Annotated in this window: 56 protein-coding genes (2 of these 56 only partly in view); 23 read left to right on the top strand and 33 right to left on the bottom strand. The window is 68.6% G+C overall.

Annotated elements, in window-relative coordinates; translation table 11 throughout:
- A protein-coding gene (locus ACX80W_RS03225) for an ABC-F family ATP-binding cassette domain-containing protein (protein ID WP_459280392.1) crosses the window boundary here: on the bottom strand, positions 1–630 show its 5' end (the start). It extends 1,107 nt beyond the left edge of the window; only the first 630 of its 1,737 coding nucleotides appear in the window; its start codon is at positions 628–630; its stop codon lies beyond the left edge, outside the window.
- 404 nt (positions 631–1,034) lie between these two features.
- On the opposite strand from ACX80W_RS03225, the gene ACX80W_RS03220 reads away from it, so the two are divergent.
- The gene (locus ACX80W_RS03220; protein ID WP_459280391.1) at positions 1,035–1,496 is read left to right on the top strand and encodes a GIY-YIG nuclease family protein; all 462 of its coding nucleotides are present in this window, start codon (positions 1,035–1,037) and stop codon (positions 1,494–1,496) included.
- Between the two features lie 66 nt (positions 1,497–1,562).
- Here the strand turns inward: ACX80W_RS03220 and ACX80W_RS03215 are convergent, their stop codons facing one another.
- Positions 1,563–2,174, bottom strand: a complete 612-nt coding sequence (locus ACX80W_RS03215; protein ID WP_459280389.1) for a TetR/AcrR family transcriptional regulator — start codon at positions 2,172–2,174, stop codon at positions 1,563–1,565.
- Between the two features lie 96 nt (positions 2,175–2,270).
- Here ACX80W_RS03215 and ACX80W_RS03210 point away from each other — a divergent pair, with 96 nt between their 5' ends.
- Positions 2,271–3,104 carry an alpha/beta fold hydrolase gene (locus ACX80W_RS03210; protein WP_459280387.1) on the top strand — a complete coding sequence of 278 codons (834 nt, stop codon included), beginning with the start codon at positions 2,271–2,273 and terminating at the stop codon, positions 3,102–3,104.
- Positions 3,105–3,320: 216 nt separating this feature from the next.
- Here ACX80W_RS03210 and ACX80W_RS03205 read toward each other — a convergent pair whose 3' ends face one another.
- Together ACX80W_RS03205 and ACX80W_RS03200 are read right to left on the bottom strand one after the other, a co-directional pair.
- Complete coding sequence (locus ACX80W_RS03205; protein WP_459280386.1) at positions 3,321–4,163, bottom strand: aminoglycoside phosphotransferase/kinase family protein; 843 nt, start codon at positions 4,161–4,163, stop codon at positions 3,321–3,323.
- Between the two features lie 9 nt (positions 4,164–4,172).
- Positions 4,173–5,147 (bottom strand): EamA family transporter, encoded by a 975-nt coding sequence (locus tag ACX80W_RS03200; protein WP_459280384.1) that lies wholly within the window; start codon positions 5,145–5,147, stop codon positions 4,173–4,175.
- Between the two features lie 60 nt (positions 5,148–5,207).
- Here ACX80W_RS03200 and ACX80W_RS03195 point away from each other — a divergent pair, with 60 nt between their 5' ends.
- Together ACX80W_RS03195 and ACX80W_RS03190 are read left to right on the top strand one after the other, a co-directional pair.
- Positions 5,208–5,684, top strand: coding sequence for a MarR family winged helix-turn-helix transcriptional regulator (locus tag ACX80W_RS03195; RefSeq protein ID WP_459280382.1), 477 nt, complete (start codon positions 5,208–5,210; stop codon positions 5,682–5,684).
- Positions 5,685–5,785: 101 nt separating this feature from the next.
- Positions 5,786–6,295 (top strand): GNAT family N-acetyltransferase, encoded by a 510-nt coding sequence (locus ACX80W_RS03190; protein ID WP_459280380.1) that lies wholly within the window; start codon positions 5,786–5,788, stop codon positions 6,293–6,295.
- 62 nt (positions 6,296–6,357) lie between these two features.
- Here ACX80W_RS03190 and ACX80W_RS03185 read toward each other — a convergent pair whose 3' ends face one another.
- On the bottom strand, positions 6,358–6,786 hold the full coding sequence (locus ACX80W_RS03185) for a MarR family winged helix-turn-helix transcriptional regulator (protein ID WP_459280377.1): 429 nt from the start codon (positions 6,784–6,786) through the stop codon (positions 6,358–6,360).
- A gap of 172 nt (positions 6,787–6,958) precedes the next feature.
- Between ACX80W_RS03185 and ACX80W_RS03180 the strand changes: the two genes are divergently transcribed.
- The gene (locus ACX80W_RS03180) at positions 6,959–7,198 is read left to right on the top strand and encodes an NADPH-dependent FMN reductase (RefSeq protein ID WP_459280375.1); all 240 of its coding nucleotides are present in this window, start codon (positions 6,959–6,961) and stop codon (positions 7,196–7,198) included.
- Here ACX80W_RS03180 and ACX80W_RS03175 read toward each other — a convergent pair.
- Positions 7,195–8,175, bottom strand: a complete 981-nt coding sequence (locus ACX80W_RS03175) for a universal stress protein (RefSeq protein WP_459280373.1) — start codon at positions 8,173–8,175, stop codon at positions 7,195–7,197. The genes ACX80W_RS03180 and ACX80W_RS03175 overlap by 4 nt on opposite strands.
- A 220-nt stretch (positions 8,176–8,395) precedes the next feature.
- Here ACX80W_RS03175 and ACX80W_RS03170 point away from each other — a divergent pair, with 220 nt between their 5' ends.
- On the top strand, positions 8,396–8,848 hold the full coding sequence (locus ACX80W_RS03170) for a pyridoxamine 5'-phosphate oxidase family protein (RefSeq protein WP_459280371.1): 453 nt from the start codon (positions 8,396–8,398) through the stop codon (positions 8,846–8,848).
- 87 nt (positions 8,849–8,935) lie between these two features.
- Here the strand turns inward: ACX80W_RS03170 and ACX80W_RS03165 are convergent, their stop codons facing one another.
- Positions 8,936–9,826 carry a universal stress protein gene (locus ACX80W_RS03165; protein ID WP_459280369.1) on the bottom strand — a complete coding sequence of 297 codons (891 nt, stop codon included), beginning with the start codon at positions 9,824–9,826 and terminating at the stop codon, positions 8,936–8,938.
- A gap of 366 nt (positions 9,827–10,192) precedes the next feature.
- Between ACX80W_RS03165 and ACX80W_RS03160 the strand changes: the two genes are divergently transcribed.
- Complete coding sequence (locus ACX80W_RS03160) at positions 10,193–10,633, top strand: pyridoxamine 5'-phosphate oxidase family protein (protein ID WP_459280367.1); 441 nt, start codon at positions 10,193–10,195, stop codon at positions 10,631–10,633.
- 28 nt (positions 10,634–10,661) lie between these two features.
- On the opposite strand, the gene ACX80W_RS03155 is transcribed toward ACX80W_RS03160, so the two are convergent.
- Genes ACX80W_RS03155 through ACX80W_RS03145 form a run of 3 tightly spaced genes read right to left on the bottom strand, consistent with a single transcriptional unit; the run spans position 10,662 to position 14,012 of the window.
- The gene (locus ACX80W_RS03155; RefSeq protein ID WP_459280365.1) at positions 10,662–11,609 is read right to left on the bottom strand and encodes a carbohydrate ABC transporter permease; all 948 of its coding nucleotides are present in this window, start codon (positions 11,607–11,609) and stop codon (positions 10,662–10,664) included.
- Positions 11,606–12,568: a carbohydrate ABC transporter permease gene (locus tag ACX80W_RS03150; protein WP_459280364.1), complete on the bottom strand. Its 963-nt coding sequence runs from the start codon at positions 12,566–12,568 to the stop codon at positions 11,606–11,608. The genes ACX80W_RS03155 and ACX80W_RS03150 overlap by 4 nt, the downstream gene beginning before the upstream one ends.
- A gap of 55 nt (positions 12,569–12,623) precedes the next feature.
- Positions 12,624–14,012, bottom strand: coding sequence for an ABC transporter substrate-binding protein (locus tag ACX80W_RS03145; protein WP_459280362.1), 1,389 nt, complete (start codon positions 14,010–14,012; stop codon positions 12,624–12,626).
- 395 nt (positions 14,013–14,407) lie between these two features.
- On the opposite strand from ACX80W_RS03145, the gene ACX80W_RS03140 reads away from it, so the two are divergent.
- From ACX80W_RS03140 to ACX80W_RS03130, 3 genes are all read left to right on the top strand, one after another.
- Entirely contained in the window at positions 14,408–15,811 is a 1,404-nt protein-coding gene (locus ACX80W_RS03140) for a GntP family permease (protein WP_459280360.1), read from the top strand.
- Positions 15,812–15,958: 147 nt separating this feature from the next.
- On the top strand, positions 15,959–16,381 hold the full coding sequence (locus ACX80W_RS03135) for a DUF3054 domain-containing protein (protein WP_459280359.1): 423 nt from the start codon (positions 15,959–15,961) through the stop codon (positions 16,379–16,381).
- Positions 16,382–16,412: 31 nt separating this feature from the next.
- On the top strand, positions 16,413–16,694 hold the full coding sequence (locus tag ACX80W_RS03130) for an Lrp/AsnC family transcriptional regulator (protein ID WP_459280358.1): 282 nt from the start codon (positions 16,413–16,415) through the stop codon (positions 16,692–16,694).
- A 26-nt stretch (positions 16,695–16,720) separates the two neighbouring features.
- On the opposite strand, the gene trpD is transcribed toward ACX80W_RS03130, so the two are convergent.
- Positions 16,721–17,782 (bottom strand): anthranilate phosphoribosyltransferase, encoded by a 1,062-nt coding sequence (trpD, locus tag ACX80W_RS03125; RefSeq protein ID WP_459280357.1) that lies wholly within the window; start codon positions 17,780–17,782, stop codon positions 16,721–16,723.
- Positions 17,783–17,931: 149 nt separating this feature from the next.
- Here trpD and ctaE point away from each other — a divergent pair, with 149 nt between their 5' ends.
- The 4 genes from ctaE to qcrB all read left to right on the top strand — a co-directional run bounded on the left by ctaE (position 17,932) and on the right by qcrB (position 22,233).
- Positions 17,932–18,570: an aa3-type cytochrome oxidase subunit III gene (gene ctaE, locus ACX80W_RS03120; RefSeq protein WP_459280356.1), complete on the top strand. Its 639-nt coding sequence runs from the start codon at positions 17,932–17,934 to the stop codon at positions 18,568–18,570.
- Positions 18,571–18,656: 86 nt separating this feature from the next.
- Positions 18,657–19,448 (top strand): cytochrome bc1 complex diheme cytochrome c subunit, encoded by a 792-nt coding sequence (gene qcrC / locus ACX80W_RS03115; protein ID WP_459280355.1) that lies wholly within the window; start codon positions 18,657–18,659, stop codon positions 19,446–19,448.
- Positions 19,449–19,522: 74 nt separating this feature from the next.
- A complete protein-coding gene (gene qcrA / locus ACX80W_RS03110; protein WP_459280353.1) occupies positions 19,523–20,545 on the top strand; it encodes a cytochrome bc1 complex Rieske iron-sulfur subunit in 1,023 nt (340 codons plus the stop codon).
- A 2-nt stretch (positions 20,546–20,547) separates the two neighbouring features.
- The gene (gene qcrB, locus ACX80W_RS03105; protein ID WP_459280352.1) at positions 20,548–22,233 is read left to right on the top strand and encodes a cytochrome bc1 complex cytochrome b subunit; all 1,686 of its coding nucleotides are present in this window, start codon (positions 20,548–20,550) and stop codon (positions 22,231–22,233) included.
- Positions 22,234–22,832: 599 nt separating this feature from the next.
- Here the strand turns inward: qcrB and ACX80W_RS03100 are convergent.
- From ACX80W_RS03100 to ACX80W_RS03075, 6 genes are all read right to left on the bottom strand, one after another.
- Entirely contained in the window at positions 22,833–23,603 is a 771-nt protein-coding gene (locus ACX80W_RS03100; protein WP_459280857.1) for a GntR family transcriptional regulator, read from the bottom strand.
- 180 nt (positions 23,604–23,783) lie between these two features.
- Entirely contained in the window at positions 23,784–24,185 is a 402-nt protein-coding gene (ctaF, locus tag ACX80W_RS03095) for a cytochrome c oxidase subunit 4 (RefSeq protein ID WP_459280350.1), read from the bottom strand.
- Positions 24,182–25,909 (bottom strand): aa3-type cytochrome oxidase subunit I, encoded by a 1,728-nt coding sequence (ctaD, locus tag ACX80W_RS03090; RefSeq protein WP_459280349.1) that lies wholly within the window; start codon positions 25,907–25,909, stop codon positions 24,182–24,184. The genes ctaF and ctaD overlap by 4 nt, the downstream gene beginning before the upstream one ends.
- The gene (gene ctaC, locus ACX80W_RS03085) at positions 25,909–26,778 is read right to left on the bottom strand and encodes an aa3-type cytochrome oxidase subunit II (RefSeq protein ID WP_459280347.1); all 870 of its coding nucleotides are present in this window, start codon (positions 26,776–26,778) and stop codon (positions 25,909–25,911) included. Before ctaC ends, ctaD begins: the two co-directional genes overlap by 1 nt.
- Positions 26,779–26,952: 174 nt before the next feature.
- Positions 26,953–27,339, bottom strand: a complete 387-nt coding sequence (locus ACX80W_RS03080) for a HesB/IscA family protein (RefSeq protein ID WP_459280345.1) — start codon at positions 27,337–27,339, stop codon at positions 26,953–26,955.
- A 203-nt stretch (positions 27,340–27,542) separates the two neighbouring features.
- Entirely contained in the window at positions 27,543–28,964 is a 1,422-nt protein-coding gene (locus tag ACX80W_RS03075) for a dipeptidase (RefSeq protein ID WP_459280343.1), read from the bottom strand.
- A 116-nt stretch (positions 28,965–29,080) separates the two neighbouring features.
- On the opposite strand from ACX80W_RS03075, the gene ACX80W_RS03070 reads away from it, so the two are divergent.
- Positions 29,081–29,674 (top strand): DUF3043 domain-containing protein, encoded by a 594-nt coding sequence (locus ACX80W_RS03070; protein ID WP_459280341.1) that lies wholly within the window; start codon positions 29,081–29,083, stop codon positions 29,672–29,674.
- A 103-nt stretch (positions 29,675–29,777) separates the two neighbouring features.
- Here ACX80W_RS03070 and ACX80W_RS03065 read toward each other — a convergent pair whose 3' ends face one another.
- The gene (locus ACX80W_RS03065; RefSeq protein ID WP_459280340.1) at positions 29,778–30,857 is read right to left on the bottom strand and encodes a quinone-dependent dihydroorotate dehydrogenase; all 1,080 of its coding nucleotides are present in this window, start codon (positions 30,855–30,857) and stop codon (positions 29,778–29,780) included.
- Between the two features lie 69 nt (positions 30,858–30,926).
- Between ACX80W_RS03065 and ACX80W_RS03060 the strand changes: the two genes are divergently transcribed.
- Positions 30,927–31,988: an alpha/beta hydrolase gene (locus ACX80W_RS03060; RefSeq protein WP_459280338.1), complete on the top strand. Its 1,062-nt coding sequence runs from the start codon at positions 30,927–30,929 to the stop codon at positions 31,986–31,988.
- 16 nt (positions 31,989–32,004) lie between these two features.
- On the opposite strand, the gene ACX80W_RS03055 is transcribed toward ACX80W_RS03060, so the two are convergent.
- Genes ACX80W_RS03055 through leuA form a run of 3 tightly spaced genes read right to left on the bottom strand, consistent with a single transcriptional unit; the run spans position 32,005 to position 35,358 of the window.
- The gene (locus ACX80W_RS03055; protein WP_459280336.1) at positions 32,005–32,838 is read right to left on the bottom strand and encodes an isoprenyl transferase; all 834 of its coding nucleotides are present in this window, start codon (positions 32,836–32,838) and stop codon (positions 32,005–32,007) included.
- Complete coding sequence (gene recO, locus ACX80W_RS03050; RefSeq protein ID WP_459280334.1) at positions 32,835–33,584, bottom strand: DNA repair protein RecO; 750 nt, start codon at positions 33,582–33,584, stop codon at positions 32,835–32,837. Before recO ends, ACX80W_RS03055 begins: the two co-directional genes overlap by 4 nt.
- A gap of 34 nt (positions 33,585–33,618) precedes the next feature.
- Positions 33,619–35,358, bottom strand: coding sequence for a 2-isopropylmalate synthase (gene leuA / locus ACX80W_RS03045; protein ID WP_459280332.1), 1,740 nt, complete (start codon positions 35,356–35,358; stop codon positions 33,619–33,621).
- A 272-nt stretch (positions 35,359–35,630) separates the two neighbouring features.
- Between leuA and ACX80W_RS03040 the strand changes: the two genes are divergently transcribed.
- Positions 35,631–37,580, top strand: coding sequence for a M13 family metallopeptidase (locus ACX80W_RS03040; protein WP_459280330.1), 1,950 nt, complete (start codon positions 35,631–35,633; stop codon positions 37,578–37,580).
- Between the two features lie 45 nt (positions 37,581–37,625).
- On the opposite strand, the gene ACX80W_RS03035 is transcribed toward ACX80W_RS03040, so the two are convergent.
- The 5 genes from ACX80W_RS03035 to ACX80W_RS03015 all read right to left on the bottom strand — a co-directional run bounded on the left by ACX80W_RS03035 (position 37,626) and on the right by ACX80W_RS03015 (position 43,015).
- The gene (locus ACX80W_RS03035; RefSeq protein ID WP_459280328.1) at positions 37,626–39,158 is read right to left on the bottom strand and encodes an LCP family protein; all 1,533 of its coding nucleotides are present in this window, start codon (positions 39,156–39,158) and stop codon (positions 37,626–37,628) included.
- Between the two features lie 96 nt (positions 39,159–39,254).
- Positions 39,255–40,184 (bottom strand): GTPase Era, encoded by a 930-nt coding sequence (gene era, locus ACX80W_RS03030; RefSeq protein WP_459280326.1) that lies wholly within the window; start codon positions 40,182–40,184, stop codon positions 39,255–39,257.
- On the bottom strand, positions 40,171–41,463 hold the full coding sequence (locus tag ACX80W_RS03025; protein WP_459280855.1) for a hemolysin family protein: 1,293 nt from the start codon (positions 41,461–41,463) through the stop codon (positions 40,171–40,173). The genes era and ACX80W_RS03025 overlap by 14 nt, the downstream gene beginning before the upstream one ends.
- Positions 41,464–41,483: 20 nt before the next feature.
- Positions 41,484–41,957 (bottom strand): rRNA maturation RNase YbeY, encoded by a 474-nt coding sequence (ybeY, locus tag ACX80W_RS03020; protein ID WP_459280325.1) that lies wholly within the window; start codon positions 41,955–41,957, stop codon positions 41,484–41,486.
- Positions 41,954–43,015, bottom strand: coding sequence for a PhoH family protein (locus ACX80W_RS03015; protein ID WP_459280323.1), 1,062 nt, complete (start codon positions 43,013–43,015; stop codon positions 41,954–41,956). Before ACX80W_RS03015 ends, ybeY begins: the two co-directional genes overlap by 4 nt.
- Before the next feature lie 435 nt (positions 43,016–43,450).
- On the opposite strand from ACX80W_RS03015, the gene ACX80W_RS03010 reads away from it, so the two are divergent.
- On the top strand, positions 43,451–44,428 hold the full coding sequence (locus ACX80W_RS03010; protein WP_459280321.1) for a GerMN domain-containing protein: 978 nt from the start codon (positions 43,451–43,453) through the stop codon (positions 44,426–44,428).
- Between the two features lie 21 nt (positions 44,429–44,449).
- Here ACX80W_RS03010 and ACX80W_RS03005 read toward each other — a convergent pair whose 3' ends face one another.
- The 3 genes from ACX80W_RS03005 to hrcA all read right to left on the bottom strand — a co-directional run bounded on the left by ACX80W_RS03005 (position 44,450) and on the right by hrcA (position 47,566).
- Positions 44,450–45,199, bottom strand: a complete 750-nt coding sequence (locus tag ACX80W_RS03005) for a 16S rRNA (uracil(1498)-N(3))-methyltransferase (protein ID WP_459280320.1) — start codon at positions 45,197–45,199, stop codon at positions 44,450–44,452.
- A gap of 2 nt (positions 45,200–45,201) precedes the next feature.
- Complete coding sequence (dnaJ, locus tag ACX80W_RS03000; protein ID WP_459280318.1) at positions 45,202–46,329, bottom strand: molecular chaperone DnaJ; 1,128 nt, start codon at positions 46,327–46,329, stop codon at positions 45,202–45,204.
- A gap of 223 nt (positions 46,330–46,552) precedes the next feature.
- Positions 46,553–47,566, bottom strand: coding sequence for a heat-inducible transcriptional repressor HrcA (gene hrcA / locus ACX80W_RS02995; protein ID WP_459280316.1), 1,014 nt, complete (start codon positions 47,564–47,566; stop codon positions 46,553–46,555).
- Between the two features lie 161 nt (positions 47,567–47,727).
- Between hrcA and ACX80W_RS02990 the strand changes: the two genes are divergently transcribed.
- Entirely contained in the window at positions 47,728–48,582 is an 855-nt protein-coding gene (locus tag ACX80W_RS02990; RefSeq protein WP_459280314.1) for a DUF3097 family protein, read from the top strand.
- Positions 48,583–48,660: 78 nt separating this feature from the next.
- The gene (locus tag ACX80W_RS02985) at positions 48,661–49,080 is read left to right on the top strand and encodes a DUF4870 domain-containing protein (RefSeq protein ID WP_459280312.1); all 420 of its coding nucleotides are present in this window, start codon (positions 48,661–48,663) and stop codon (positions 49,078–49,080) included.
- 307 nt (positions 49,081–49,387) lie between these two features.
- Here ACX80W_RS02985 and hemW read toward each other — a convergent pair whose 3' ends face one another.
- Positions 49,388–50,617 carry a radical SAM family heme chaperone HemW gene (hemW, locus tag ACX80W_RS02980; RefSeq protein WP_459280310.1) on the bottom strand — a complete coding sequence of 410 codons (1,230 nt, stop codon included), beginning with the start codon at positions 50,615–50,617 and terminating at the stop codon, positions 49,388–49,390.
- 36 nt (positions 50,618–50,653) lie between these two features.
- Complete coding sequence (gene lepA, locus ACX80W_RS02975; protein WP_459280308.1) at positions 50,654–52,507, bottom strand: translation elongation factor 4; 1,854 nt, start codon at positions 52,505–52,507, stop codon at positions 50,654–50,656.
- 143 nt (positions 52,508–52,650) lie between these two features.
- On the opposite strand from lepA, the gene ACX80W_RS02970 reads away from it, so the two are divergent.
- A complete protein-coding gene (locus tag ACX80W_RS02970) occupies positions 52,651–53,139 on the top strand; it encodes a type II toxin-antitoxin system PemK/MazF family toxin (RefSeq protein ID WP_459280306.1) in 489 nt (162 codons plus the stop codon).
- Between the two features lie 185 nt (positions 53,140–53,324).
- Complete coding sequence (rpsT, locus tag ACX80W_RS02965) at positions 53,325–53,585, top strand: 30S ribosomal protein S20 (protein ID WP_459280304.1); 261 nt, start codon at positions 53,325–53,327, stop codon at positions 53,583–53,585.
- A gap of 188 nt (positions 53,586–53,773) precedes the next feature.
- Here rpsT and holA read toward each other — a convergent pair whose 3' ends face one another.
- Positions 53,774–54,784, bottom strand: a complete 1,011-nt coding sequence (gene holA, locus ACX80W_RS02960) for a DNA polymerase III subunit delta (RefSeq protein ID WP_459280303.1) — start codon at positions 54,782–54,784, stop codon at positions 53,774–53,776.
- Positions 54,785–55,379: 595 nt separating this feature from the next.
- On the opposite strand from holA, the gene ACX80W_RS02955 reads away from it, so the two are divergent.
- Entirely contained in the window at positions 55,380–55,598 is a 219-nt protein-coding gene (locus tag ACX80W_RS02955) for a hypothetical protein (RefSeq protein WP_459280301.1), read from the top strand.
- A gap of 105 nt (positions 55,599–55,703) precedes the next feature.
- On the opposite strand, the gene ACX80W_RS02950 is transcribed toward ACX80W_RS02955, so the two are convergent.
- Positions 55,704–55,942 carry the final stretch of an ASCH domain-containing protein gene (locus tag ACX80W_RS02950; RefSeq protein ID WP_459280299.1) on the bottom strand. Its footprint extends 262 nt past the window's final position, so the window shows 239 of its 501 coding nt (coding positions 263–501); its start codon lies off the right edge, out of view — the gene reads right to left on this strand; the stop codon is at positions 55,704–55,706.

The raw sequence follows: 55,942 nt of genomic DNA, 5'->3' as shown, positions 1-55,942 counted from the left end.
GGCGGCGTCGTCAAGATGGTTCGTCGGCTCGTCCAGCAGGAGTACGTCCGGAGCGCTCAGCAGCAACCAGGCCAGGGACAACCGCGAGCGCTGCCCACCCGAGAGGCGGCCCGTCGGCCGGTCCGGCGGCAGGTCGGCCAGGCCAAGTCCTGCCAGCATGGTTGCAATCCGGGCATCGACGCCCCAGGCACCGGCCCGCTCTGCGGCCTCCAGTGCGCTGGCATACCCCCGGGCCGCACCCCCGTCCTCGGGGGACTGTGCGAAAGCCGCGCCCGCAGCGCTCACGGCGTCGGCGGCTGCCCGGACACCGGCGACGGCGGATTCGACAGCTTCCGCAACCGACGCCGTTGCCTCGAAGGGTGGTTCCTGATGCAGGAGCCCGATGCGTGGCCGGTCCACGCCCGGGAGCGTCACCGAGACGGTTCCGCGGTCCGGTGCGAGCACGCCCGCCAGGATGCGCAGGAGCGTGGTCTTGCCTGATCCGTTCTCTCCGATGATGCCCGTCCGGCCGGCCGCCACCGTGAAGGAGACATCGGTCAGGACGCGCCGGGCACCGAACGAGATCGAGATGCCCTCCGCCCCAAGGTGCGCGGCAACGCGCGTCGGGCGGGAGAAAGAAGGAGTAGCCATGGTGTCCTCGACGTCGAGCGGTCTCCCGCCGGGCACCAGCCGCCGACGCAGGAGAAGAACGAGGATCACAGGAACATGGACTCACTATAGGCACACGGTAATCGTCGAAGGCAAGGGGTCCGCCCTGCATGGGCTCGGGCGGAATCCAGCACCGATGCCGCGGCACCACCCGGACTCCGGCTCAGGCCCTCCCCCGGCCAGGCAGGTGGCTGCCCTGTGCCCGCCCTGTGACTGCCCGACGGTCTTCGCCTTGCGAAGATGCCGGCCCGGACGGCAGGATCGAAGATATGTACGAATCGGGGCGGGAGGACCGCCGGTGCGTGTTGCCCGGCGGAGACGGGCTTCCATGCGGACGGCCCGCCGGAGACTCCCCGTTTGCACTATGTCCGGCGCACTCGGCCGCCGTGGCCGAGTGGGTGGAGCATGAGGTGGGCACCACCGACGCGATGCCCGGTGCCTGTCGGGCCTGCGGGTCGCGGATCGGAGTGCGGTACCCCTCCGGCTGGGTGTGTGCGGCCTGCGAATGGCGCGTCGGGGATATCCTTGACGACGACCTTCCGCCTCCGCGGGTCGACGTCGTCTACTACATCCGCTTTCAGGACCGGATCAAGATCGGGACGACGGCGAACCCGCGTCAACGGCTGACCCGGCTCTGGCACGACGAGGTGCTGGCGTTCGAACGAGGGGACCGGCTCACGGAGCACCGCCGGCACGAGCAGTTCGCGGCCTGGCGGCTCGGCCGCTCCGAGTGGTTCGCGCCCGCCCTGCCGCTGGTGCGGCACATCGGCGAGCTCGCGGCCGGCGTCGAGGATCCCTGGGCGCGGTATGCGCGCTGGGTGGGCGAGGCGGCTGCCCGGCGCGGATGAGGGCGCGGGCTTACCGCATGACGCCAGCGGGGCCCGCTGGACCCCACTGGGCCCTTCCGGGGGGGGTTAGGCGCCCGATGCCGAGCTGGAAGCCGGCTCCGATGATGCGGTGCCGCCCCGGACGGACAGTGCGGCGTCGATCAGGACCTCCGCCGCGCTCCGTGCGTGCAGAGCCGCATCCGGCCGGCCGGCAATGGCCGCGGTGGTCTGAGCCCCCTCCGCCAGGATGGACAGCTGGGGCGCCAGGGTGGGCGGCGCTCCGGCTTCCTGCGCAAGGCGCCCGACGTAGTCCTGGAATGACGCCTTGTGTTCCCGTGCGTATTCGGCCACCTCGGGACTCACCGCTCCAAGTTCGGCGAAGCTGTTGATGAAACCGCAGCCACGGAACGCATCCTCGGCGAACCACTGGGCCAGGTAATCGAAGATTGCGAGGAGGCGCAGGCGCGGGGTTGCCGCCTGGCGCACCGTGGCGTCGAGCCCTTCGGTCCAGGCCCGGTGCCGGAACTCGAGAACCGCCATGACGATGCTGCCCTTCGAGGGGAACTCGGAGTAGAGCTTCTTGAGCGACACGCCGGCGGCGGCGCGGAGTTCGTCCATTCCCACGGCCTGGATTCCCCGTGCGTAATAGAGCTCATGGGCCGTTGCCACAATGCGGGAGCGGACTTCGGAAGAATTCATCTTTCCATTCTACTTGAATTGAGAACGCGCGTTCTATACAGTGGAGGAACCGGGTGAGAACGTCCGTTCTCCACTTTCGAGATAAGGATCAGGAATATGGGTTTCATTAAGGTCGGCACCGAGAACAGCACGGACATCGAGCTCTACTACGAAGATCATGGAACGGGACAGCCCGTCGTGCTGATTCACGGCTACCCCCTGGATGGAGGCTCCTGGGAGAAGCAGACCGCTGCCCTCCTGAACGCCGGCTACCGGGTCATCACCTACGACCGGCGCGGCTTTGGAAAGTCCAGCAAGCCCACCACGGGCTACGACTACGACACCTTCGCAGCCGACCTGAATACGGTCCTTGAGACCCTCGACCTGCGGGACGCGGTCCTGGTCGGCTTCTCGATGGGCACCGGCGAAGTGGGCCGCTATGTCGGCACGTATGGGGAATCCCGGCTGGCGAAGGTCGCTTTCCTCGCATCCCTTGAGCCGTTCCTCCTGCATACCGATGACAATCCCACCGGTGTTCCCTCCAGCGTGTTCGACGAAATCCGCAACGCCGCCATCGAGGACCGCTACGCCTGGTTCTCGAACTTCTACAACAATTTCTTCAACATGGACAACTTCCTCGGCAACCGCCTCAGCGAGGAAGCGCTGCGCAACGCCTGGAACGTGGCCGCCGGCTCGTCCTGGTACGCTTCCTTCGCCGTCGTCGACTCCTGGCTCACCGACTTCCGGTCCGACATCGAGAAGGTCACTGTTCCGAGCCTGATCGTCCACGGGACCGACGACCGCATCCTCCCGATCGATGCGACCGCCCGGGAATTCACCAAGCGCCTTCCCGCGGCGGAATACGTGGAGATCGAGGACGCACCGCACGGCATGCTCTGGACGCACGGAGCCGAAATCAACGAGGTCCTGCTCCGCTTCCTGGCCGGCTAGCCGGCACTGCCGCCTCGGGGTGCCGGCCTTCGGGCCGGCGCCCCGCGCGCGTTGACCGTATCCCGGTCGTACAGGATCGAACCCACCGGAGGTGGGACTACCAGCAGCATCAGTCGCCAGGCGCTCAGCTCCCGTCCGGTGAGCTGCAGCAATTCCGACCCCCGGTCGATCCGTGCCTGACCCCGTCGGGCCGTTGCGGGCCACCGTACGGGGGCCTTATCCCCGTTCCCGCCCGGACTGCGCAGAAAGCGCAGCCGAGGTCCCCGGGCTCGAAGCGGCCAATTCAAGCACGCGCTCCACCGCCCTCCTGTAGACCCCGAAGGACGGTGCCGGCCGTCCACGAAGCGCATCCGTGACAATCCGGAAGAGCAAGGCACGAAGAAGGTACTGGGGGAAGTCCTCATCCGGTGACACCGACTCCAAGAGCGCTAAGGGAGCGCCCTCGAAACAGACGGCGTCCACAGCGATGATCGCGATCGCATAGGGAACCGGACGGTAGTAGACGGTCAGGTCGATGACGGCGGGCGCCTCGCCGGCGCTGAAGAGGACATTCCCGGTGAGATCGCCGTGGATGATGCATGCCGCGCCTCCGACAGGCACCCTGGCCGCGGCCAGCCGGGCCATATAGGGGACACCCCCTAGATAGGCCACGTCGGACTCGCCCCACGCGAACCGGTCGGCCTCGGCCCAGGCATGCTCCCGCTCGTCGAGGAAAGCCGGACGGGGTTCGCCGGCGAACAGACCGGAGAAGGCGCGGGCCACAGCGGCCAGGTCGAGCCACGTGCCGACCTCATGGGACCCTTCGAGGTGGCCGTATGCCACCCACCCGTCCTCGATAAGGTTTCCGCCTCTGCTCCGCACGGGCAGCGACAGCCGGAGCGGTGAAGCTTCGTTCCGCCCCTCTGCCCTTGCATCCAGCCACTCAAGCTCCTGCGGGAGCACGTCCAGGGGCTTAAGCACCAAGGAGCCCGCACGCCAGGCGGCACCCCTCCCGCCCTCAAGCCTCCTCGGAGTTCCTTCGACGCCGAAAGCGTCTAGAACAGACCGGCCAGGCATCATTACCCGATCCTACTGACTGCCCGTCCACGTGTGGAGGTGGCCCGCCCCGCGCTGGAACCCGGCTGCCTTCCGCTGGCGTCGGCTGCCGAGACCAGCCGGCGCCGGCGTCGTCCGCCCTCGCCCCACCTCGTCACGTTCCGATCCGGCCGGCCGCGCCCTGCCGATAATCAGGAGGGTGGAGAGGATGATGGCAGCGCCGAGCCCCTGCCCGGGGGTGAGGGCTTGGTCCAGCAGCACCCACCCGCAGGTCGTGGCCACGAGCGGACTGAGCAGCCCGAGGAAGGCTGTCGTTGTCACCGGGAGCAGGTGGATCCCTCGGAACCAGAGAAGGTAGGCCACGGCCGTCCCAATCGTGCCGAGGTAAAGGTAGCCGGTGACGTTGACCCCGGTGAGTGCCGCCGGGGGCGGACCCTCGAGCAGGAGGGTGACGGGAATCAGGAGGAGCCCACCGGCGATGAGCTGCCAGGACGTGGCTGCCAGCAGCGTGTCCGGCCTACCCCACTTCTTGGTGAGGACGACGCCGGTGGCCATGGCCGCGGCACCACCGAGTGCGGCGCCGACTCCGAGCACATCGAGGCGGGCCTCGGCCCGCAGTACCAGCAGGCCCACTCCGACCAAACCGGCGACCCCGGCTACGACGTTGGTCCCGGTCAGCCTCTCCCCGGTCCAGCGGGACGCCAGGACCGCGACCAGTATGGGCTGGACCGCCCCCACGGTGGCCGCGACTCCACCGGGCAGCCGGTACGCGGAGACGAACAGCAAAGCGAAAAACACGCCGATGTTCAACGCCCCCAGCACTGCGGAACGCCACCACCACCTCCCCCGCGGGAGCCGCCGGACGATGATCACCAGCAGGAGGCCGGCGGGCAGGGACCGCAGGACCGCGGCAAGCAATGGCCGCTCCGGCGGCAGGAGTTCGGAGGCCACCATGTAGGTCGTTCCCCATACACAGGGAGCGACGGCGGCGAGGAGAAGAATCGACATTCGATTGCTAAGCACTTAGCTAAGATAGCTTAGCGCTTAGTTAAAAGCTAGGGTGGGGACATGGACGATCACGTCGAAATACTTCTAAAACAGTGGCGGCGGGAGCGCCCCGACCTTGACCCGGCACCGATGGCGGTGGTCGGGCGGCTTTCGCGGGTAGCGCGCCGGGTCGACGAGCAGCTTGCGCGCAACTTCGCCCGGCACGGCGTCGACGCTGCCACGTTCGATGTCCTCGCCACCCTGCGCCGCTCAGGGACGCCCTTCTCCCTGAGCCCTAAGGAACTGACCGCCAGCGCCATGGTGACATCCAGTGCCATCGCGCAGCGCCTGAACAAGCTCGAAGCGCGGGGCCTTGTGGCGCGCTCGCCAAATGACGCCGATGGCCGCGGGAAACAGGTGCGGCTGACCAGCGAGGGCCTGCGTCTCGTCGATGCCATCCTCCCCCACCACCTCGCTGCGGAGCGCGAGATACTCGCCGGGATGAGCGCCGACAGGCAGGCGCTGCTGGCCTCGCTGCTCGCGGAGCTCGACGCGTAGCTTTCCGGTCCGCGGTCCGGCGCGCACCGCTGCATGGCGCCACCGCGGGGTGCCTCCGGCCCCGCAGGGCTTTCTCGCCACGTCCGTGCAAGGCTGGGACCGTGATTGCAGCCCTGAGCCTTCCGATTGCCCTCCGCACCCCCACGCAGCGGCCCACCCTGCGACGAGCCGACGCCGAGGACCTCACCGCGCTCACGGCGTTGCTCGCGGACGACCCGGTGAGCGCCGGCAGGGGTGACCGGACTGACGGGTCGGACGTGGAGGCCTACCGTTCAGCGCTCGACGAAGTGATCGCCGACCCGTCCAATGACGTCCTGGTGGTCGATGACGGCGGCGCCGTCCTGGCCATGATGCAGCTGACCCGAATTCCGGGCCTGTCCCGCCGCGGGGCCACCCGGCTCCTGGTCGAGGCGGTCCGCGTCCGGGGAGGCCACCGCTCCAGCGGCATCGGCTCGGCGATGATGCGCTGGGTCATTACGACGGCGGCAGCAGAGTCGGGCGCCTCGCTCGTACAGCTCACCTCCGATGCGGCGCGCGCGGAGGCCCACCGTTTTTACGAGCGGCTCGGGTTCACCGCATCGCACCGTGGCTTCAAGCTTCAGGTTCAATAGCCCTGGACGCTCCCCGGCGGGTGCTGCTCCCCTCCGGTGGGGGCGCCCGCCTCGAGGGCAGCTCACTCGCCGCCGGCGCGCTCCAGCTTCTGCAGCAGCATCTTCAGCGTTTCCTGCTCCGATTCGGTGAGTCCTGCCGCGACGGGCGAGTTGTCCATCAGGCGCTCCCAGAGACCGTGGTGGAGTTCCCGGCCGTGGTCGGTGAGGGAGAGCATCTTGACCCGTCGATCCCCGGGCGAGGGAAGCCGTTCCAGCAGGCCGCGGGACTCCAACCGGTCCGAAACGCCCGTCATGTTGGAGGCATCGCAGGAGAGCCGCACCGCGAGCTCCCCCATCGGCGCCGGCCCCGACGTCAGTTCGCGCAGCACCTGGGCCTGCGTGGGCGTCAGGTCGAACTCGTCCGCCCGCCGCGCGTAATGCTGGCGCATGCGCTCGCCGAGTCGGATGACGAGCTTGACGAGTTCGAAGGTGGACTCCTGGCGTGAAGGCATGGACGCACAATACTGGGACGATTAGAAGGTTGACAACCTCAACAATGATGCGAGCGTTGAACATCCCGGGAGAGGGAATCCCAGTGACACATGTGCAGATCATCCTCGGCTCAACCCGTCAGGGCTGAAGAACGCCCTTGACCACCTCTACCACGAGTGGAACGGCAAGCCGGTGGGCTTTGTCGGCTACGGCGGCCCGGGCGGCGGCATCCGCGCCGTCGAACAGCTGCGGCAGGTCGTCGTCGAACTCGGCATGGTTCCGCTCCGGCAACAGGTGATCCTCGCCAACGCCTACGCGGCGTTCGACGACGCCGGGGCGCTGAAGGACGGCCGGGCCCCGGACCGCCAGGCAGCCGCGGCCCTTGACGAGATCGCCCGGGCCATTACGCGGCTGCGCCTCCAGCCCGCCTAGGCACCACCGGGTGTGCCGGGATCCCGATACTGCGGTTCCTCCCCCGCATCGCCCCGCCGGTTAGGGCCCCTGCCCTCGGTCCCCCGCCAGATGATGACGTTACCCTTCGAGTGGTGAAGGACGGCGTGCACCGTCGACCCGAGGCGGACGCCAAGGCCGTCCGCGCCTTTGGCGCCAAGGACCAGGCAGAAGGCCTCTCCGTTCAGCTTGAGCAGGCTTCCGGGCACCGACCGGCTCGTGAGCGGAACCTCCTTGACCGTGAGCTCCGGCTCGGTCCTCTGCGCCAGCTCGACCGCCCGCCGCAGGATCCCCTCGTCCTGCGGCGCCTGTGCGGTCCGGCGGCGGATCAGGGAGGCCGGGAGGTCCTGCGCCACATGGACGACCTCGAGCACCACGCCCTGCTGGGAGGCGATGCGGCAGGCCAGCACCAGCGCCCCCAGGCTCTCCTCGGAACCGTCGACGGCCGCGACAACCGAGGCGCCCGCGGGCTCGGCCCGGCGGATCACCGCCACGGGACAGTGCGCGCCGGCGGCCAGGTGCAGGCTCACGGATCCGACCAGGAGCCCGAGGAAACCGCCGAGCCCGCGGCTGCCGGAGACCACCATTGAAGCGTTGCGTGACAGGGTGGTGAGGACGGCGGCGGGGTAGCCGGTCTCCAAACGGGTTTCGACCGCCAGGCCGGGCGCGGCGTCGACGGCGATGTCCCGGCCTTCGGCGAGGGTTGCCTCGGCGGCGTGGCGCAGTCCGCTGCCCTCGACTCCGCGGACCGGCCCGAGGTTGTGGGTGAACAGCGGCCAGATCCAGCAGTGGACCACGGTCAGCGGCAGGGAACTGCCCTGGGCGTACCGGGCCGCCCAGCGGACGGCCGTGCCCGCCTCCTCGGAACCGTCGTAACCGACGAGGACCTGCCGCGCGGAGCCGTTGCCTCCGGTGGAACCGTTTTCCGCGGGAGCCGGCCCGCCTTCTTGATCTTCCATGGTTCCTCCTGCACCGTGGTCACCGCATACCGCATCGATCCTCCAAGCATCGGGTGCCGGGCGGCCGGAGGTAAGGGGCTTTGGTCCCGTGCCTGAAGGGGGCCCCGCCACCCCGGCCCACCCTCCGCCCGGACCGAACGCGGAACCGCCCAGTGGCTCCTCCCCTGCCGGGAGGCGGATGGCCCTGTCCAACCGGCTGCCGGGCTCCTAGGCTGGGCCCATGGATTCCGCCACCGAGCCGACCGAAGTCCTTCCAGCCGATGAGTGCTGGCGCCTCCTGCGCAGCACTGCCGTGGCCCGCCTGGCCCTGTGCGCCGAGGGCCGCCCGGAGATTTTCCCGGTCAACATCCAGGTCGATCACGGCTCCGTGGTCTTCCGCACCGCCGAAGGAACCAAGGCGCGTGCCGCCGTGGAGGAGGCCCCTGTCGCGGTGGAGGCGGACGGGCTCGACGACGGCGGCACGAAGGCCTGGAGCGTGGTGGTCAAGGGCACCGCCCGGACCATCTCGACGACGAAGGAACTGCTCGAAACGATCGACCTCCCCGTGCACCCGTGGGAATCGGGCCGCAAGGACCGGTTCGTCCGGGTGAGCCCGGACAGCATTACCGGACGCAGGTTCAGCGTGGCGGAAGCACCCCGCTCCGTCCCGCGGACCGCGGCGCGGGACGAATAGGCCGCACGGGCGCCCGCTGGTGAGGCCGAAGGCGCGGCATCGCCTTCGAACCGCGGCCGCGCCTTCGGACGGAGGCCGCCGCACCCCTTACGGACGGCCGGCGGGCCGGGGCCGGGTCACCAGCGTCGGGGAGGTGAGGTTCAGCAGGATCCGGTGGCTTACCGATCCGAGCAGCATGCGCCGCAGCCCGCCCCGGCCGAGGCTTCCCACCACGAGCAGCCCGGCGCTGGATGCTTCGCGCAGCAGTGCTTCGGCCGCAGGTTCGACCGTCTCCAGGCGGACGCGCACGCGCACCCCCGGGTGGTCCGCCCCGACCATTGCGGCCGCGCGGTCAAGGAGCCGCTGGTGGTCCTCGACGATGGCCTGGAAGGCGTCACCCCGGGGCCGCTCCACCCATGTCTCCGAGGACGGCACGGCACAGGAGGTGAGGATCAGCAGGTCCTCGCCGGTCCGCTCGGCCTCCGCTGCAGCCCAGTCGACGGCCTGCACCGCCTCGGGGGACCCGTCGGTGCCGACGACCACCCCGGCCCGTGCCGCGTCGTCGGGGACGGGGATGACGGCCACCGGGGAGAGACTCATGACGGCCACCTGCTGGCTCACCGCCCCGATCAACTGGCCGGACGCCGGGTCGTTCTTGTCCGAGCCCAGCACCACCATCTCCGCGGCCTCCGAAAGATCGCTGAGGGCACGCACCACATCTCCGCGGTGGGTGTGGGTGCGCACGTGGACCTCCGGTGCGACCGCCGTGATCAGGTGCGCACCGGCCTCGAGGAGGTCCCGTGCCGCGGCGATGGCCGCCCCGTAGCTCTCGGACTTCGGCGTCAGCCAGTACTCATGCACGGCATGGACAAGGGTCACCGGGTGGCCCTGAGCCCCGGCCCGCCGTGCCGCCCATTCCACGGCGGCCCGGCCGGCCGGTGAACCGTCGAACCCGACAACGATCGGAAGCGCCATCCCTGCCGGCGCTGGATCATCCATCGGACGGCGTCCTGGGGAATCCACGCCGGTAGATTCGGCCGCGGCCCGGCCCCGGCGCGCACCCCACCGACTGCGGCGGCGGAGCTACTCCGCCTCGGCCCTCCAACACCTTCGTCACGGCCCCTCCTTTCTTCCCCGGCACCCGCGCGGCTGCGCTCCCCCGAGCGTCCCATCTGACCGGGAACGGGCACAGGGCCCAACGGCCCCTGGTGCCACGGCGCGGCGGGTTGCCTCAACGCCGGGCCGGCGCGGGGCGGCAACGGACGGGGATTCGGGCTCCCCAGGAACTCCCCCGCTCGGTAGCCTAGGGAGGGCCAGCCCACCGCCGTGGGCCACGCCCCAGGCTCACCACCGAGAGGACACCGGATGGAAAACGCCGCGAACGAATTCTGGGAAATGCCGGGCACCCTGCACGCGTCAGCTGAACTGTCGCCGGATGAATGCTGGTCCCTGCTCACGACGCAGCGGGCCGGCCGGATCGGGTTTTCAAAAAACGGATCGCTCTACATCTTCCCTGTGAACTACCTTGTCCACGCCGGCGGGATCTACTTCCGGACCTCCGCGGAGGGCGAGCTTGGGCGTGCGCCGCTTGGGGCATCGGCGTTCCAGGTCGACTCCGTCCAGCCCGAGGCCATGGCCGGCTGGACGGTACTGGCCCAGGGCAGCCCGGAACCGGTCGAGGACGAAGCGCTGCTGAAAACCCTGTGGGGCCGTGCGGTGGAGGAACCGTGGGCCTCGGGCCTCCGGACCCGGTTCGTGGGACTGCGCCCCACGGCCATTTCGGGGCGCAGGGTCGGCACCGCCTGACCGTCGGCCGCCCCGGCGCGGCCCCGGGTCAGCCCTTCTCGGCGCCGGCGGTGAGTCCGCCCGTCAGCAACCGCTCGGTGGAGAAGAACAGGACCAGGATCGGCAGGGTCAGGACAACCGATCCCGCCATCAGCACCGTCGTAGGAATTTCGGCGCTCCCGGACAGCTGGGAGAGGCCCAGCGAAACGGTCCAGCTGTCCCGCCGCTCGACCAGGAACAGCAGCGCGAAGAGGAACTCGTTCCAGGCGATCATGAAGATGAACAGTCCGGTGGCCATGATGGAAGGCATGACCAGGGGCAGGCTGATCCGTCGAAGCACTCCGAGGCGGGTCAGCCCGTCAACCAGTCCTGCCTCTTCCACTGCGACGGGCACGGTGTCGAGGTAGTTCCGGAGCATGTAGATCGCCACGGGCACCGTCTGCGCGATGTACACGAGGACAAGGCCCACCAGCGAGCCGCGCAGGCCGATGCGGGTGAAGAGCACAAACAGCGGGATCGCCATGACGATGGCGGGAAATAGGTACGCGGCAAGGAACAGCGCGTTCACCTGCCGGTGGCCGAAGAACGGCAGGCGGGCGATGGCGTAGGCACCCGGGACAGCGACGATCAGGGAGATGACGACGGCGCTGACGGCCACCAGGGCGCTGTTCGCAATGAACCGGCCAAAGCCCTGGCCTCCGGACGCGGTCGAGGAGAGCACCTGCTGGTAGGAGGACAGAGTGAATTCCGCCGGCGGAACGATGAGGGAGCTCGGGTTGCGCAGCAGCGCCTCGATGGGCCGGAGCGAGAGCAGCACCATGTAGTAGAAGGGGAGCAGGGTGACGATGAGCAGGCCGATGATCACCACCCACCTCAGGATGCGCAGGGCGCGCCTTTCGATCGCGTGCCGGCGGGAACTCGGTGCACGGGGAGTCTCGGGCGGGTTGGGCGCGGGCGCCGTGTCCGTCTGCGTGCCGGGTGTGGTGGGTGCGCTCACAGCCGTTCTCCCCTCCTGCGCATCAGAAATAGATAGACCGCCAGCATCAGGACGAGGACGATCGCCAGGACCAGCGACTGTGCCGCGGCGGCGCCGACGTTGCGCTGGACGGTGAGGAACTCGTAGACGCGGACGCTGGCGACGCCTGTTCCGGCCGCTCCTCCGGTCAGCAGGAAGATGTCGTCGAATTCGTTGAACGTCCAGATGGTGCGCAGCACCGCGAGCAGCGCGATGACCGGCATCAGCTGGGGCAGGATGATGTAGCGGAAGGTCTGCAGCGGGCTGCAGCCGTCGACCAGGGCCGCCTCCTCTGTTTCCGAGGACAGCGCCTCGAGCCGGGCCATGAGGAACAGGAACGCGAAGGGGAAGTACCGCCAGCCCTCGAACGCGATGGCGGTCAGCAAAGCAGTGGGGATCGGAAACTGCGCCCCCAGGACCTCGATCGAGCGCTGCGCTTCGGACAGGAACGGGATGGGTTCGGACCATCCAAACGTGGACTGGCCCACCTCGTTGACAATGCCGAACTGCGGATTGAGCATGGTGCGCCATACGAACGTCACGGCGACCACGGGGGCCACGTACGGCAGCAGGAACGCCGCCCGGACGAAATTCCGCCCCCGGAATGGACGGCGGACGGCCATCGCCGCCAGGAGCCCGATACCGATCGACAGCAGCACCGACCCGGCGGTGTACACCAGGGTGGTGCCCAGGCTCGTCCACAACCCGCCGGAGGCGAACACCCGCTCGAAATTCGCAAGGGTGAGGGCGCGGAACGGGTTGGCCGTGCCGATCTCGAGCAGGCGCAGCTGCTGGAAGGCGATCAGGATCGACCACAGCAGCGGCACCACGACCACCGCGAGCACGATGATCAACGTGGGCGACATCAGGGCGATACCGGTGCGGGCATCGCGTTGGGACAGTGTTCGCCGCCGGAGGGGCCGGAGTGGAACTGCGGACATGGCGCTCCTTAATGCGGGCGGGACGGCCGGTGGCCTCCGCGTGGATGGCGGCTGGCTACTGGCCCAGGTCGGCCTGGAGACCCTCGGCCTCCTCCTGGGCCTGCGCGGCGGCGTCCGCACCGCTGCTGCCCGCGCTGACCATCTGGGCGACCAGCTGGGGGGCGATGAACTGACCGCCCACGGCCGCGGAGAGAGCCCCCTGGCCCTGCGGGATCCCCCACCGCTTGAAGGTGTCGGTGCTTTCAGTCAAGGCCTGCAGGGTCTCGGCCGGGTAGATCGAGGAAAGCACTGCCCGGGTCTCCACCCCCGCTTCGAGTGACTGCCAGGCGTCAAGGTATTGGGTGGGAGAATCGGCGGTTCCGAGGCGCACCGGGAGCTTGCCCTCCGGGGCGACGCCAAGCCAGTCCTCGTATCCCTCGCTCATCATGAACGTCACCAGATCCGTGGCCTCAGCTGAGGCGTCATTGAGAATGTTCCAGGAGACGACCTCCCCGTATCCGGCTGGCTCATCGCCATCCGGGCCTTGGATCGCACTGATGATCCCGGTGTTTTCGGCGAGGAACTTGGGGTTGTCGCCGCATTCGGGGCAGGTCGGCAGGGCATCGTTGCGCAGGCCCGCCAGCTCATCCAGCAGGAATGAGGACCAGACCGTCATCGCGGCCTCGCCGGCGAAGTAGCTGGCGCGCGTGGTGTCGGCATCCTGGTTGCCCGGCACAGAGTAGTCGCGGATGAGATCGGCATAGAAGCTGAACGCGCCTTCGCACTGGCTGCTGTCCAGGGTCACCTTTCCTTCTTCGTCCACGAGTTCGCACCCGTTCGCAAGGGCGACCTGTTCGAAGGTCTGCTGAGTGAAGGAGTCGGCCGGAGCCGTTGCGGCGACGATACCGGCCATCCCCTCGGCGTCGAGCGCCTTGGCGGCGGCCTCGATGGCCTCGTAGCTGTCGGGGGCCTCCAGGCCCGCCTCTTCGAAGAGGTCCTTCCGGTAGTAGAGCAGCTGAGCGTAGGCGTCGCTGGGCACGGAGAGCTGCTCGCCCTCCGCGGAGGTCAGTTCGAGTGCACGGTCCGAAAAGGTATCGGCCCCCAGCTCCTCGATGACGTCGGCGGCCGCGCCGGCGTCGAGCAGGCCGTCGGTGTAGAGCTGGTTCATTCCGTTCAGGGACAGCGCGCCGATGACGTCGGGCAGTTCTCCCGCAGCGGCCGAGGATGACAGGACCGAGGCCAGCTGGTCCTCGGCGATGGCGACGAGTTCAACCTCCGTGCCGGTGCTTTCGGTGAAGCGGTCCATGATCGCCTGCTGGTCCGCCACCCGGGTGGTGATGTCCTCAGTCGTCCAGACGATCAGCGTGCCGTCGTCCTCTGAGGTTTCCCCGGAGCCGGTGCAGCCCGTCACGGCGAGCAGGGCCGTCATGAGCACCGAGCCGGCGGTGAGTCGTCGATTGAGCATCGTGCCTCCTTCGGTCGCGGACGGCGCGGGAGGCAAGGCCCGGCCGGTGCTCGCCAGGGCCGTCGTCGTTGACGGATCCACTGACCGTGGAGCACTGGGTTCATTGAACACCGGCACCTGCACTTCATCAATACATTTGCAAATACATTCACCGGCTTTATCCGCTTTTCCCGCCATGGGCCATTCGGTGCCACCCACCGGAAAATCCCCGCTCCGGCACCCATGAACCTGCCCGCTTCCGCCAACGGGCAGGTTCTTCCGACACAGGACACGCACCGCAGACGGCGGCTGCCCGACAGGTAGGATCAACCGACGCGGAGGTTGCCGGTTCCATCCGGCCGTCGGCGCCATTGTCTGTCCGGTACAACCTGCCCCAGGTGATTGGAAGGAAATTCATGGAAATCGAAGGATGGACCCAAACACTTGGCGCGGGTCCGCTGCTGCTCATCGCGGCCGCCGCCATCGCCGTCCTGCTGTTCCTCATCATCAAGTTGCGCCTCCATGCGCTGCTCGCCCTGATCCTGGTCAGCCTCGGAACCGCCTTCGCCACGGGCATCCCGGCCAACCAGGTGGTGCCCGTGCTCATCAACGGATTCGGCACCACCCTGGGCACTGTGGCACTGCTGGTGGGCCTGGGCGCGATGCTGGGGCGGATCGTCGAGACCAGCGGCGGTGCTAAAACCCTTGCCGACTCCCTCATCGGCAGGTTCGGTGAGCACCGGGCTCCCTTCGCGCTCGGCCTTGCCTCACTGATATTCGGCTTCCCGATCTTCTTCGACGCCGGGCTCGTGGTGATGCTGCCGGTCGTCTTCGCCGTCGCCCACCGCCTCGGCGGCGGCGTCCTGCGCTACGGCCTTCCCGCTGCCGGCGCCTTCTCGGTGATGCACATCTTCCTGCCGCCCCACCCGGGCCCGGTCGCCGCCTCGACCTTCTTCGAAGCGAACGTCGGGCTCGTCGTCATCGCCGGGCTCATCACCGCGATTCCCACCTGGTTCGTCGCCGCCTACCTCTACGGCCTGCGGACCGGCCGGAAGCTTGTCCTTCCCGTTCCGGAACTGCTCGGCCACGCGGACGCAGAGGCCGATGCCCACCCCCCGCGCTTCGGCACCGTTGTCGGTGTGCTCCTGCTGCCGCTGGTTCTCATCTTCCTCAACACCGGCCTCAACACCGCGGCCGCGGGCGGCCTGCTGCCCGCGACGGCGGCGGACGCGACCTGGTACCAGCTCCTCCGCGCGCTGGGCGAGACTCCCGTGGCGCTGCTGATCTCGGTCCTGGTCGCCATGTTCGTGCTGGGCCGGCGCCGCGGGACCAGCGGCAGCGCCCTCGAGAAACTCCTCGAATCGTCGCTGGGTCCTGTCTGCTCGGTCATCCTCATCACCGGTGCGGGTGGCATGTTCGGCGGAGTGCTCCGCACCTCCGGCATCGGCGCGGCCCTCGCCGACGTGCTCGGCGGGGTGGGTATTCCCCTCATTGTCGCCGGCTTCATGATCTCGTCAATCCTGCGCATCGCCCAGGGATCCGCGACGGTGGCCCTCACCACCACGGCCGGACTGATTGCACCCGCCGTGGCCGATGCGGGGTTCAACGGCCTGCAGCTGGCCGCGCTGGTGATCGCCGTCGCCGCCGGATCAGTGGTCGTCTCCCACGTCAACGACTCGGGGTTCTGGCTCGTGGGCCGCTTCTTCGGGATGGACGTCAAGACCACCCTGGCCACCTGGACCGTCATGGAAACCCTGATCGGCGTGATGGGCTTCGTCATCGCCGCAGCCATCTTCGCGCTGGCAGGACTGGCCGGATAGCGGGCCGGCCCAGCGGCCGGACGGCCCCGAAGCCCGGGCGTGAGCCGGCTGCCTCCGGGCTCGGCCCCCGATCCGCCGGACCGGCAGCGGCCGCGGTTAACCCGAGGGCGCCCGCCTCCGGGCCCGATGAGGCCATAAAGTTGTCCTATGGCATCCCCGCACCCGGCATCCCGACCCGCGCACGGCCTCTGGCCGTGGCTGGTGGTCGACATCGCCGCGATCATCCTGTTCGCCGCCTCCGGCCGCAGCACCCACGAGCACGGACTGACCGCCGCCGGAATCGCGGGCACGGCCGCGCCCTTCGTCGTCGCCTGCGCCGCCGGATGGGTGGGCCTGCGCGCCTGGCGGAACCCGCGGCGCCTTTGGCCGACCGGTGTCGGAATCTGGCTCACCACCGTGGCCGGCGGGCTGCTGCTGCGGTTCCTCTCCGGCGGCGGTGTGGCCCTGAGCTTCCAGGTCGTCACCCTCGCGGTGCTTGGACTGCTGCTGCTCCTGCCGCGGCTGCTGGTGGCCGCCGCGCGGGGCCGCGGGCGTGCCCGCTCCGGCCGCGGAAAACAGGCGGTACGGTGAGGAAGTACCCATTTCAGTGGAAAGGCCGACCATGATCACCGCTTTTGTCCTCATTCAGACGGATTCCGCGCGCATCCCCGAGTGCGCGCAGGAAATCTCCGAAATCGAAGGCATCAGCGAGGTGTATTCGGTGACCGGTGAATGGGACCTGATCGCGATGGCCAGGGTAGCCCGCCACGAGGACCTGGCCGACGTCATCGCCGACCGCCTCTCGAAGGTCGAGGGCGTAGAGTCGACGACGACGCAGATCGCCTTCCGGTCCTACTCCAAGCACGACCTCGACGCCGCCTTCTCGCTCGGATTCGACAGCTAGACCCGGCAGGACCGCCCCCGCGCCGGTCAGAAGGACGCGCTGACCGCCACCCAGCGCTCGAGGGCGGCCAGTGCGGCCCCGGAGTCGATCGACTCACGGGCCCGGACCGTGGCGGCCCGGAGCCGGTCCACCAGCGGCTCCTCATGGTCCTCATCCAGCGCCACCAGGCCGGCGGCCGCGTTGAGGACGACGGCGTCGCGGATGGGCCCCTTGTCGCCTGCCAGCAGGCGCCTCACGATCAGCGCATTGCCCGCGGCGTCCGTTCCGCGCAGCGCGTCGACGCCGGTCTCAGCGACGCCGAAGTCCCCGGGGTGCACCAGGTGCTCGGTGATCCGGTCCCCGCGCACCTCCCAGATGGTGGAGGACCCGCTGGTGGTCAGCTTGTCCCTGCCGTCGCTGCCGCGGAACACGAGGGCCCGCACACCCCGGGCCGCGAGGACCCCGGCCATCAGGGGCGCCATCCGTGCGTCGGCACAGCCCAGGGCCTGTGCCTGCACCCCGGCGGGGTTACTCAGCGGACCGAGGAAGTTGAACGCGGTCGGCACCCCAAGCTCGCGCCGCGGCACCGCGACATGGCGCATTGAGGGATGGAAGACCTGGGCGAAGCAGAACGTGATGCCCGCCTCCTCCACGCACCGCGCCACGTCGTCGGGGGTCAGGTCCAGCCGGACGCCGAGCGCCTCGATCACGTCCGCAGCTCCCGAGGACGACGAAGCGGCCCGGTTGCCGTGCTTCACCACCCGGGCCCCGGCGCCGACTGCGACAAGGGAAGCCATGGTGGAGATGTTCACGGTATTGAGTCCATCCCCACCCGTGCCCACGATGTCGAGGGCCGGGCCGGTCACCGTGATCCGCCGGGCCCGGCCGAGCATCGCCTCCACGAGCCCGGTGAGTTCCTCCACCGACTCCCCCTTGGCGCGCAGCCCCAGCAGGAAGCCGGCAATCTGGGCGTGGGTCGCCTCCCCGGACATGATGTTTTCCATCGCCCAGCCCGCCTCCGCCGAGGTCAGATCCCGGCCCGAAACCAGGGCCGAGAACAGCGGTGGCCATGAATGTTTGGCCTCGTCAGCGCGCAAAATTGTGGTCACACTCCAAGGTTATCTACGAATTGTAGAAAGTCATCACCCCCCAACTTCCGCGCCGTTACGCGGATCACAGGCCGGTGGGGCCCTCCCGGGACGCGCCGCAGGCCCTTAGACGTTGGTGAAGAGGGAACTTTTAGCGCCATAATGAGTTCGTGACATCTGCGACCCAAGCCCCCAGCGCCGCCCCACATCCCGCGCTCAACCGTCCCAACATGGTCTCCGTCGGAACCGTGGTGTGGCTCTCGAGCGAGCTGATGTTCTTCGCCGGCCTCTTTGCCATGTACTTCACGCTCCGCTCCACCTCGGGTGAGATGTGGGCCGAGGGGTCGGACAAGCTCAACGTGCCGTTCGCGTTGATCAACACCATCATCCTGGTGTCAAGCTCCGTCACCTGCCAGTTCGGGGTGTTCGCCGCCGAACGCCTGCAGCCGCGGCGCACCGGAGGGCTCCTGTCCCTGGGCCGCTGGGGAATGGTTGAGTGGTTCCTCCTCACCTTCGTCCTCGGCGGGATCTTCGTCGCCGTCCAGGCCTACGAATACGCGCAGCTCGTCTCCGAAGGCGTCGCGCTTTCCTCGGATTCCTACGGGTCGGCGTTCTACATCACGACCGGCTTCCACGGCCTCCACGTCCTCGGCGGACTCATCGCGTTCCTGCTGATTATCGGGCGTGCCTATGCGGCCCGCCGCTTCGGGCACTTCGAAGCGACATCGGCGATCGTGACCTCCTACTACTGGCACTTCGTCGACGTAGTTTGGATCGGACTCTTTATCATCATTTACTTCCTCAAATAGCCTCCTGCGGTAGACTTTTCTACTGAAGGTAGAATTCGACGAGGAAGCACAGCAGCCATGGCAGTACAGAAGACAGGAACCATCGCGTGAAGGCACTATCTCAGAGGCGGCGCCACCCCCTCGCAGCAATCGCACTGCTGCTGATGGCGTTGCTCATGACCGGCGGAATCTACGCCGCGGCCAGCTCAGCCAACCAGGCGCAGGCCCAGACCGAGTCCTTCTCCGCGAATGACGCCGAAGAAGGCGAAAAGCTGTTCGCCGCCAACTGCGCCTCCTGCCACGGGCTGGGCGCCTCGGGCTCAGACGCCGGACCCTCGCTCGTCGGAGTCGGTGCCGCCTCGGTCGACTTCCAGGTCGGCAGCGGACGCATGCCCCTGCAGATGGACGGCCCGCAGGCCCAGGTCAAGCCGGTCCAGTTCACCGAAGAGCAGACCCGCCAGCTGGCCGCCTACGTCGCCACACTCGGCGCCGGACCGGCAATCCCGGACGAGGAAATCCTTGACGCCTCCGAGGGCGACCCCGCCAACGGTGGCGAGCTCTTCCGCGTCAACTGCGCAATGTGCCACAACGCGGCGGCAGCCGGCGGCGCCCTGACCCGCGGCAAGTTCGCCCCCTCGCTCGAAGGCTCGAGCGAGAAGCACATCTACGAGGCCATGGTCACCGGCCCGCAGAACATGCCCGTCTTCAACGACGCAAACATCTCCCCCGAGGACAAGCGCGACGTCATCGCCTTCCTGAAGACCATCGAAGAGCAGGGTTCCCCCGGCGGAGCCGACCTCGGCTCGCTCGGCCCGGTCTCCGAAGGCCTGTTCATCTGGGTCGCCGGCCTCGGAGTGATCGTCGCGTTCACGGTGTGGCTGACCTCACGGTCGTCCTAATCGCCCGGACCCGTCCGGCCCAACGGTTTACACGAATTACACATTGAAGCATCTAAAGAAGGATGAGAGGGATCATGGCCGACAATAGTCACGGCAGCCCGCATACGTCGGTCACCGTAGCTACGCAGGGCCAGGGTGGGGTCGACACGTTCGCCGACCCCGGCCTCCCGCCGCACCGCCCGCGGCTCGCAGACACCGATCCGAGGGCCGAGAAGCGGGCCGAGCGCCAGGTCGCACTGCTCTTCGCCCTCTCGGTCATTGGAACCCTGATCTTCTTCGTCGGATATTTCTTCATCCCGTTGAACGACACGGTCGAGCGGCTGCGCATCCAGAACCTCATCCTCGGCCTGGGCACCGCCTTCGCCATGCTCGGCATCGGAATCGGCGCAGTGCACTGGGGTAAGACCCTGATGCCCGACCACGAGCTCACCGATGACCGGCATCCTCCCCAGGAGAAGGACCGCGCCGAGGCCGAGGCGATCGTCAACACCATCCTCGATGAGAGTGGCATCAAGCGCCGTCCCCTCATCCGCAACAGCCTCATCGGGGCGGCCATGCTGATCCCGCTTCCGGCCATCTTCATCTTCAGGGACCTCGGACCGCTGCCCGGCAACGCGCTGCGCCACACCCTGTGGGAGGCCGGAACGCGCCTCACCCGCGACCCCAGCGGCACCCCGATCAAGGCCTCCGACGTCACCATCGGATCCGCCTTCCACGTCATCCCCGAGGGGCTGAACGAGGCCGAGAACAAGCTCGAGGAAAAGGCCAAGGCCGTTGTCCTGCTGATGCGCCTCGACCCGGAATCACTCAACCCATCGGAAGGCCGCGAGGACTGGGGATACGACGGAATCGTCGCCTATTCGAAGATCTGCACCCACGTTGGCTGCCCGGTAGCGCTCTACGAACAGCAGACGCATCACCTGTTGTGCCCGTGCCACCAGTCCACCTTTGACCTCGCGCAGGAATGCAAGGTCATCTTCGGCCCGGCTGCGCGACCGCTCCCCCAGCTGCCCATCGCAGTCGACGACGAGGGCTACCTCGTCGCCCAGAGCGATTTCCAAGAACCCGTAGGACCTAGTTTCTGGGAGCGAGGCTGACCATGAGCAGCTCAACCGTGACACAACCCTACGAGGCGAAGACCCGGGTCGGCCGGGTCGCCTCGTTCGTCGACACCAGGTTCGGCGGCGCCGGCATGATCAAAGAGTTCGGGCGGAAGATCTTCCCCGACCACTGGACGTTCATGTTCGGCGAAGTCGCCCTCTACAGCTTCGTCATCCTGCTCCTCTCGGGCACGTTCCTGACGTTCTTCTTCGACCCCTCAATGGCCGAGACGCATTACGACGGCAGCTACCTGCCGCTGCGCGGTGTGGAGATGTCTGTGGCCTACGCCTCGTCGCTCGACATCACCTTCGATGTACGCGGCGGCCTCTTCATGCGCCAGGTCCACCACTGGGCCGCCCTGCTGTTCGTCGCGGGCAACGCGGTGCACATGCTCCGCGTCTTCTTCACCGGCGCGTTCCGCCGGCCCCGGGAAATGACCTGGGTCATCGGTTCGACCATCCTGATCATGGGCCTCGCTGCCGGCTTCACCGGCTACTCCCTCCCCGATGACCTGCTTTCGGGCAACGGCCTGCGCATCATCGACGGCGTCGTAAAGGCACTCCCGGTGGTCGGTACCTATATCAGCTTCTTCCTGTTCGGCGGAGAGTTCCCCGGCACCGCGATTATCGGGCGCCTCTACGTGCTGCACATCCTGCTGATCCCCGCCGTGCTCCTGCTGCTGATCGCTGCCCACCTCTTCCTGGTGGTCATCCACAAGCACACCCAGTACCCCGGCCCCGGCCGCACCAACGACAACGTCGTGGGCTACCCGGTCGGTCCGGTCTACGCCGCCAAGGCCGGTGGATTCTTCTTCGTTGTGTTCGGCGTCATCGCCGCCATCGCCGCGGCCTTCACGATCAACCCGATCTGGAACTACGGCCCCTACGACCCCTCCCCCGTGTCCGCCGGTACCCAGCCCGACTGGTACATCGGTTGGGTCGACGGCGCACTGCGCCTGATGCCGGGAACTCTTGGCCCGAACTTCGACTTCGAGTGGAACATCCCGTTCCCCTGGGGCGTGAACACCTTCTCCTTCAACGTGATCTTCCCGGCACTGGTTCCGGCCCTGATCGTCTTCACCCTGATGTTCACCTGGCCGTGGATCGAGGCGTGGGTGACGAAGGACAAGAGCGAACACCACCTGCTCAATCGTCCGCGCCACGCCCCGACGCGCACGGGCATCGGCGTCGCCGGCGTCGTGTTCTACTGCGTCTTGTGGTCCGCGGCCAGCTCGGACCTGATCGCGACGCACTTCCTGGTGTCGCTGAACGACGTGCTCTACTGGCAGCGGGCCCTGACCTTCGTCGGCCCGGTCCTCGGGTTCATCGTCGCCCGCCGCATAGCCCTGGCCCTGCAGCGCAAGGACCGCGAGATCGCCTTGCACGGCCGCGAGACCGGCCGGATCGTTCGGCTGCCCCACGGCGAGTTCATCGAGGTCCACGAGCCCGTCGATGAGTACAAGCGCTACGAGCTGGTCAGCTTCGAGTCGCCGGAGGTCTACGCCCCCGTCGCGGATGGCAACGGCCACATCAGCCGGTCGGAGAAGCTGCGCAGCCGCGCCTCACGGTTCTTCTTCGAGGACCGGGTCGCCCCGGTCACCCCGGCGGAACTGAGGGCGGCCCACGCCGGCCACCATGGTGAACTTGCCGATTCCCAGGACCGGGAGTCCATCGCAAGCCACTAGGTCGGTATCGCCACCTGGTCACGAGGGCCCGGACAGCATCCACGCTGTCCGGGCCCTTTTGCGTCCCCTGAACTCCGGCTCGCCGTCGTGGTTGCCCGCCGAGACTGCAGCTCACCACGCTTAGCGGCCCGCAGAGCGTGGTTATCTGCCGACTCGGCGGGAGGAGGCCGGGGGCCGGCCACTCGTGGGCCAAGTCAGGCCTCTTGGCGCCCGCCCCGCGTCCTGGCCGGCGCCGCCCGCCGAGACTGCAGCTCACCACCCTTAGCGGCCCGCAGAGCGTGGTGACGTGCCAACTCGGCGGAAGGAACTCGGTCACGCGGTGCCCGCCCCGCGTCCCTGGCCGGCACCGTCCGCCGAGACTGCAGCTCACCACGCTTCGCGGCCGTCAGAGCGTGGTGACGTGCGAACTCGGCGGAAGGAACTCGGTCACGCGGTGCCCGCCCCGCGTCCCTGGCTGGCACCGTCCGCCGAAACTGCAGCTCACCACGCTTCGCGGCCGTCAGAGCGTGGTGACGTGCGAACTCGGCGGGAGGCAGCACCGCGATTGGCCCGCCCTTGACCATGCGGGCACCGCTGCCGTACAGCGGCCGGCAGCAGCGCTAGTGCAACCGGTTCGAGGTGTAGGCGCGCGGGGTGCGCGCTCCAGGGCGCTGGAGGGGCACCCAGAGCTTATAGCGGTCGGCCCGGTAGTAGGACACCGAGTAGTCCACCATGGTCCGGGCCACATAGGCGTGGCGCTGGATTTTGAGCAGCGGAGAGCCCATTTCCACATTCAGGAGCCGGGCGATGGACGGCGACGCCGCCGTCGCCTCGATGGTGTCCTCCCCCCATTCCATCACCAGCCCGTACTTCTCGCTCAGCACGTTGTAGAGGGAGGCCGGCGGCGGATCGTCGAGGATCCCCCGCACCCGGTGGGCGGGGATGAAGTTCTCATCGACGCTCATGGGTTCGCCGTCCGCGAGCAGCTGCCGCCGGAACCGCACCACGGGCTGCCCCAGCTCGATCTGCAGTTCACGGGCGATCAGGGGCGTCGCGCCGATCTGTTCGAAGCTGAGCACGTGGGCGTCGGGAACCATCCCCCGGCGGAGCATCTCCTCGCTGTAGGACGTGAGCTTGACCTGCAGGTCGAGCTTGGCGTGGGCCACGAACGTCCCAAGGCCCACGATCCGCTCGAGTACCTCCTCCGCCACCAGCGCGTCGATGGCGTGACGCACCGTCATCCGGGCGACGCCGAAATGGGTGGAGAGCTGGCGCTCGGAGGGAATCGGTGAGCCGGGCGCGGCCCGCTCCAGGATGTAGGCGCGCAGGATCTCCCGCAGCTGGACGTGTTTGGCTACGGGCGAGGCCTCGTCAAGGGCCGGTACCCCCAGGAGTTTCGGTGCGGTTGCGGCCACTGTCGCCAGCTTTCCAGATCGGTGGTTCCATGGGCCCGGCGGCCGACCGCCGGGTGGCTCCGAGTCTATCGAAACCCACCGCTCTCCGAGGAACCCCTCCAACGCCGAAGGACCCGCACCAGATGCGGGTCCTTCGGGTTTTGCGGGGTTGGGAGCTTAGTGGGCGTGGGCCCCGCGGCTGTACTCGTAAACCCAGCCGACGAGGGCGATGACGGTGAAGCCGAGGCCGATGTAGAGGATCCACCAGCCGATGGCCATGCCGAGGAATCCTGCGGCGGCCGACAGGCCAAGGAACAGGGGCCACCAGCTCCAGGGGCTGAAGTGTCCCTGCTCCCCCGAGCCTTCGTGGATTTCGGCGTCGAGCCGGTCCTCCGGCCGCATGCCGACGCGCTTGCCGGTGAATCCGAGGTAGAACCCGATCATGAGGGCCAGGCCACCGGTCAGGTACAGCCCGAGGAACCCTACGGGCTCCGACCAGTCCACGAGGAAACCGTAGATGGTGCCGACCAGGAAGAAGAACGGCGCCAAGAGGGAGAAGAGGCGTGTCTCGATTTTCACTGGCTAGCGTCCTTCCGGGCAGCGGAGCCGAGCAGCTTGCCGGCGGCGGATTCGTCGGTGTGCTGCTGCTGCAGCTCGGGGTGGTGCAGGTCAAGCGCGGGGCGCTCGGAGCGGATCCGGGGCAGCGAGGTGAAGTTGTGCCGCGGCGGCGGGCACGAGGTGGCCCACTCGAGCGAGGCACCGAAGCCCCAGGGGTCGTCCACTTCAACCTTCTTGCCGGTGCGCCAGGTGATGTACACGTTCCAGAAGAACGGGATCAGCGACGCGCCGAGGACGAAGGAGGCGATGGTGGAGAACTGGTTCATCGCGGTGAAGCCGTCCTCGGGGAGGTAGTCGGCGTAGCGGCGCGGCATGCCGATGACTCCCAGCCAGTGCTGGATGAGGAAGGTGCCGTGGAAGCCGAGGAACAGGAGCCAGAAGTGGATCTTGCCGAGGCGCTCGTTGAGCATCTTCCCGGTGAACTTGGGCCACCAGAAGTAGAATCCGGCGAACATTGCGAAGACGACGGTGCCGAAGACCACGTAGTGGAAGTGGGCGACAACGAAGTAGGTGTCCGAAACGTGGAAGTCCAGCGGGGGCGAGGCCAGGATGATGCCGGTCAGGCCGCCGAAGAGGAAGGTCACCAGGAAGCCGAGGCTCCACAGCATCGGGGTTTCAAAGGTGATGGAACCCCGCCACATGGTGCCGATCCAGTTGAAGAACTTCACGCCGGTCGGCACTGCGATGAGCATCGTGGTGAACGCGAAGAACGGCAGCAGCACCGCACCGGTGACGTACATGTGGTGTGCCCACACGGTGACCGACAGGGCGGCAATGGCGATCGTCGCGTAGACGAGGCCCTTGTAGCCGAAGATCGGCTTGCGGCTGAAGACCGGGAAGATCTCCGAGACGATGCCGAAGAACGGCAGGGCGATGATGTACACCTCGGGGTGGCCGAAGAACCAGAACAGGTGCTGCCACAGGATGGCTCCGCCGTTTTCCGGATCGAAGATGTGTGCGCCGAAGCGGCGGTCGGCGCCCAGGGCGAACAGCGCCGCGGCCAGCGGCGGGAACGCCATGAGCACGAGGATGGCCGTCACCAGGGTGTTCCAGGTGAAGATCGGCATGCGCCACATCGTCATGCCCGGGGCGCGCATGCAGATGATCGTGGTGATGAAGTTGACCGAGCCGAGGATGGTGCCGAAGCCCGACAGCGCGAGGCCGAAGACCCACAGGTCACCGCCGACGCCCGGCGAGAAGGTCGTGCTCGACAGCGGCGTGTACGCGAACCAGCCAAAGGACGCGGCGCCCTGCGGGGTGATGAAGCCCGAGACCGCAATGGTGCTGCCGAAGAGGAAGAACCAGAACGCGAGGGCGTTCAGGCGGGGGAAGGCGACGTCGGGGGCGCCAATCTGCAGCGGCATGATGACGTTCGCGAAACCGGCGAACAGCGGGGTGGCGAACATCAGCAGCATGATCGTGCCGTGCATGGTGAACAGCTGGTTGTACTGCTCCTTGGTCTGCAGGATCTGCAGGCCCGGTTCGAAGAGCTCGGCGCGGATTACCAGCGCCATGACCCCACCGAAGCAGAAGAAGACGAAGGAGGCGATCAGGTACATGTACCCGATCGTCTTGTGGTCGGTCGAGGTGATCCAGTTGACGACGATGCGGCCTTTGGAGCGCGGTACGACGCGTGGAGCGGCTACGGTGCCGGCTTCCTCAAGGGTGTATTCGTAGGTGGACATCAGCTGCTCCTGGCAGGGTCGAAGTCGGGGTCGGTGTCCGGGTAGGAGTCGCGGTCGTACTCGTCACCGAGCTGGCCGTCCTCGAGGGTTTCCATCCGGGCGTCGAACTCCTCCTGAGAGACGACTGCCACGTTGAAAAGCATTTCGGAGTGGTACTGGCCGCACAGTTCGGCGCACTTGCCATCAAACGTCCCCTCCTGGGTGGGGGTGAGGTTGATGTAGTTGACGCGGCCCGGGTAGAGGTCGCGCTTCTGCAGGAAGGCCGGCACCCAGAAGGAGTGCTGCACGTCGCGGGCACGGAGCTGGAGCTCGACGCTCTTGTTGACCGGCAGGTAGAGGGTGGGCAGCTTGTCGGGGATGCCCGGCTCGCCCGTCAGCTCGGCCTGCACTCCGGTGGAGTACTTGTTTTCCTTGACGTAGTTGAAGTCCCACGACCACTGCTTGCCGCGGACGTCGATGATCACGTCCGGGTCCTCGACGCGGGCGTCGATGGTTCCCTGATCGCGCTGGGTGAAGTAGAAGAACACCAGCACCATGAACAGGGGGATGGTCAGGTAGAAGATTTCGAGCGGCAGGTTGTAGCTGAGCTGACGCGGGAAGCCGGTGTCGTTGCGACGGCGCCGGTAGGCGACCATGCACCAGATGATGAGGCCCCAGGTGATGATGCCGACCACGAGGGCCGCAATCCATGAATTCACCCACAGGTCAGTAATCAGTCCGGTGTGGTTGGTGGTGTTCCGGTCCCCCGGCAGCCAGCCGTTTTGGGCTTCCGTCGAACAACCGGACAGCAACAGCGCCCCGGCCAGCGAAATGCTGGAAATCTTTGCGATCCTGGCGCTCTTGCCGCCGGTTCGGTCCTGCGAACTCACAGACGGACCATCCTTTTCTACGTGCGTTGCCACCCGCGATCTGATGCAGTTCGGGGTGCCCCTCCAGTTTTACTACTCACTGTAGAGCTTACCCGCCGCCGAAGCCATCGTGTGACATGCGAAAGGGCCCGTGGCGCGCCATTTCGCGCACCACGGGCCCCCCATAACCGCAGGTCAGTGGAAGGAGTCACCACAGGCGCAGGATCCGCCTGCGTTCGGGTTGTCGATGGTGAACCCCTGCTTGGAGATGGTGTCCTCGAAGTCGATTGAGGCCCCGGAAAGGTAGGGCACGCTCATCTTGTCAACGATGACCTCGACGCCGTCGAAGTCGCGGACAGCGTCGCCGTCCAGGACCCGCTCGTCGAAGTACAGCTGGTAGATCAGGCCCGAGCAGCCGCCGGGCTGAACGGCCACGCGGAGGCGGAGGTCGGTCCGGCCTTCCTGCTCCAGGAGGCTGCGCACCTTGCCTGCGGCGACGTCGGAGAGCTGCACTTCGTGCTCGGGAAGCGAGTCGGTTGTCTCGTCGGGGGCGGTGCTGGTCTCTGGCGTGGTGGTGCTCATGTGTCTCTCCTAGCCTGGATCCGTTGCTGAACGCCGCTTGCGGCATTCTGGAGTCCCTTCCATGGTACGCCGCGCATCCCGCAGCGTTAACACCGGAAGCACGTGAGTGGGGACACGCCGGCTTCCCGCCGGCGGGAGGGTCCCTCCTGCTGGGAGGCGGTGGGTCCCGGACGGCGGGCGGCCTGCCGTCCGGGACGGACGCGTCAGGGGCCAGACAGTCCCCCGGCGTTGATGCGGGCGAGCAGCAGCGCCTCGGCGAGGACGGCCCGCTCGAACTCCGCGAGGTGCAGGGATTCATTGGCGCTGTGTGCTCGGGAATCGGGGTCCTCCACCCCGGTGATCAGGATCTGCGCCGCGGGGAAGAGCTCCGTCAGATCGGCGATGAACGGAATTGAGCCGCCCATCCCCGCCTCCACGGCCGCCACGCCCCACGCTTCCTCGAGGGCCTCCAGGGCCAGCCGGGCCGCGGGGGCGGAGGTGTCGGTCGAGAACGCGCTGCCGGTCTCCCCGGGGGTGAAGGTGACACGGGCACCGAAGGGAGCGTTGCTCTCGACGTGCTCCCGCACGGCCTCCATGGCCCGCGCTGGATCCTGTCCGGGTGCCAGCCGGAGGCTGAACTTGGCCCGCGCCCTCGGCAGGAGCGTGTTGGAGGACAGGGCGACGCTTGGCACGTCCATTCCGATGATCGACAGGGCCGGCTTGGTCCACAGGCGGGAGGCGATCGAACCGGTCCCGGCAAGCTGCACACCGTCGAGGACCGAACTGTCGGCGCGGTAGTCCTCCTCCTTGTAGTCGACCGTGGCGGAGTCGCCGCCTGCGAGGCCGGCGATGGCGACGTCGCCGGCGTCGTCGTGGAAGGTGGCGATGAGGCGCGCCAGGAGGGTCGGCGCGTCGAGGACGGGTCCGCCGAACATTCCGGAGTGGACGGCGTGGTCGAGCACCTGCACCTCGATGGTGCCGTCGACGAGCCCCCGGAGGCTGGTGGTCAGGGCCGGGACGCCGACCTTCCAGTTGCTTGAGTCGGCGACGACGATGACGTCGGCCTCCAGCAGGTCCCGGTGGGTCTCAAGGAAGGAGCGGAAGGTCGGCGAGCCGGCTTCCTCCTCCCCCTCGATGAATAGGGTGACCCCGACGCCGAAGCGGTCGCCAAGCACCTCGCCGAGGGCGCGCAGGGCCCCGATGTGGGCCATGACCCCTGCCTTGTCGTCGGCTGCTCCCCTGCCGTAGAGGCGGCCGTCGCGTTCAACGGCGGTGAAGGGGTCGCTTTCCCACAGATCCGGGTCCCCCGGGGGCTGCACGTCGTGGTGGGCGTACAGCAGCACCGTCGGCTGGCCCGGAGCGGCCGGACGGCGGGCGACGACGGCCGGGCCGCCGGGGACGCCGTCGTTGTCGACGCGGAGGATCCGCACGTCGTCGACGCCGGAGTCGCGGATCAGGGCGGCAATGGCCTCGGCGCTGCGGTCCAGTTCGCTGGCGTCGAAGGCCTCCCAGGCGATGCCCCGGATACCCACGAGGGCCTTGAGCTGCTCAACGGTGTCGGGGAAGTTCGCGGAGACGCTGCGGCGCAGCTCCTGGGCCGGGTAGTCGGGAGTGGACAGCGGGTTGGCCGGTTCGGGAGATGTCATGTTCCGACCCTACACACGGCGCTGCCGGCCCCACAGCCCGACGCGGCCGGCACCCGGGCGTGCCGGGCGGCCGCCGGACGTACAGTCCGGGGCCCTCCGACGGGTATCCTGAGGGTGTGTTTGGACGAAAGAAGGACGCCCCCGTGGCCCAGGATGTCATTGACCACGCGAGCCGCGAGCGGGAGGACCGCCAGCGCAGCGCCGGCAAAGGCGCGCCCACCCCGAAGCGCAGCGTCCAGCAGGCCGCCCGCAAGCGGCCGCTGGTTCCCGAGGACCGCCGGGCGGCGCGCACCCAGAACCGGAATGCGGCCGCCGAGCAGCGCCTGCGGATCCGGGAGGCCCTGAACACGGGCGAGGAGCGGTACCTGCCGCTGCGGGACAAGGGCGCGAACCGCCGCTACATCCGGCAGTTCGTCGACGCCCGGTGGAACCTCGGCGAGTTCCTCATGATCGCCGCGCTCGTTTTCGTCGTGCTCAGCTTCATCCAGGCCACCGTGGTGCAGAGCACCGTGCTGCTCGGGTTCTGGGTGCTGATCATGGCCGTCATCGTTGACTGCTTCTTCCTGCGCCGGACGCTGAAGAAGCGCCTCACCGCGAAGTTCGGGGCGCCCAACCCGGGCGACCTCTGGTACGGCGTGACGCGCGCGCTGCAGCTGCGCCGGCTCCGGCTGCCCAAGCCGCAGGTGAAGCGCGGCGACTATCCGGCCTAGCCTCAGGCCCGGCCCGGACGTCCAGCGCCCGGACCCGATACCTCCTCCATCCGCGCCCGGTCCCGTGCAGGGGCCGGGCGCGGCTGTTTAAGCCGGGCGGGGTTTAGTCCCGCCGGCTGCGGAACGCCCGGGCGAGGCCGCGGTTGATGCGCGCCGCCCACAGCGGACCTTCGTAGAGGAACGCCGTGTAGCCCTGCACGAGGGTCGCCCCGGCGTCGAGGCGTTCAAGGACGTCCCCGGCGGTTTCGACCCCGCCCACCGACACGATGGCCAGGTCCTCGCCGGCGGCGGCCCGGAGGCGCTTGAGAACCTCGAGGGAGCGTTGCTTCAGCGGCGCTCCGCTCAGTCCCCCGACGCCCTTGGCCATCACGGTGGCGGGGTCGGTGGTGAGGCCGGCGCGGGTGATTGTCGTATTGGTGGCGATGATTCCGTCAAGCTTCAGGTCCAGCGCCAGGGCGGCGATGTCGTCGATGTCGGAGTCCATCAGGTCCGGGGCGATCTTCACCAGCAGGGGCACGTGCCGGCCCGCGGCCTCGTCCGCCTTGGCGCGCACGGCCTCCAGGAGCGGGCGCAGCGATTCGACATTCTGCAGCAGCCGCAGCCCGGGGGTATTGGGTGAACTGACGTTGACGACGAGGTAGTCGGCAGCCGGCGCCACCGCCTCGGCGCTGCGGAGGAAGTCCCCGACCGCGTCGTGCAGGTCCACCGTCTTGGTCTTGCCGATGTTCACCCCGATGATCGGGCGGTTCGTGCGGTGGGTCCGCTCCAGCCGGCTGCGCGCCGCGGCGAGCCGGGGGGCCACCGCGGCCGCGCCGTCGTTGTTGAAGCCCATCCGGTTGATCACCGCGCGGTCGGCCTCGAGGCGGAACAGGCGCGGCTTCGGGTTGCCGGGCTGGGCGGCGCCGGTGACGGTTCCCACCTCGATGTGCCCGAAGCCCAGCGCCGTCAGCGCGGGAATGCCGTGGGCACCCTTGTCGAAGCCCGCGGCCAGGCCGAAGGGCGAGGGGAACACGACGCCGAAGGCCGTGGTCTGCAGGTCCGCGTGCGGGCCGCAGTACCGCCTCAGCAGCCATGCCGCCGGGGTCCGGTCCGCCAGCCGGATCAGGCCGAAGCCGATGCGGTGCGCGCGCTCCGCGTCCATGCGGGAGAAGGCGAGGCGGAAGAAGGCCGGATAGATCTGCATGCTCTAAAGTTCCCATGAGGACAGCCGCCCGAACAACTCGGGCGGGACGTTGCGGAAGACTTGGGATCGATGGAGAGAACCTGGGAGCCCGACCACCTCGGCCCGGCCTACAGCAGGCTCACGCTCGATCTCCCGCCGGACGAGGAGGGGCCGTGCTGCGCCACGCTGGTCTCCCACCGGCCGGTGCCCGCCCATCCGTCCGGCGCGCGGTGGCCCCGGACCCTCGGCGCGGCGCTGGCCCGGGCCGTCGGCCGGCGACGGCGGCCCCGGAAAATTCCGGTCCTGCTCTACCTCCATGGCTGGAGCGATTATTTCTTCCACACCGAACTTGCCGACTTCTGTGCGGAGCGGGGCATCGAGTTCTTCGCCCTGGACCTGCGCAAGTACGGCAGGAGCCTCCGGCAGTGGCAGACTCCGGGCTATGTGCGGGACCTGGAGGAGTACGACCCCGACCTCGATGCCGCCCTCGCCGCGGTGCAGGCCGAGGTCGGGGCGCGCCACGGGCCCGGTGCCGCCGTGGAGCTGCACCTGATGGCCCATTCGACCGGCGCCCTCACCGCGGCGCTGTGGGCGGACCGGCATCCGGGCCGGATCGCCTCGCTGATCCTCAACAGCCCCTGGCTGGATACGCAGGGCAGCGCCCTGTTTCGGAACACCACCCAGGGACTGCTCGAACCGCTCGTGAGGTTCCGCCCGAAGGCGCGCCTGCGGTTGCCCGAGTTCGGTTACTACTGGCGGAGCATCAGCAGCGAAGCGGACGGTGAGTGGAACCTGGACCGGCGGTGGCGCCCGGAGTTCGGCTTCCCGATCCGGGCCGGGTGGCTCACCGCGGTGCTTTCCGGCCACGCCGCCGTCGCCCGGGGACTGTCCCTTGAGGTGCCGGTCCTGGTGCTCGCCTCGGCCCGCTCTGCGGTCAGCCCCACCTGGAGTGCTGCGATGCTCGAGTCCGACAGCATCCTCGACGTGTCGGTGATGGTCCGCCGGGCGACCGGCCTGGGCCGCCGCGTCACGATCTCGCGCTTCGACGGCGCCCTGCACGACGTCCTGTTGTCCCGCCAGGCGGTGCGCGCGGAGGTCTATGCGGAGCTCGACCGCTGGCTGGGGTGCCGGGGCCCTTCGGCGCGGCGGTGAGCAGGCCCGGCCGGAGTCAGGCCGGCAGGCCCGCGGCGGCGTCGACCGGGGCGTCCGCGGCGGCATCGACGGCGCCGCCGTAGCGGCGGTCCCGGGCGGCGTATTCCTCGATGGCCCGCCACAGGGTCCGCCGGTCCACGTCGGGCCACAGCGTGTTCATGAAGACCATCTCGGCGTAGGCCGACTGCCACAGCAGAAAGTTCGAGAGCCGCTGCTCACCGGAGGTGCGCAGGAACAGGTCGACGTCGGGCAGGTCCGGCTCGTCGAGGAAGCGCTGGATCGTCTTCTCGTTCACCGAGGACGCCCGCAGCTTCCCGGCGGCGACCTCCTCGGCGATGGCCCGCGCGGCGTCGGCGATCTCGGCGCGCCCGCCGTAGTTCACGCACATGGTGAGCGTGCAGGTCGAGTTCCCGCGGGTGTGCTCCTCGGCCTCTTCGAGTTCGGCGATGACCGAGCGCCACAGGCGGGGCCGGCGCCCGGCCCACCGGATGCGCACCCCCCACTCGTTGAGCTGGTCGCGCTGCCGGCGCAGCACATCCTTGCTGAAGCCCATCAGGAAGCGCACCTCCTCGGGTGAGCGCTTCCAGTTCTCGGTCGAGAAGGCGTACACCGACACGTGCTCGACGCCGATCTCGATCGCCCCCGCCATGACGTCAAGCAGCGCCGCCTCCCCCGCCCGGTGGCCCTCGGTCCGGGGCAGGCCGCGCTCGTTGGCCCAGCGGCCGTTGCCGTCCATCACGATCGCGACGTGCCGGGGCACCAGCTCGGCGGGAAGGCGTGGCGGACGGGCCCCGCTCGGATGGGGCCAGGGCGCCGTCGGCGAGGGGGAAGGGGTTCGGTTCGGGGTCACACACGCTCCACATGTCGAAGGGATTTCACGGCCCGCTCAAGGTGCCACTGCAGGTAGGCCGCCACCAGGCCGGCGGCCTCCCGGCGGGCGGGCGGTTCCGAGGCGTCGGCCGCGGTCCAGTCCCCGGACAGCAGAGCGGCCAGCAGTTCCATGGTGCCCGGGGCCGGCGACGCCGATCCGGGCGGCCTGCAGTTGGCGCACACCGCGCCGCCGAGGGGGGCCGAGAAGGCCGAGTGCGGACCGGGCGCACCGCACCGGGCGCAGTCGGTGAAGCTCGGCGCCCACCCGGCCGTAGCCAGGGCCCGGAGCAGGTAGGAGTCGAGGATCAGCTCGGAGGGGTGCAGCCCGCGGCTGAGCGCGGAGAACGCCCCCGCGACCAGCCCGTACTGGGCGCTGGCTGCCTCCCCGTCGGTGTCGGTGAGGCGTTCGGCCGTCTCGGCGATGGCGGCGGCGGCGGTGTAGCGCCCGTAGTCGGCTGCGATGCCGTGTCCGTAGGCGCCCCTGGTCTGCGCCTGCGTGATGACATCGAGGTTCCGTCCGGAGGCCAGCTGCAGGTCCACCGCCATGAACGGCTCAAGCCGCGAACCGAACTTGCTGCTGGTGCGCCGCACGCCCTTGGCGACGGCGCGGACCTGCCCGTGTTCACGGGTCAGCAGGACGATGATGCGGTCCGCCTCCCCCAGCTTGTAGGTCCGCAGCACCACGCCTTCGGCGCGGTAGGTGCGGGAAGCCGACATTTTGGACATACTCCAAGTCTCCCACCAACCAGGGGGAAGGGCCTCAGGCGCTGTCCCGCACGGCGCGGTTGACCGCGGAAATGACCGCCTTCAGGGCCGCCATCGTGGTGTTCGCGTCGATGCCGACGCCCCAGAGCACCCGGCCGCCCACGGCGCATTCGACGTACGCCGCGGCGCGCGCGTTGCCTCCGGCCGAAAGGGCGTGCTCGGTGTAGTCGAGGACCCGCACGTCCACCCCGTCCTGCCCGAGGATGTCCAGGAGCGCATCGATGGGACCGGTGCCCTCGGCCGCGCGCCGCTGCTGCACGCCGTTGACCAGGAGCGTGGCAGTGAGCTTCAGTGAGCCGTCGTCGGCGGTGTCGGTGTTCACCGAGGTGAGTTCATAGTGGCCCCAGCGAGTGCCGCCGTCCGCCCGGGCCGGGAGGTACTCGTCCTGGAAGACCGTCCAGAGCTCGGCTCCGCTGATCTCCCCGCCGGCGGTCTCGGTGCGCCGCTGCACCACCGCGGAGAACTCGATCTGCGCCCGCCGCGGCAGGTCGAGGCTGTGTTCGTGCTTGAGCAGGTACGCGACCCCGCCCTTGCCGGACTGGGAGTTCACGCGGATGACGGCCTCGTAGCTGCGGCCGATGTCCTTCGGGTCGATCGGCAGGTAGGGAACGGCCCACGGGATCTCGTCGACTCCGACGCCGGCGGCCGCCGCGTCGCGTTCCATTGCCTCGAACCCCTTCTTGATGGCGTCCTGGTGCGAGCCCGAGAAGGCGGTGAACACCAGGTCCCCGCCGTAGGGCGAACGCTCGGGCACCGAGAGCTGGTTGCAGTACTCGGCGGTGCGCCGGACGGCGTCCATGTCGGAGAAGTCGATCTGCGGGTCGATGCCCTGGCTGTAGAGGTTCATGCCGAGGGTCACCAGGTCGACGTTGCCGGTGCGCTCCCCGTTGCCGAACAGGCAGCCCTCGATGCGGTCGGCGCCGGCGAGGTAGCCCAGTTCGGCCGCCGCCACGCCGGTGCCCCGGTCGTTGTGCGGGTGCAGCGAGAGGATGATGTTCGAGCGGTTCTCCAGGTTGCGGCTCATCCACTCGATGGAGTCCGCGTACACGTTCGGGGTGGCCATCTCCACGGTGGCCGGCAGGTTCAGGATCATCTGGCGGTCCGCGGAGGCCTCGAAGACCGACGCGACCTCGTTGCTGATGCGGGCGGCGAACTCGAGCTCCGTCCCCGTGAAGGACTCGGGCGAGTACTCGTAGGTGACGTGGGTGTTCTTCAGGCCCTCCTCGAACTTCCGGCACAGCCGTGCGCCGGTGAGGGCGATGTCGACGATGCCGTCGCGGTCCTGGTTGAACACCACCCGCCGCTGCAGGATCGATGTCGAGTTGTAGAGGTGGACGATCGCGCGGTCGGCGCCCTCGAGGGACTCGTAGGTCCGCTCGATCAGGTGCTCGCGGGCCTGGGTGAGGACCTGGATGCTGACGTCGTCGGGGATGCGGTCACCCTCGATGAGCTGGCGGACGAAGTCGAAGTCCGTCTGCGAGGCCGAGGGGAACCCGACCTCGATCTCCTTGAAGCCCATCTTCACGAGCAGGTCGAACATCTTGTGCTTGCGTTCGGGGCTCATCGGGTCGATCAGGGCCTGGTTGCCGTCCCGCAGGTCCACGGCGCACCAGCGCGGGGCCTTGGTGATGACCTTGTCGGGCCAGGTGCGGTCCGGGAGTTCGACGGTGATCTGGTCCTGGAACGGGGTGTACTTCCAGAACGGCATTCCCGAACTCAGCTGTGCGTTTTGCATGACGATGGGCCTTTTCTCTTGAACCGTTTAGAGGCTGGCGGCCGGGCAACACAGACACCGCAGCGAGGTTTGGCCTGTAGCTCGAGAGTCCTAGGAGGCCCCGCCGCGGCACATAAGAAGAGTCGTCTTTGCGCGCACAATCTCACGATAGCACGCGCATAGGATGGCCTTAAGGGGCGCCCGGCGCCCCCGGGAACGGCCCCGCCGCCGGGCGGCCGGCCCGCATCCCGGGAGGCGCCGCCCCGTCCGACATCCATTCAGAGGGAGAAGCCATGAAGCCCGCCGGAAGCGCAGAACAAGCCGTCGAGGACGGCGTCCGGGCCCAGGACGACCTGTTCCGGTACGTCAACAGCGAGTGGCTGAGGACCACCGAGATACCCGCCGACCGCGCCCGGGAGGCGGTCTTCACGCAGCTGGCCGATGCCGCCGAGCTGGCGGTGCGCGGCATCGTCGAATCCGCCGCCGACGCACCCGCCGGTGACGGCTCACTGGCGAAGATCGGCACGCTCTATGCGAATTTCATGGACACCGACCGCGTCGAAGCCCTCGGTGCCGCCCCGGTGCAGGAACGGCTCGACAGGATTGCCGGCCTGACCGATATCGACGCCTTCGTGCGGCTCTCGGCGGAACTGACGCGCAGCGGCGTGCAGGGCCTGGCCGCGCCCTACGTCAGCAACGACGCCGGGAACCCCGAACGCTACCTGCTGCATCTCTACCAGTCCGCGCTGGGCATGCCCGATGAGTCGTACTACCGCGAGGAGCGATTCGCCGGGTCGCGGACCCAGTACACGGCGCTGCTGGAGACGCTGCTCGGCCTGGCCGGCATCCCCGATCCGGGTTCGGCGGCGGCCGGCGTCTTCACCCTGGAGACCCGCCTGGCGGCCGCCTCAATGAGTACCGTGGACCGGCGCGACCCGCAAAAGACCTACAACCTCTCCACCCTCGCCGGGGCAGCCGATCTGGCGCCGTTCACGGGGCCGTGGCTCGACACGGTGACCGGGGACCCGGCCCTGGCGGCCGAGCTCGTCGTGTCCCAGCCCGCCTACCTCGCAGCGGTCGACGCCGCCCTCGCCGAGGTGCCGCTGTCCATCTGGAAGGACTGGCTGGCGACGCGGGTGCTGCTGCACGCGGCGGACTACCTCGACGAGCGGTTCGTGAATGCCGTATTCGCCTTCTACGGCACGCACCTCGGGGGCACCCCGCAGCTGAAGGACCGGTGGAAGCGCGCCGTGGCCCTGGTCGAGGGCGCCCTCGGCGAAGCGGTCGGCCGGGAGTACGTGGAGCGCCACTTCCCCGCGGCCGCCAAGGCGAAAATGCTTGAACTCGTCGGCAACCTGATCCGTGCCTACGAGCTCAGCATCGACTCGCTCGGGTGGATGACCGCCGAGACCCGCGCCCGGGCCAAGGAAAAGCTCTCGCTGTTCACCACCAAGATCGGCTACCCGGACGAATGGATCGACTACGGCCCGCTCGTCATCGAGTCCGGAGACCTCTACGGCAACGTCTGCCGGGCCTACGAGTTCGAACACGTGCGCCAGCTGAACCGGCTGGGCGGGCCGATCGACCGCGGGGCCTGGCTGATGACCCCGCAGACGGTGAACGCCTACTACATGCCGACGATGAACGAGATCGTGTTCCCGGCGGCCATCCTCCAGCCGCCGTTCTTCGACCTCGAGGCCGACCCGGCCGACAACTACGGCGCGATCGGCGCCGTCATCGGACACGAGATCGGCCATGGCTTCGACGACAAGGGGTCCCAGTTCGATGGCCGCGGCGCCCTCGAGAACTGGTGGTCCGACGCCGACCGGGCGGCCTTCGACGCCCTCACCTCACGGCTGGTGGAGCAGTACGCCGCCCTGTCCCCCGCCGAGGCGCCGCAGCTCAGGGTCAACGGTGAGCTGACGCTTGGGGAGAATATCGGCGACCTTGGGGGCCTGGGCATCAGCTACACCGCCTACCGGCTGAGCCTGGACGGGCAGGAGGCCCCGGTGATCGACGGGCAGACCGGGCCCCAGCGGTTCTTCGCTTCGTGGGCGAGGTGCTGGCGGCAGAAGATCCGCCCGGAGGAGGCGGCACGCCGGATCACCGTCGACCCCCACTCCCCCAATGAGTTCCGCTGCAACCAGGTGGTCAGGAACCTCGATGAGTTCCACGACGCGTTCGCGGTCCGGCCCGGGGACGGGCTGTGGCTCGACCCGCAGGAGCGCGTGCGCATCTGGTGAGGTGGGCGGCACCGGCCTCCGGGCCGGTGCCGCTGCGCCCGGCGGCTACAGCCCGGACGCCGCCTGGCAGGTGGTCTGCTCGGCCGTCTGGCCCTCGAGGCCGTTCCCGAGTCCGGCCGCGGGGAGCCTGGACCCGGAGGTGAAGTCGGCGCCCACCGAAAGTTCGATGCCCGTGACGGCGGCACTGGGCACGAGCTGGACATTGGCGATGCCGAACAAGGCGCCGAGGGCGGCTGCGGCGTCCTCGTATCCCGGACCGTACAGCACCTGCGTCGAGGGCACCTCGGTGGAGGACCCCCGCGTGTTGGCCAGCGCGTAGCCCTGGTCGCGGAGGATCTCCTGGAGTTCGGCCGCCCGGTCGGGGTCGTCCGTCCCATTGACGACCAGCAGCGGCACCGACGCCGGGTCGAACGCCGGCGCCTCGGACACCGGGGCCTCCGGCGAGGCGGGCGTGGTGCCCGGCTCCGGCGACGCCGACGGGGTCGGCTCCGATCCGGTGAGGCTCCGGTCCGCGCGCAGGGCGGCGAACAGTTCCTCGGCGGGCTCCGGGTCGAGGACAAGACGGTTCGGGTCCTGGTCCCACGGAATCGTCGGAAGGGTGACGAAGGCGATATCGGCAAGGTCCACGTTCTTCACGCGGTCGGCCAGCTTCAGGATCTCGGTGACCTGCGACAGGCCCTCGTCCACCGTGAGGTTCTCCGTGAGGGTTTCGGCGATGGAGTAGAGGCGCGGCAGGTTGGTCAGGGTTCCTTCGTCCTGGATCTTCCGGGCGAGGGACGCCATGAAGGACTGCTGGGCGCGGATGCGGCCCTCGTCCCCGCCGTCGCCGAAGCCGTGGCGGGTCCGGAGGAAGGCGAGGGCCTGGTCCCCCTCCACCTCGCTGGTGCCGGCGGGCAGGCTCAGCCCCGAATATTCGTCCTCCACGGGCTCGGTGACGCAGACCTCGACGCCGCCGACGACCTCGGAGAGCTCCTTGACCGCATTGAAGTCGGCATTCATGAAGTGGTCGACGCTGAGTCCGGTCAGCTCGTTGACGGCCGCGACGGTGCAGCCCGGCCCGCCGGAGTTCAGAGCCGTGTTCAGCTGGCCCAGGTCCATGGCAGGCGACGGGTCCCCGGTCTCCGGATCGACGCAGCTCGGCAGGGGAACGAGCAGGTCCCGCGGAAGGCTGATCACCGAGACGCTCGACCGGTCCGCGGAGAGGTTCACCAGCAGCATGACGTCGGAGTTGCCGCTGCCCGAGGAGAGGTCCTCTCCCCCAATGAATTTCCCGCTGTTGCCTGTCCGCGTGTCGCTGCCGAGGACGAGGATCTGCACGGGGTCGGTGCTGAGGTCAACGGGGAGTTCATCCTGCTGGTCCGCGCCGATGTTCAGGGGCTGCGTCTGGACGTTCATTTGGAGCCGGAAAACCTGGACCGCCGCGAAGGCCGCCGCCGCGAGGAGCATCGTGGAAAGCGCAAAGGCGGCCGCCTGCAGGGCCCGGCGGCCCTTCGAGCGCCGGAGGTGCCGTCCCGGCGGCGGCCCGGCGGGACCCCCGGCCGCCGGACCGCGCGCCGACGAACCGCTTTGTTCACTCACGGATACAGCCTCCTCGGGCTCAAAATGATCGGGGCGGCGCAGCGCGCCGCAGGTCCTTGCTCGGACCAACGAGTGTTACAGCCGGACGGTGCCCGGTCAGAACCCCAGCCGCACCAGCTGCTTCGGGTCCCGCTGCCAGTCCTTGGCGATCTTGACGTGGAGATCGAGGTAGACCCGCGTGCCGAGCAGCGCCTCGATGCCGCGCCTGGCGTTCGTGCCGACCTCCCGGAGCCGTGCCCCGCCCTTGCCGATGATGATTGCCTTCTGGGATGGGCGCTCGACATAGAGGTTGACGTGGATGTCCAGCAGCGGGTTGTCCTCGCTGCGGCCTTCCCGGGGGATCATCTCCTCGACCACGACGGCCAGCGAATGGGGCAGTTCGTCCCGCACGCCCTCGAGCGCCGCCTCCCGGACGAGCTCAGCGATCATGACCGCCTCGGGCTCGTCGGTCAGCTCCCCGCCGGGGTAGAGCACCGGAGACTCGGGCATGTGCTTGCTGAAGACGTCGGCAACCGTGTCGACCTGGTATCCGTCGGCGGCCGACACCGGCACGACGTCGGCCCAGCCCTCCGGGCCGGCGACCTCGGTGCCGAGCTGAGCGACCGCCAGGAGCTGCTCGGTGAGAGCCGCCCGGTCCACCAGGTCCGTCTTGGTGACGACGGCGATGAGGGGCTTGCGGTTCAGCCGGGAGAGCTGTTGGGCGATGAACCGGTCACCGGGCCCGATCTTCTCGTTCGCGGGGATGCAGAAGCCGACGGCGTCGACCTCGGCGAGGGTATCGGCCACCAGGTCGTTGAGCCGCTGGCCCAGGAGGGTGCGCGGCCGGTGCAGGCCGGGGGTGTCAACGAGGACGATCTGTGCGTCCTCGCGGGTGACGATGCCGCGGATGGTGTGCCGCGTCGTCTGCGGCTTGGCCGAGGTGATGGCGACCTTGGTGCCCACCAGGGCGTTCGTCAGCGTTGATTTTCCGGCGTTCGGCCGCCCCACCAGGGACACGAATCCCGCCCGGTGCTTATCGCCGCTCATATTCTTCCGCCGTTTCCTGTTCGTTGATCTGCAATTCCCCGCCGCGGTCCTTGTCCCGCGCGAAGGCGATGATGTGTGAAACCCTGTTGCGCCGGCCTTCAAGCCGCTCGGCCCTCAGGCCGATACCTTCAATTGTCACCTCACTGCCGACAATCGGCACCTTCCCCAGCGTCTTGGCGAGGAGTCCGCCGACCGTGTCGACCTCCTCGTCCTCGAGTTCAACGCCGAAGAGTTCCCCGAGGTCGTCGATGCCCATCCGCGCGCTGACGCGGTACCCGCCGTCGGGAAGCTGTTCCTGTTCGGGCACCTCCGAGTCGTACTCGTCGACGATCTCGCCAACGATCTCCTCGATGAGGTCCTCAAGGGTCACCAGCCCGGCGGTGCCTCCATATTCGTCGATGACGATGGCCACGTGGGTCGACTCGCGCTGCAGCTCCTGCAGGAAGTCCCCGACCGGCTTGGACTCGGGCACGTAGCGTGCCTCGCGGGTGATGCCGTCGACGGTGCGGCTCCTGCGCTCCGCCGGCCGGCCGTGCAGTTCGGCCACGACGTCCTTGAGGTAGAGGATCCCGCGGATGTCATCGGAGTCCTCCCCGATGACGGGGACCCGGGAGTACCCGGAGCGGAGGAACAGGGAAAGGGCGTCGTCGAGGGTCGATCCGCTCTCGAGCGAAACCATGTCGGTGCGCGGGACCATCACCGACCGCACCTTGGTGTCCCCGAGTTCGAACACCGAGTGGATGAGCTCGGCCTCGCTGTCCTCGATCATCTCGGCGTCGGAGGCGCGCGTCAGCATCTCGCGGAATTCCTCCTCGGTGAAGAACGCCGCCTCGTCGCGGGGGGCGCCCGGGGTGACGAGGCTGCCGATGGCGACGAACCAGCGCGGCACCGGGCCGAGGACCCCGCAGAGGAAGGCGACGAAACCGGCGGTGAACTGCACGACGGCGGTGGCATGCGCCCGGCCGAACTGGCGCGGCGAGACACCGACCAGGACGAACCCGACGGCGGCCATCACCACGGTCGCGAGCAGGCCGGCCAGCCAGACGTTGTCCAGCACGAAATGGAGGAGGATGGCCACCGCCACCGCGCCGGCCGTTTCGAACCAGACCCGCCAGAACCGCAGGGCGTGCATGTGTGCGGCCGGGGACGCGAGGATGCCCCGCAGGGCCGAACTGCGCGACTCCTGGACGAGGGTCTCGCCCTCCTGCCGGGGAAGGTAGGTGAAGGCCGCCTCGGCGGCCGTCACGAGCGCGGCCACGCACAGGAAGACCAGCGCCATGACGGCAAGGATCCAGATGATCAAGCGCGGGTCTCCCGGGGCGCCTCCCGGCCAAGGAAGTCGCTGAGGAGCTGGCGCTGGAGACCGAACATCTCCTTCTCCTCCTCCGGCTCCGCATGGTCGTAGCCAAGCAGGTGGAGCATGCCGTGGGTGGTCAGGAGCAGCAGCTCCTCCTGGGTGGTGTGGCCCGCCGTCGCGGCCTGGGTCCTGGCGACCTCCGGGCACAGGACGACGTCGCCGAGCACGCCGGCCGGGCTGGTGCGGCCGGGCGTGCCCGGGCGCAGCTCATCCATCGGGAAGGAGAGCACGTCGGTGGGACCGGGTTCGTCCATCCACTCGATGTGCAGGCGCTCCATCGCCTCGGTGTCCACCAGGATGATCGACAGGTCCGCGTCGGGGTGCACGAAGAGGCTGTCGATCAGGAAGTTCCCCAGCCGCACCAGCGCTTCCTCGTCGACCTCGACACCGGATTCGTTGTTGACCTCGATGCTCATTTGATGCCCGCCCTGGCACGGCGCGCCGCGGCCGCGGCGCCGTCGGGCGCCGCCTCCCGCTCGGCCGCCTGCTCCTCGTCCCACCGGCTGTAGGCGCTGACGATGTCGCCGACGAGGCGGTGGCGGACGACGTCGGAGGCGTCGAGTTCGCTGAAGAACACGTCGTCGACCCCCCGCAGGATGTCATTGACGATGCGCAGCCCCGACTTGGTCCCGCCGGGAAGGTCGACCTGGGTGACGTCCCCCGTGACGACCATCTTCGATCCGAAGCCCAGGCGGGTGAGGAACATCTTCATCTGCTCAGGGGTGGTGTTCTGCGCCTCGTCGAGGATGATGAACGCGTCGTTGAGGGTGCGGCCCCGCATGTAGGCAAGGGGCGCCACCTCGATGGTGCCGGCGGCCATGAGCCGCGGGATGGAGTCGGGATCCATCATGTCGTGGAGGGCGTCGTACAGGGGTCGCAGGTAGGGGTCGATCTTGTCGTTGAGGGTTCCCGGGAGGAAACCGAGCCGCTCCCCCGCCTCGACGGCCGGCCGGGTCAGGATGATCCGGTTGACCTCCTTCTGCTGCAGGGCCTGGACCGCCTTCGCCATGGCGAGGTAGGTCTTGCCGGTACCCGCCGGGCCGATGCCGAAGACAATGGTGTTGCGGTCGATCGCGTCGACGTAGCTCTTCTGATTGAGGGTCTTCGGCCGGATGGTCCGTCCCCGCGAGGAGAGGATGTTCATCGACAGCACGTCGGAGGGCCGCCCCACGCTCTGCGTCCGGAGCATCGTGATGAGCTGTTCGAGGACCTGCGGGCTGACCGGGGTGTTGTTGAGGGCCATGGTGCGGACCTCGAACATCAACCGCTCGGTGCGCAGCACGTCGGCGGCGGGACCGGTGATCGACAGTTCATTGCCGCGGGCCTGCAGGCTCACGCCGGGGAAGGTGGCTTCAATGAGCTTGAGCGCTTCGTCGTTGGTACCCAGGGCCTGCACCATCTGTTCGCCGGAGTCGAAGTGCACGACCCTCGTGTCGAGACCCGCTGCGTTTATACCTGGTGAAGATTCGCTCATAGTACGGCCGTACGGCCTTCCATCGCCCCTTGTCACTTCAGTGTCCGTGCGGGTGCTGATACCCGCGCTGGTGGTGGTCCTGCCCCTGCCGCGGGGTCCGTTCCCCGCCGGATCCGGTTCCCCCGCTCCGGCGCAGCACGCTCGCCCCGCCCCTAATCTTACGTCATGGTGTGGCGGCGGCGACCTTTTTCGGCCCCGGGCGGACACGCCGGCACCCCGCCGCGGGGGAACATACCAACTCGGCAACAGCTAGGTATCGATACCATTTCAGTCGGCGCAATGGGGCGACTCGGGAGCGCCGGCGGGCACCCGCTGTGCCACGCTTGAGATAGGCGCCGTCCCCGCAGGACCGGCGCAGGCACCGCAGTCCGCGCCGCGAAACGGCGTCACCGGCACAGCGCGTACGGCATACCTATCGGTGAAGGAGGCTCCTGCGTGAACAGACGGGATCCCCTTCGGCGCAGCCGCCTCGGCCTCCGCGGACTCCTCGTGTCCTCCGCCGGGGTCCTGCTGTGCACCAGCGTGCTGCTGCTGCCGGCCTGCACCTCCGACCCGCCGGCTCCCCCGCCGTCCGGTGCATCGAATGCGCTGCCGGTCGGGCCGCCGGCCCAACCCGGCAATGCCGACGAGGTGGCCGGTTCCGACGGCATCCTGCCGGTGTACTGGCTGGGCGGCAGCGGCGGCTCGGCGCTGCTCTACCGGGAGTTCACCGGCGAAGCGGCGCCGGAGAGCGTCGGGGACCCGATCGCCGACGCCGTGCGCCTGATGACCATCGGCCGGCCCTTCGACCCCGATTTCCACGGCCTCTGGGAGCCCGCCTCCATGGTGACCTCGTCGATCTCGGCGCAGAACGTCATCACCGTCGATCTGTCCGCCGATGCGTTCCGGCCGGGGCTCGACGCCGCCCGGGCCCGCCTTGCCATCCAGCAGCTGGTCTTCACGGCGACCGCCGCAGCGGCCAATGCCGGCCTGATCGAGGCCGGCGGGACGAGCAGCGTCGTGCTGCTGGTCGACGGCAAGGCCGGATTCGATGGCCCCGCCGGAACGACCCTGGACGGCGAGCTGCGCCGCGACCCCTCACTTGTCGCACCGGTGTGGATCACCAATCCGCAGGACGGCGACGTGCGGAACCTCGCCACCGTCGTCGTTTCCGGTTCGGGCCGGTCGGAATCGTCCACGCTGTCCTGGCGGATCACGTCGCTGGACAAGCTCAAGGGCCGCGTTCCACCGGCACCCGGCGAGCGGGTTCCTGGGACCACGGTGAAGGAGGGGAAGGTCGAGCTCGACGGTCCCGCCGGCGAGTACGAGTTCACGGTGGCCCTCCCGCCCGGACGCTACGAGGTCGCGGTGTTCCGGCTGGGCGGCGACGACGCCGAGGAATTCACCGACACGAAGACCATCGAAATCAAGTGAGCGGCGGGCGCGGCGGCACTCCTACCAGCGGCCGAGCAGGTGGTTCAGCAGCACGAGCGCGGCCGGACCGGCCGAGGACGAACGCAGCACATGCGGTCCCAGCCGGGCAGGAGCCGCCCCTGCCTCCTGCAGAGCGGCGAGCTCGCGGTCGCTGATACCGCCCTCGGGCCCGACGATGACCGCCGTCGTGCCGCCCGGGGCTGCGCCGGCCGCAAGCTGCGCCAGCCCCTCCCCGGCCGTCTCGGACAGCACGAACACCCGGTCGAAGCGTGCCGTCCAGGCCGGGAGCCGTGCCGAGTCGAGCATCGGGTGGACCTCCGGGATCCACGACCGCCGGGACTGCTTGGCCGCCCCGGCGACGACGGCCTCCCACTTCCGCTGCCCCTTGGCCGCCTTGTCCGCCCGCCACCTCACGATGCTGCGCTCGGACTGCCACGGCACGACGGCGTCGACGCCAAGCTCGGTGGCGGCCTCGATGGCCTGCTCATCGCGGTCGCCCTTGGCCAGCGCCTGGATCAGCACCAGCTTCTCCCGCGGGGGCTCCTCCTGGGCCGCGGACTCGACCCGGACCGCGAGCGTGCCCGGCTCCCCCTCGGCCACGGTGCCGCGGAGCCGAAAACCGGCGCCGTCGGCGATGTCCACCCATTCACCCGGGGTGAGGCGGCGCACCGTTGTGGCATGCCGGGCCTCATCGCCCCCGAGGACGAAGACCGACCCGACGGCGGCGGAGCGCACAGCGGCGGGCTCCCCGAAGAACAGCGGAGAGGTCACTGCTAGAGGTTCCCCAGCCGCTCGCGCAGCCGGGCGAAGACGCCGGAGCCGCTGCTGGCCAGCTGGCCCTCGGCCGACTCCTCGCCCCGCAGCTCGGCAAGGCGGCGCAGCAGCTCCTCCTGGGCGGCGTCGATGTTGCGCGGAGTCTCAACGTTGAGGTGGACCAGGAGGTCTCCGCGGCCCTGGCCGCGCAGGTGGGTGACGCCGAGGCCCCGGAGGGTGACGACCTCGCCCGGCTGGGTGCCCGGCTTGATCGGGAGTTCCTGCTCGCCGTCGAAGGTGTCGAGGCTGACCGAGGTGCCCAGCGCGGCCGCCGTCATCGGCACGCTCAGCGTGACGTGGAGGTCGTCGCCGTCGCGCAGGAAGGTGCTGTCGGTGTTCACCCGGATCTCGATGTACAGATCGCCCTGCGGCCCGCCGGCGGTGCCCGCCTCGCCCTGGCCGCTGAGCTGGATCCGCGTTCCGGTCGAGACGCCGGCGGGGATCTTGATGGTGAGGCTGCGGCGTGCGCGGACGCGCCCCTCGCCCTTGCACTCGTGGCAGGGGTTGGGGATGACGGTCCCGAAGCCCGAGCAGCTGCCGCACGGGGCGCTGGTCATGACCTGGCCGAGGATGGAGCGCACGGCGCGCTGGACCTGGCCGGAGCCGCCGCAGATGTCACAGGTCTGCGGCGAGGTGCCGGGCTGGCAGCAGGTGCCGTCGCACGTGCTGCACACGGCCGCGGTGTCCACCTCGATCTTCTTGTTGATGCCGAAGACCGCGTCCTTGAGGTCGATTCGCACGTTGATCAGTGCGTCCTGGCCACGCCGGGTGCGTGAGGGCGGCCCGCTGGGACTTCCTCCGCCGAAGAAGGTTTCGAAGATGTCCTGGAAGGCGAATCCGGAGCCGGAGTACCCCGAGCCGAAGCCGTTGTCGGTTCCGTTCTCGTTGCCGGTGGTGTCGTAGACGCGCCTCTTCTGCGGGTCGGAGAGCACCTCGTAGGCGTGGCTTACCCGCTTGAACTCCTCGGCGGCGTCGGGGCCGGCGTTGACGTCCGGGTGGAGTTTGCGCGCGAGCTTCCGGTAGGCCTTCTTGATCTCCTCGTTGCTCGCGCCCTGCGATACGCCGAGCACCTCATAGTGATTACTCACTCCTGCACATCTCTTCCTGTAGAACACGCTGTCTGGCTGATGAACTTGCGTGCCGGGTCCGGCTGCCGGGCCCGGCAGCCGGAATTTCCCGGCGTTGGCTTCGTGGCCTGGATTGCCCGGCCACGTGTATTCGATTCTGGATTTTCGGCCCGGGTTTCCGGCCGAGGTTGTTCAACCTGGGTTTTTCGACCGGTGTTATTCGACCGGTGTTATTCGACCGGTGTTATTCGGCGAGGATCCGCGACAGGTACCGGGCGACTGCCCGCACCGCGGCCATCGTGCCCGGATAGTCCATCCGGGTCGGACCGAGCACCCCGAGTTTCGCCGTAGCGTCCGGTCCGTAACCGGTGGCGATCACCGATGCCTCCGAAAGACCTCCGTAGGGGTTTTCACTGCCGATCCGGACCGAGATGCCGCGGGCGTCCTGTTCCATCTCCGAAAGGAGACGGAGCATGATGACCTGTTCCTCGAGTGCTTCGAGCACCGGTCCGATGCTGAGAGGAAAGTCTACTGTGGACCGGGCCAGGTTCGCCGTGCCCGCCATCACGATGCGGTCCTCCCTGCTCATTCCGGCAAGGTTCTCCAGGGCGGAGATCAGCGCCGCCCCGGTCGCACTGAGGGCGGGCGGGAGCACTGCGGCGGTGGAGGAGAGTTCCGTGGGCAGCGCGGAAAGGGCCACTCCCGCGACCCGGGCCAGGATCCGCTGCTTGAGGTCGGCCAGTTCGGCTTCCTCGATCGGGGCGGAAACCGGGACCACCCGCTGCTGCACGGTTCCGTTGGTGGCGATCAGCACCACGAGGACCTGGCGGGGCGCGAGGAGGACGAATTCGATGTGGCGCACCGCCGCTCCGCCGAGGCGCGGGAACTGCACAACGGCCACCTGGTTCGTCAGCTGGGCCAGGAGCCGCACCGTGCGGTCCATGACGTCGTCGAGATCGCCGGCACCCTCGAGCAGTGACTGGATGGCCCGCTTCTCGGCCGCCGAGAGGGGCTTGACCTCCGAGATGCGGTCGACGAAGGTCCGATAGCCCTTGTCCGTGGGGATGCGCCCGGAGCTTGTGTGGGGAGCGGTGATCAGCCCCTCCTCCTCGAGCACGGCCATGTCGTTCCGGATGGTGGCGGACGAGACACCGAGCCGGTGCCGGTCCACAAGGGCCTTCGACCCGACGGGCTCCCGGGTATGCACGTAGTCCTCAACTATTGCCTGCAGCACTTCCAGGCGTCGTGGTTCGCTCATCTCGTTCACCTCCGCAGTCGCGTTGTCTTTTGGGCGGAGCGCACCGTCCATGGTTAGCACTCGACACACCTAAGTGCTAAGTCTAGTACGTTCGGGGGGATTGTTAGCATTGGAAAGACCGGCGGCAACTGTGCGTCGGCGCACATGGAAGCGAGATCAGGGTGGCCGACTACGCCTGGGGGGCCCAGGACATCTCCGCCCCCAAACGCACCGTCCTGCCGGATGTTCCGGCCGATCCCGGCCTCGTCCTGGAGGACGTGCAGAGCGGTTTCGTCGGGGCCGTGGTCCGGGTGGAGAAATCCGGCGGCCTGCATGTGATGGTCCTCGAGGACCGGCGGAACAAGCGCCGGACCTTCCGCCTGGGGCACGGCTTCCTGGTTGACGGCGCCCCGGTCCACGTTGTTGCCCCCACGGCTGCGCCTGCCAAGTCCGCCACGCGGACCGCGTCCGGCTCCGTAAAGGTCGAGGGCGCCCGGGCGCGCGTGGCGCGGGCGAGCCGGATCTGGGTGGAGGGCCAGCACGACGCCGAACTTGTCGAAAAGGTCTGGGGTGAGGACCTGCGGCTCGAGGGCATCGTCGTCGAGCCCCTGCACGGGGTCGACGACCTGGCCGGTGTTGTCCGAAGCTTCGATCCGGGTCCGCAGCGGCGCCTCGGGATCCTGGTGGACCATCTCCTGCCCGGGACGAAGGAGTTCCGCATCGCGCAGGAGGCGATGGCCCTGCCGGGCGCCCGGGGCAATGTCCTGATCGTGGGCCACCCCTATGTCGACGTGTGGCAGGCGGTGAAGCCCGGCGCGCTGGGCCTCGCGGCCTGGCCCGTGGTTCCCCGCGGGCAGGACTGGAAGACCGGCATCCTTGCCGGACTCGGCTGGCCCTCCAACAGCCAGGCCGCCGTCGCCCAAGGGTGGAAGCGGATTCTGGGCAGTGTGAAGTCCTACGCGGACCTCGAGCCGTCCCTGCTGGGCCGGGTCGAGGAAGTCATCGACTTCCTGACCGCCGGCCACCCCGGCTCCTGATGCCGCCGGCACGCGGCACCAAGTACCCTTGGAGAAAGTCCTGGGGTCAACCCGCCACGCTGCAAAGGAAATTACCCGTTGCCAAACACTGCCGACAAACCCCAGAACTCCGGAGCCGGCGGAAACCGGCCCGCCTTTGAGGGAGCGCCCGCCACTGCCCTGCCGCTGACGGCCTCGCAGGACCGGCAGTTTGCGACGCTGGCCCACTTCGGCGGCATCCTGGGGTTCCTGCCCTCCCTGGTGATCTACCTGATCTTCAAGGACCGTGGCCCCTTCACCGCGCAGGAATCGAAGGAAGCCCTGAACTTCACGCTTCCCCCGACCCTCCTGGCCTTCGCTGCCTGGCTGCTCTCGCTGCTTCCCGTGATCGGTGGCGTGTTCGCGGTCGTCAACGCGCTGATCTGGGTCGGCATCGCGGTGTGTTCCGTGACCGCGGGAATCCAGGTCAACCGGGGCAGGCCCTACCGCTACGCGCTGAACCTGCGGCCGCTGCGCTGAGCCCGCCCTTCTGACGTCGCCCGAACCGCTCCTGCCCGCTGAGAGGCCCGCGTCGGCGGGTGAATTGGATCCAATCCCAGCCCGGGGTTCCTTCTGCCCACTGACCGGCCCCGATCAGTGGGCATATCCAGACATGCCCACTCATCAGTGGAGGTCGGTGGGCAGGATTGCTCGAACGGACGCCCGATCTCAGTTCTGCCCAGTGATCAGCGGCTTTCAGTGGGCAGGATCGCTTTGAGTGCGTCCCGGTCACACACCTGCCCACTCATCAGCGGCGATCAGTGGGCAGGGATGCCTGTGGGCGCTCCTAGTCCGGCAGGAGGCGGCGCACGACGGCGTCGGCCATCAGCCGTCCGCTGCCGGTCAGGCGCAGCTGCCCGCGGATGGCTTCCGCACCCTCAATGAGCCCGTCGGCGATCAGCCCCGCCACGGCGAGCCGCCCGGCCGGCTCCAGCCGGTCAATCGCCAATCCCTCGCGCAGACGCACCCGCAGCAGAATGTCCTCGACGTAGCGGTCATGGTCTGACAAGACCTCGCGGCCGGCGGCGGGCGACGTACCGGGGGTCAGCGCGGCCGCGTAGGCCCTCGGGTGCTTCACATTCCACCAGCGGACGCCGCCCACGTGGGAGTGCGCTCCCGGGCCGGCGCCCCACCAGTCATCCCCCCGCCAGTACGCCAGGTTGTGGCGGCACTCGTCGGCCGGGGTCCGGGCCCAGTTGCTGACTTCGTACCACTGCATGCCGCCGGCGGTGAGCAGTTCGTCGGCGAGGGCGTACTTGTCGGCGTGGTCGTCGTCGTCGATGGGGGGAACCTCGCCGCGGCGGATCCGCCCGGCCAGCTTTGTGCCGTCCTCGATGATGAGGGCGTAGGCGGAGATGTGGTCGGGCTCGTAGGAGAGGGCCGTCGTGAGCGAGTGCCGCCAGTCCTCAAGGGACTCCCCCGGCGTGCCGTAGATGAGGTCGAGGCTGACGTTCAGGCCGGCCCGCCGTGCCCATTCCACGGCCTGCGGCACCCGGGCGGGCGAATGGGTGCGGTCAAGGACCTTCAGGACGTGCGGAACCGCCGACTGCATGCCGAAGGACACCCGGGTGAACCCGGCCTCCGCGAGGATCTGCAGGGACTCCTCGGTCACCGAGTCGGGGTTCGCCTCGGTGGTGACCTCCGCGCCGTCGACCAGGCCCCACTGATCCACCGCCCTCGCGAGGATGCCGGCGAGGTCCTCCGCCGGGAGCAGCGTCGGGGTGCCGCCACCGAAGAACACCGTGGAGAGCGGCCTCCGGGGAACGCCCGAAGCGTCAAGGGCCTCACCGGCGAGGGCGATCTCCTGATGAACGGTCCCTGCGTACTGGTCCTGCGAGCCACCGCCGCCGAGTTCGGTGGCGGTGTAGGTGTTGAAGTCGCAGTAGCCGCACCGGACGGCGCAGAAGGGAATGTGGACATACAGTCCAAAGTTCCGGTCCGCCGCGCCCTCCCGGGCCTGCTCCGGGAGGATCCCGTCCGCCGGCGCGGGGAGTCCGAGGGGCAGTGCGCTAGGCACCGGACACCCTCCGGGTGGAGGGGTGGTTCACGAACTTCACTTCTTGGATTTGTCCTTCGAGTCGTCGGAGGACAGGGCGGCGATGAAGGCCTCCTGGGGTACTTCGACCCGCCCGACCATCTTCATGCGCTTCTTGCCCTCCTTCTGCTTTTCGAGAAGCTTGCGCTTACGGGTGATGTCGCCGCCGTAGCACTTGGCCAGGACGTCCTTGCGGATGGCCCGGATGCTTTCGCGGGCGATGATGCGCGATCCGATGGCAGCCTGGATGGGCACCTCGAACTGCTGGCGCGGAATCAGTTCCCGCAGCTTGCCTGTCATCATGACCCCGTAGCTGTAGGCCTTGTCGCGGTGCGTGATGGCGCTGAACGCGTCGACCTGTTCGCCCTGCAGGAGGATGTCCACCTTCACGAGGTCCGACACCTGGTCGCCGTCGGCCTTCCAGTCAAGGGAGGCGTAGCCGCGGGTCTTGGACTTGAGGAGGTCGAAGAAGTCGAAGACGATCTCGGCCAGCGGCAGCCAGTACCGCATCTCGACACGGTCCTCCGACAGGTAGTCCATGCCGCGCATGTGGCCGCGCCGCTGCTGGCAGAGCTCGATGATGCCGCCCACGAACTCGTTCGGCGCGAGGATGGTCGCCGACACCATCGGTTCGCGCACCTCCTTGACCTTGCCCGTCGGGTACTCACTCGGGTTGGTCACGGTGACCACGCTCTTGTCTTCGAGCGTCACCTCGTACACGACGTTGGGCGCCGTCGAGATCAGGTCCAGGTTGAACTCGCGCTCCAGCCGTTCCCGGATGATCTCGAGGTGGAGCAGTCCGAGGAAACCGACGCGGAACCCGAACCCGAGGGCGGCCGAGGTTTCGGGCTCGTAGGTCAGGGCGGCGTCGTTCAGCTTGAGCTTGTCGAGCGCGTCGCGCAGGACCGGGTAGTCGGTGCCGTCCAGGGGATACAGCCCCGAGAAGACCATCGGCTTCGGGTCCTCGTAGCCGCCCAGCGACTCGGCGGCCGGCTTGGCCAGGTTGGTGACGGTGTCGCCGACCTTGGAGAGGCGGACATCCTTCACCCCGGTGATGAGGTAGCCGACCTCCCCGACGCCGAGGCCCTTGGAGGGCGTGGGCTCCGGGGAGCTGACACCGATCTCGAGGAGTTCGTGGCTGGCCCGGGTGGACATCATCTGGATGCGCTCGCGCGGGCTGAGGTGCCCGTCGACGACGCGGACGTAGGTGACGACGCCGCGGTACGTGTCGTACACCGAGTCGAAGATCATGGCGCGTGCCGGGGCGTCGGGATCCCCGACGGGTGCGGGGAGCTCGGCGGTGATCTTGTCCAGCAGGGCCTCGACGCCGGCGCCGGTCTTGCCGGAGACCAGCAGGACGTCCTCGGGCTTGCCGCCGATGAGCTTGGCCAGTTCCGCGGCGTACTTCTCCGGCTGCGCCGCCGGGAGGTCGATCTTGTTCAGCACCGGGATGATGGTGAGGTCGTTCTCGATCGCGAGGTACAGGTTCGCCAGGGTCTGGGCCTCGATGCCCTGCGCGGCGTCGACGAGGAGGATGGCGCCCTCGCAGGCCGCCAGCGAGCGGGAGACCTCGTAGGTGAAGTCGACATGCCCGGGGGTGTCGATCATGTTCAGGGCGTAGGTGACGCCGTTGTACTCCCACGGCAGGCGGACGGCCTGCGACTTGATGGTGATGCCACGTTCGCGCTCAATATCCATCCGGTCCAGGTACTGGGCCTTCATGTCGCGCTGCTCCACCGCGCCGGTGAGCTGGAGCATCCTGTCCGCCAGCGTGGACTTCCCATGATCGATATGGGCGATGATGCAGAAGTTCCGAATGATCGCCGGATCAGTGGCGGCGGGCACCGGAGCGGTGCGGGCCATGGGTGACACGTGGGTTCCTCACTCTTGCGGGACGTTTTACGACAGGCCGACCATTGTCGGGCATCCGTTGCCCTACTAGTGTCCCACGCCCTGTCCGTACCGGCCGAACATGGCTCAGGCCGCGGGGCAGGGTCCGCCGATACTGTGGGTCCATGGGAATCGATGCTCGCTCACTGCTCCGCCTGTCGCGGGCGGCGGGACGCCTCCTGCGGCGCCTTGCCTCTCCGGCGCCTCCGCCTGGCACAGCCGGCCCTTCAACGAAGCGGCGGGTCCCGGCCCGCGGCGGCTTCTCATACTCCCCACGGCCCGACGGGCGGCCCGATCCCGGGGAGATCGTCTGGACGTGGGTGCCCTATGAGGAGGACCCTTCCCGGGGTAAGGACCGTCCGGTCCTGCTGATCGGCCGGGAGAAGGGCCACCTCCTGGGCCTGGCGTTGACGTCGCGCGACCGCAACAACGGGCGCTCCGCCGATGCGCGCTTCGTGGACATCGGCACGGGGGCCTGGGATCCGCAGCGCCGGCCCAGCGAGGTGCGGGTGGACCGGATCCTCCGTGTCGACCCCGCGGCCATCCGCCGCAATGGTGCGGTGCTGCCCCGGAAGGCGTTCGACGCCGTCGTCGGGCGCATCCCGCGTGCCTGACGCGGTGCGCTGGGCTCCGTCCGGCGCAGACCCGGCTGACTTCTGCTAATATAGCTAGCTGTGTGTCCGCGCAGGTCGACGGGCACTTTGGACCAATCGCCACACGGTATCCCCACGCCGCTCAGTTCATGGTTGGACCGAAATTCCCTCACGACCAGTCCGCAATACAAAGAAAGTTTTCATACGTGGCAAATATCAAGTCCCAGAAGAAGCGCATCCTCACCAGCGAAAAGGCGAGGCAGCGCAACAACTCGGTGAAGTCCGAGCTCAAGACGGCGATCCGTGCGGTAACCACCGCCGTGGATTCCGCTGACAAGGACGCCGCCGCGACCGCCCTGCAGACTGCCAGCCGCAAGCTCGACAAGGCTGTCAGCAAGGGTGTGCTGCACAAGAACAACGCAGCGAACCGCAAGTCGGCCATCTCCAAGAAGGTCAACGCGCTCTAAGCGCTCCTCAGGTTTTCGTATCTGTGGCCGGTCCCCTCGGGGGCCGGCCACAGTGCGTTAACGGGCCTGCCCGCCAGCTGCTCCGGCCGACATCGGCTCAAGTGAAGCCGGCGCTGCCGGAAGACGGCCCTGCCCATCGACCGGGAGGCCTGGCGCGGTCCTGCCTATCGAACGACCCGTCCCTGCTCTCAGCGGTCGCCGAGCGCGATGATCGTGACGGCGCGTTCCACGGCGTAGACCGGGTCCCTTGAGCCTCCCTTGACCTGGGCGTCGGCGTCGGCGAGGGCGCGCACGCACCGGGCGAGGGACTCGGAGGAGAACCGCTGGGCTTCCCGGCGCGCCTGGTCGACCTGCCAGGGAGCCATGCCGAGGGAACGTGCCAGCTGGGCGGAGGAGCCCGACGCGCCGTGGACCTTCGCGACGGCACGCACCTTCATGGCGAGGGCCGCCACCAGCGGGACGGGGTCGGCTCCGGTGGCAAGGGCGTGGCGCAGCATCGAGAGCGCCTGCGCCGTCCGCCCGGCGAGGGCGGCGTCGGCCACCTTGAAGCCCGTCGCCTCCACCCTGCCGCCGTAGTACTTCTCCACCGCTTCCGCGGTGACGTCCCCGACGGTATCGGCCATGAGCTGCTGGCAGGCCGCCGCGAGTTCCGACAGCTGGGACCCGACGGCGGCGACCAGGGCGCGGACGGCGTCCCCGTCGATCCTGCGCCGGGCGAGGCGGAACTCCGCCGAGACGAAGTCGGCCTTGTCGGCGTCCTTCTTTAGCGGCTGGCAGTCAACGCTGAGGGCGCCGTGTGCGGCCAGTGCGTCCAGGAGCTTCTTGCCGCGGTTTCCGCCGCTGTGGCGCAGCACCAGCACCACGTCCGGTGCCGGGTCGCCGAGGTAGGCGAGGGCGTCCTGGAGGAAGTCGTCGTTCATCGAGGCGAGGCCGGCGACCTCGATGATTTTCCAGTCCCCGAACAGGGACGGCCTTGCCTGCATCCCCAGGGTGCCGGCGCCGTACGCGGCGGCATCGAGCGTGACGAGTTCGGCGCCGGGCTGGGCGGTGCGCACCTGGGTGCGGATCAGTTCGGAGGCCTTCGAGGCCAGGTAGTCTTCCGGTCCACTCAGGAGGACGACGGGTGCCGGGCGCGCCTCCCGCCACGACACCGTGGTGGGTTTCCCCGAGGGGCGGCTGCTGCTTGATTTGGTTGCCACGAAACCTTCATTCCTGCTCGAACTGCCTACCGACCAACTGTGCCATGTTGCCGACCTTCGGCAAAGCTACAGGGACCCGCCCCCAGTCCTGCGGTGGGTGAAGAGACAGAGCTCAGGGAGGACCGGTGGAGGCCTGGGAGCGCCTCTCGGGCCGGTACACCTAGGCCGGTGCCGCGTGCCGGTTCCGGCCTTGATAGAGGCGGCGGTAACTCGAGGCTGCGGTGTTCAATTTCCGGGTGAAGTGGAGCCGGACATTTGCTGTCGCTCCCAACCCGGTCCGGGAGGCGATCGCCTGCACTGTCAGGTCGGTGGAAGTGCGTCAACAATGATTTGAGAATGCCGGGCCGGTCAAGAAACGACGCACCAATTCACCAGGGCTATCGGGCCCTTTTCCTACTTCAGCGGCACCGAACTAGCGGCAGTTGTGGTGTTGGGACGTATCCAGGAACACCCGACCGTACGCCGATCCGTAGGTAGGGGTGGAGATTGCGGCCGGCCGACGGACGTCATCCGATGGAAGGTGCCGGCTCACGGCGCAATCCCGTGGGAGCACCCTCGGGGCGGATGACACCGGCTTCTAGTTAGACTCACAGACATGACTATGGGGGAAACAAGCCGCGCAGCAGCACGCGAAGCGTTGGGCCAGGGTATTGCGGGTACGGCCCTGGCATTGCTTTCAATCGTCTCGTTCCAAAGCGCTGACACCTGGTACTCAATCCTCGGGTCCAGCGTGATTGCGGCGGGAGCAGCCGCGTTCGTCGCTCGGGCCATCCTCGCCCTTCGCACCGGCCAGCACACCACCCCGACGCCATAGGCATCGACTCACAAACGCTGATATTGCCTCCGGATGAGAGGCTGGCCCATTGACAACTGCTGCATCAATTGTGGACCGCCTGGTGGCGGGAATCGCACCGGAGGATCATGGCGCCAGCGTTCCGGGTCCCTGTCCTGCTGGTGCCGGGCTCCGGCCGAAACTACCCTCACCCTCCACCACACCGGGAGGGGATGCGACAAGCCGGAACCGCTCGAGAACTACAAGCGTCTGGTCGGTCACAGTGAAGGCTGGATCACCCAGGAAGTCGCGCATGTCGGGGCCGTGCCAATACGCCTCATGATCAGCCCGCCATTCCCCCAGATTCGCATGGCCTTCCCCCTCCG

This window comes from Arthrobacter melezitosi, from assembly GCF_054511055.1.
This window is presented reverse-complemented; position numbering and strand designations above follow the sequence as displayed.

Bases quoted from the DNA above. Each gene is read 5' to 3' on its own strand.
- ACX80W_RS03215 (WP_459280389.1), bottom strand. From the start codon at position 2,174: ATGAATTCTTCCGAAGTCCGCTCCCGCATTGTGGCAACGGCCCATGAG.
- ACX80W_RS03015 (WP_459280323.1), bottom strand. From the start codon at position 43,015: ATGAGCGAATCTTCACCAGGTATAAACGCAGCGGGTCTCGACACGAGG.
- ACX80W_RS03145 (WP_459280362.1), bottom strand. From the start codon at position 14,012: ATGCTCAATCGACGACTCACCGCCGGCTCGGTGCTCATGACGGCCCTG.
- ACX80W_RS03040 (WP_459280330.1), top strand. From the start codon at position 35,631: ATGAAGCCCGCCGGAAGCGCAGAACAAGCCGTCGAGGACGGCGTCCGG.
- ACX80W_RS02955 (WP_459280301.1), top strand. From the start codon at position 55,380: ATGACTATGGGGGAAACAAGCCGCGCAGCAGCACGCGAAGCGTTGGGC.
- ACX80W_RS03165 (WP_459280369.1), bottom strand. From the start codon at position 9,826: ATGGATGATCCAGCGCCGGCAGGGATGGCGCTTCCGATCGTTGTCGGG.
- ACX80W_RS03205 (WP_459280386.1), bottom strand. From the start codon at position 4,163: ATGATGCCTGGCCGGTCTGTTCTAGACGCTTTCGGCGTCGAAGGAACT.
- ACX80W_RS03150 (WP_459280364.1), bottom strand. From the start codon at position 12,568: ATGTCCGCAGTTCCACTCCGGCCCCTCCGGCGGCGAACACTGTCCCAA.
- ybeY (WP_459280325.1), bottom strand. From the start codon at position 41,957: ATGAGCATCGAGGTCAACAACGAATCCGGTGTCGAGGTCGACGAGGAA.
- ACX80W_RS03060 (WP_459280338.1), top strand. From the start codon at position 30,927: ATGGAGAGAACCTGGGAGCCCGACCACCTCGGCCCGGCCTACAGCAGG.
- ACX80W_RS03195 (WP_459280382.1), top strand. From the start codon at position 5,208: ATGGACGATCACGTCGAAATACTTCTAAAACAGTGGCGGCGGGAGCGC.
- ACX80W_RS02970 (WP_459280306.1), top strand. From the start codon at position 52,651: ATGGGAATCGATGCTCGCTCACTGCTCCGCCTGTCGCGGGCGGCGGGA.
- ACX80W_RS03130 (WP_459280358.1), top strand. From the start codon at position 16,413: ATGATCACCGCTTTTGTCCTCATTCAGACGGATTCCGCGCGCATCCCC.
- ctaD (WP_459280349.1), bottom strand. From the start codon at position 25,909: ATGTCCACCTACGAATACACCCTTGAGGAAGCCGGCACCGTAGCCGCT.
- ACX80W_RS03140 (WP_459280360.1), top strand. From the start codon at position 14,408: ATGGAAATCGAAGGATGGACCCAAACACTTGGCGCGGGTCCGCTGCTG.
- era (WP_459280326.1), bottom strand. From the start codon at position 40,184: ATGAGCGGCGATAAGCACCGGGCGGGATTCGTGTCCCTGGTGGGGCGG.
- ACX80W_RS03175 (WP_459280373.1), bottom strand. From the start codon at position 8,175: ATGGAAGATCAAGAAGGCGGGCCGGCTCCCGCGGAAAACGGTTCCACC.
- qcrB (WP_459280352.1), top strand. From the start codon at position 20,548: ATGAGCAGCTCAACCGTGACACAACCCTACGAGGCGAAGACCCGGGTC.
- ACX80W_RS03065 (WP_459280340.1), bottom strand. From the start codon at position 30,857: ATGCAGATCTATCCGGCCTTCTTCCGCCTCGCCTTCTCCCGCATGGAC.
- ACX80W_RS03160 (WP_459280367.1), top strand. From the start codon at position 10,193: ATGGAAAACGCCGCGAACGAATTCTGGGAAATGCCGGGCACCCTGCAC.
- leuA (WP_459280332.1), bottom strand. From the start codon at position 35,358: ATGCAAAACGCACAGCTGAGTTCGGGAATGCCGTTCTGGAAGTACACC.
- ACX80W_RS03170 (WP_459280371.1), top strand. From the start codon at position 8,396: ATGGATTCCGCCACCGAGCCGACCGAAGTCCTTCCAGCCGATGAGTGC.
- ACX80W_RS03025 (WP_459280855.1), bottom strand. From the start codon at position 41,463: ATGGCGCTGGTCTTCCTGTGCGTGGCCGCGCTCGTGACGGCCGCCGAG.
- ACX80W_RS03080 (WP_459280345.1), bottom strand. From the start codon at position 27,339: ATGAGCACCACCACGCCAGAGACCAGCACCGCCCCCGACGAGACAACC.
- qcrA (WP_459280353.1), top strand. From the start codon at position 19,523: ATGGCCGACAATAGTCACGGCAGCCCGCATACGTCGGTCACCGTAGCT.
- ACX80W_RS03135 (WP_459280359.1), top strand. From the start codon at position 15,959: ATGGCATCCCCGCACCCGGCATCCCGACCCGCGCACGGCCTCTGGCCG.
- ACX80W_RS03200 (WP_459280384.1), bottom strand. From the start codon at position 5,147: ATGTCGATTCTTCTCCTCGCCGCCGTCGCTCCCTGTGTATGGGGAACG.
- ACX80W_RS03210 (WP_459280387.1), top strand. From the start codon at position 2,271: ATGGGTTTCATTAAGGTCGGCACCGAGAACAGCACGGACATCGAGCTC.
- ACX80W_RS03075 (WP_459280343.1), bottom strand. From the start codon at position 28,964: ATGACATCTCCCGAACCGGCCAACCCGCTGTCCACTCCCGACTACCCG.
- ACX80W_RS03185 (WP_459280377.1), bottom strand. From the start codon at position 6,786: ATGCCTTCACGCCAGGAGTCCACCTTCGAACTCGTCAAGCTCGTCATC.
- recO (WP_459280334.1), bottom strand. From the start codon at position 33,584: ATGTCCAAAATGTCGGCTTCCCGCACCTACCGCGCCGAAGGCGTGGTG.
- hrcA (WP_459280316.1), bottom strand. From the start codon at position 47,566: ATGAGCGAACCACGACGCCTGGAAGTGCTGCAGGCAATAGTTGAGGAC.